The sequence below is a fragment of the Kitasatospora sp. NPDC059408 genome, assembly GCF_042751525.1.
In the GTDB taxonomy this organism is placed as follows: Bacteria; Actinomycetota; Actinomycetes; order Streptomycetales; family Streptomycetaceae; genus Kitasatospora.
Genome location: NZ_JBHYWI010000002.1, coordinates 1 through 57,671, shown reverse-complemented (window position 1 = coordinate 57,671; position 57,671 = coordinate 1). Strand labels below are relative to the sequence as shown.

The following is a 57,671-nucleotide window of genomic DNA, read 5'->3' as shown; positions in this document are numbered from 1 at the left end:
GAACGGGGACAGCCGGGCCAGGGAGGCATCGTGGTCCAGCGGGACCGCGACCACCCGGCCGCCCTCCCCGGTCAGCCCGGCCACGACCTCGTCCAGCGTCACCGAACGGGGCCCCGCCCCGGTCGCGCCCCCGGCGGCCGAGCCGCGCAGCCACTCGGGCAGGTCGGGCACGGGGGCCGGCGCGTAGCCGGGCTGACCGGTGGCCCGGGCCTGGTAGGCGAGCAGCGTCCGCTCCAGCCCCTCCTCCAGCGCGGCGGCGACGTCCAGGCCGCTGACGTAGGCGACGGTGCCGGCGGGGGTGGTGAACGCGAAGGTCGGCAGGCCGAGCAGACCGGACAGGTCGTGGACCTCGAACGACTCCTCGACGATCCCCAGCAGTTTCAGGTAGCGCTCACCGCGCGGGGTCAGCTCGGCGGCGTCCGGGTCCAGCTGCGGCAGCGGTTCGGTCGCGGTCGACAGGGCGGCCACCGCGGTGTCGTTGACCGCCGCCACCACGGCGGCGCGCACGGCGTCGGACCAGTCGGTCCCGGAGGCCGCGGTCCGTGCGGGGAAGACCTCGGCGGCGTCGACCTCGACCGGCTCGCCGGTCAGCACGTCCAGCCCGTACAGCCGGTCGCCCTTGCGGGAGTCGACCATCACGGCCGCGTAGCCTTCGAGCGCGCGCCGGACCGCCCGCTCGCGGGACTCGACCACGGTCTCACCACAGCCGTGGACCGGGAAGGAGCCACCGGCCAGGCCGACCGGGTCGGAGACCACGACCTCGCTGACGAACAGCGGCAGCTGCTCGTAGTCGCGCTCGGTGACCTCGGCGAACACTCCGGTCCGCGGGTCGACGAAGTCCACCGCGCGCCGGGCCAGTTCCTCGTCGTCCACGGGTTTCGCGGCCACCAGCGCGGCCAGCCGTGCCGGGTCGTCGGGAACGGCGGGCAGCGCGAGCGGGTGCGGCAGGAAGGTGTGCTTCGAGGTCTCCAGGGTCTCCAGGTCGAAGCGGACCAGGTGGTCGGGGCCTGCGCCCTTGTCGATGCCGGCGAGATGGCGGAACGCCGCGAAGCACAGCTGGTTGGCGACCAGCGCGACGGTGGGGCCGCGCAGGAACTCGCTCGGTTCCACCTCGGGGTGGTCGCGCAGGTCCGCGCCGACGAGGTCGGATGTGAGCGCAAACAATCGACGCCACGCGGAATCCCAGGCGGTGGGGTCGTCGTTTTCGCCGATCACCGGGCCGACCCACGCCTCGTCGCCCGACACGACCGCCTGCGCGAACGCGGCGCCTGCGGCGGCCGCCGCCGCAGGCAGCTGCCGGGCCCGCTCGATCATGGGGCGGTCGGCGACGTGCAGCACCATGGTGGCGTCGGCGGCCACCAGGTCGAGCCGCTGGGCGTCGGCGTCCCGGTAGACGATCTGCTGCTCCGGGTCCTGCGCACGGGACGCGCCCAGGTGCTCGGCGACGCGGTCGCGGTCGAACGGCGACTCGGCGAACGGCGCGAGCGGCACGGTGCGCACGCCGGCGCGCAGCTGCGAGTTGACCAGGGCCTGCAGCAGCGGGCCGGATCCGGTCAGCACCACGGAACTGTCGCGGTAGGCCTCGAAGCGCCGTTCGGGGGAGTCGGTGAAGTACTCGATGAAGGAGATGTTGGCCGCGTAGGTGGTGACCAGCTCGCCGGACAGCGTGTGCGGACGGTCGTCCAGCGCGTTCTTGACGTACCCCTTGTCGAGCAGGAGCAGCACGAGCTTGGCCAGCGCGGCGCGGCTGGGCTCCGGTACCGAGGCGCACAGCTCGCCGAGGGTCTTGGTGCCGTCCAGCAGCGGTGCGATCCGCTGGATCCACTCGTACGTCGACGCGCCCTTGAGCATCGAGCCGCCCAGATTGCTGCGGATGTAGGCGCCTTCCGGCACGCGCATGACGTAGACGTCCCCACGCAGCCGAGGCCGTACCTGATCGACGTTCACTTCCATGACCACCGCTTCTTCGAGAATGCATTGATGACTGGTCAGTAGAAAGGACCGAGAGCCACCCGGTCCTCTGACGCGCGCACGCACCGGCTAGAGCACATGTGCCGGGAGATCAGCACCGGATCAGGTGCAGGAGCAGCACGGGGTGCAGCAGCAGCAGCAGCTGCTGCCCTTCGAGGCGGACAGCTCGGTCAGGCCGTAGCCGGCGGTCACCGAAGCGGGAACCACCTCACCCAGCTCGACGAGCTCGAAGGCGCTGTCGTCCAGCACCAGGTTGTCGAAGTTCTCCATGTCTTTCACCTCCCTTCCTCTCTGGGATCGATCAGTGGGCGCACCGGATCAGGTGCAGGAGCAGCACGGGGTGCAGCAGCAGCAGCTGCTGGTGCCCTTGGAAGCGGACAGCTCGGTCAGGCCGTAGCCGGCGGTCACCGAAGCGGGAACCACCTCGCCGAGCTCGACGAGCTCGAAGGCGCTGTCGTCCAGCACCAGGTTGTCGAAGTTCTCCATGTCTTTCACCTCCCTTCCTACGTGGGGCCGGTGCCGGCCCGCTCCCACAATGCGGGCGGGCACCGACGGTCAGAGTGCTTTCACCTCCGGCAGAACCTGGTCACAGAAGAGCTCCAGGGTCTGCCGAGCTTCGGGGAGCGGCATCGCGCCGAAATCGATCTGCCAGAGGATCTGGTCGACGCCGCCGATGTGGTCGTTGAAGGCGCGGATGCGGTCGATGACCGTGGCCGGCGAGCCGGCGATCGCGCCGCCTTCGGTGTAGAGCTTGGAGGGCTGCAGGCCGCGCAGCATCCAGCCGAAGCCGGAGTAGCCGCGGTAGGCCGAGGACTCCCGCCGGTCCCACGGGCTCACGGCCTCCGCCCAGACGTCCAGGTAGCGCCGCAGGTAGGTCTCGGCGATCTCCTCCGCACGCTCGTCGGTCTCCGCGACCACCAGCGGCAGGCTGGCCGCGACCCGGGGCCGCAGCCCGGAGGCGCCGTGCGCCGCCTCGAAGGCGTCGCGGTAGAGGGTCAGCTGGTCGCGGAACTCGTGCGGCGAGATCATCGGCGTGATCAGCAGCCCCAGCCCCTCGGTGCCCAGCCAGGTGAAGCTCTCCGGCGTGCGCACCGCGGCGCCCCACATCGGCGGATGCGGCTGTTGGGTGGGCCGGGGCCGGCCGGTCACGTCGCGGTAGGAGAAGAAGGGCGTCTCTTCGCTGACCTTCTCCTCGGTCCAGATCCGCCGCACCGCGCGGATGGTCTCGCGGTAGCGGTCGACGCTCTCGTCCATCGGTACGCCGAGCGAGTCGAACTCGTCCGGCAGGTACGCCCGGGCGAACCCCACGTCGAGCCGGCCGCCGCTGATCGCGTCCAGCTGGGCGGCGTCCGCCGCCAGCTGGATGGGGTGGTGGAAGACCGGGAGGACGCATCCGGTGATGAGCCTGACCGTGTCCGTCCGGGCGGCCACCGCGGACAGGAAGCCCAGCGGGCTGGGGCAGTAGCCGCCGTAGTGGTGGAGATAGTGCTCGGTCATCTTCACCGAATCCAGACCGCCCGCCTCCGCCCGGACCGACAACTCCAGCGCATCGCTGAAATAGTCCTGCGGAGATTTCGTCTCCGGCGTACAGTCGGGAAGAAAAGAAAGCCCGAAGCGCACCGATACCACACTCCCTATAGCAGCCGGATTTCCACCAGATGAATCTCGGGGGTTCGTCACCCGATCACTCCGGGGCCTGTCGGCACGCCACCGGGTGTTTCGCCGCTGACGCTACATCGGGCCACCAGGGTCGTCAATAACGACCAGCATTCGGGATCGGGGCTCAAATAAAGCTCAAATCCCCCGGTATCCTCGGAGATACCTACGGTGCTGGGAGTGCGTTATTGACGTCGCTATTCGGGGCTGGAAATGTTGGCATCCGCTGGCGGCTTATGCGGCCGTGGCCTTGCGCCGAAGTGAACGGCGGAGGAACACGGGTGTGGTCTCCATGGGCGCACGAGCGGGTCGTTCCGGCGCGCAATGTCCATCATGAACGACTTCTATGGATGTGTAGCCATGACCTCCACCATCGACACACACGCTGCTGCCGACGCCGGCGGGCAGCCGGCGCCCGACCGGCGGAGATCCGTCCAGCTCGTCGAGTTCACCGCCATGCAGGGTGTCCGGTACAGCGTCACCCTCGGGTACCTGAAGGCGACCGCGATGGCCGACCCCGCCCTCGACGCGGCCTGCGACTTCCGGATCAGCGTGCGCGAGCAGAGCGGCGGTGAGCAGGCGACGAAGGAACTGCTCGACACCTGGGACGAGCCGTTCGTCGTCGCGCTGACCGTGTTCTTCTGGAACCGCGCCCAGTCCCTGGAGCTCGCCCGCCAGGTGAAGGAACGCTGGCCGGACTGCCGCGTCGTGGTCGGCGGCAACGACGTCAGCTACCAGCAGGAGCCCCTGTTCGCCGAGGCGCCCTGGCTGGACGTGCTGGTGCACGGCGAGGGCGAACTGCGCTTCCGCGACCTGCTGCACACCTTCCTGACCGACGGGGACCTCGCCGCGGTGCCCGGCATCAGCTACTGGTCCGACGGCGCCGTCGTCACCAACCTGGACGCGGACCGCATCACCGACCTCGAACAGGTCGTCTCGCCGATCCTCACGCCGGTCTACTCCGACGAGGAGATCACCGGCTCGTCCATGATCGTCTACGAGACCAACCGCGGCTGCCCGTACGGCTGCGCGTTCTGCTACTGGGGCGGCGCGACCAACTCCAAGGTCCGCCGGTTCGACCTGGAACGGATCTTCGCGGAGCTGGACCGGCTGATCCGGCTGATGCCCGTGGACGCGACGCTGTTCATCGCGGACGCGAACTTCGGCATCCTGGCCCGCGACCGGGAGATCGCCGAGCGCATCGTCGAACTCTGCGAGCGCTACGACAAGCGGCTGATCATCAGCACCAACTGGGCGAAGAACAGCAACGACCGGATCGTCGAGATCGCGAGCATGCTGCACGCCGCCGACCTGACCGGTGCGATCACGCTGTCCGCCCAGTCCTTCGACGCCGACGTGCTGAAGATCGCCAACCGGGCCAACATCCGCACCAACCACTACCGCCGGCTGCTGTCCCGCTTCCGCGAACTCGACATCCCCACCTACACCGACCTGATCTGGGGCCTGCCCGGCGAGACGTTCGCCACGTACCTCGACGGCATCGAGGAGGTGCTCAGCGCCGGCGGATCCCCGGTCATCTACCCCCTGCTGCTGCTCAACAACACCGACTACTCGCGCGAGGCCTTCAAGGACGAGCAGCAGCTGAAGACGCGCTGGATGCCCGCCGACATCACCAACCCCGAACTCGTCGCCGACGTCGTCATCGGACACTCCGCGATGACCACCGAGGAGTGGGTGCGGGGCATGGAGTTCCGGGTGTCCATGACGCTGTTCCAGAAGATCCTGCTGCGCTGCGCGTTGCGCGTCCTGCACTCGACCACGGGCGTTCGCATGGTCGAACTGTGCCAGCAACTCTGGACGTTCATGCTGGAGCACTGTGCCGACCCGTTCATGCGCGCCGTCGCCCGCGACGTCTCCGCGGTCTACCGGGACCCGTCCGTCCTGGACGTGGCGCTGCTCAAGACGATCATCGGCAGTCAGGCCGTCGTGCCCGAAGAGGTGCACTACCAGGCGCTGTTGTGCCGCGCCGTCCGCACCGAACGCGCCACCGCGGACCTGCTCGACGCGGCGGTCGACCACCTGTGCGCCTGGCTGGCCGGCTCCGGGCACGAGGTCGACCGGGCTCTGGTCGACAGCGCGCTGACCCTCGACATCGCGGCGACGACGATCCTGCGCGCGAGTCTGCGCGGTGACATCGCCGAGGCGGAGTTCGCCGTCCCGAGGCGGGGGTGGGACCTGCTCGTCGAGTCCGGTGACGTGCCGTCGGGTCTCGACGCGAGCAACCAGGGGACCATCGTGCGCGGCACGGTGTGGGCGCCTTCGCGCTGGGTCGACTTCCCGATCAGTGTCTACGCACTGTCCATCTGGCACGGCACCGGCCGGCCGCTGCACGACCTGCTGTTCGCCCTGCCGGACCGGCTGCCGGATGCCGCGTGACCGGTTCGCACCTGGGCGACGGCGTCTTCGGGCTCTGGGATTGACAGCGCTTTGTTATCGCGAACATCATGGTCACATCAGGTGCATCGAGCGCATCGGGTGCATCTTGCGTATCCCGCACATCCCGCACATCACGCGCAGCCCGGGTTACCCGCAATCCTCGCGCGGCTGCTGCTGTGCCCCGTGAACGTTGGGGGATCATGACCACCGAACGAGCCGTCCACCAGTCCGACGGCCCCTGCCGCCCGATCCTCGACCAGCTCACCGACAAGTGGTCGATGACGGTCATGGCGGTCCTCGACGAGCCCAGACGGTTCAACGAGATCAAGCGCCGCATCGACTGCGTGACCCAGCGGGTCCTGACCCAGACCCTGCGCCGGCTGGAGCGCAACGGAATGATCATGCGCAGGGTGCTGCCGACCTCGCCGGTCGGAGTCGAGTACTCGCTCACACCGCTCGGGGAATCCCTGCAGGAACCGTTCAACCGGTTGTACGCCTGGACCGTCGCCCACACGGACGCGATCCGCGCGCACCAGGTGGAGTACGACCGCAGGGCGCTCGGCTGTGAAGATCAAGGCTCCTCTGTCTCACGGCAGTTGGAGGATGCCTCCTTCGAAGCCTGATCGGATGTCACCTCGCCGTGGCAGGTGCGCGCTTTGCCTCACGGCCGGTCAGGCCCTTGCCGTGGCAGCGTAAGATGCCCGGTATGTCCACAGTTGCCGTGATTGCGGTTGTCGCGCTCGCCCTCCTGCACGTCTACATCCTGGTCCTGGAGATGTTCCTGTGGACCACTCCCCGGGCCCGGGCCTCCTTCGGGACGTCCGAGGAGTTCGCGGTCTCGGCCAAGGCGATGGCCGCCAACCAGGGCCTCTACAACGGCTTCCTGGCGGCCGGGCTCCTCTGGGGCGCGTTCGCCTCCGACCCGGTCGGGTTCCAGACGCGGGTCTTCTTCACGTCCTGCGTCGCCGTCGCCGGGGTTTTCGGCGCCGTGACGTCCTCCCGGAAGATCCTCTTCGTGCAGACCGTGCCGGCGCTGGTCGTGCTGGTCCTGGTGCTCCTGGCCCGCTGAATCCCCGCTCACTGAACACCCGAACGACCGTCCACCGAGGGGTGCCTCTCCCGAGAGGCACCCCTCCGGCATTTCTCGCGACCGCTTTTCTCACGGCCGCCTTTCTCACAACCGGGTGTCAGTTTCGCCCGCCGGACAGCTGCGATCCGACGGTGAGCCCACTGATACGGGCGACCGATTTCCTTGGGGGCACCGGGGCGAAAGGCCCCGGGACACACCTGAACGAACCAAGGAGCACGTGATGTCCACCGCCCTTGACCCGGCGCCCGCGCCCGCCGCGGAACGCCAGAAGAAGCCCCGCGCCTGGAGGCGCCACCGCAGCGTCCTGGCCATCGCCGGTATGGCGCTCGCCCTCCTGGGCACCACCGTCGACACCGCGTCCGCGACGGTGCCGCAGTCGGTCTACTGCCCGCAGAACTGCTGGCAGATCCGTACTCCTCCGAACGGCATCAACTGGGGGCAGTGGCAGGACGCCAACAGCGCGGCGGCGTTCTGGGGCAACTACAACATCGACTGGGGCCACACGACCTTCGGTTACTACGACGTCTCCCCGCAGTGGGGTCACGGGTGGCCTGCCCAGGTCTACGGCGGGACGTGGTACGCGTACTTCGAGGCGGACGTCAGCGCGGACCGGTTCATCTACTACGGCGGTACCTTCAACGACTACGCCGGCCAGATCACGGGCTTCGAGCGGGCGCGGGGCGTCGGTTCCTCGCAGGCCTGGTCCACCCCGGGGTACGGGGGCACGGGGAACCGGTCTCCCTACGTGGAGTACGACATGGACTCCTGGACGAACACGAGGCCCGCGGGCGGCCGCGGCGACCGGCGGATCGTCCGCAACCCCAACACCGGTCACACCTACGTGACGTTCGACCACTACAACACGTTCTACTACCTGGGCAACTTCTAGGCCCTCGGCCAGTCCGGCAGAACAGGGGGCGGTGCAGCGGAAGTCCGGGAGGCTTCTGCCGCACCGCCCCGCCGCACCGCCCCGCTGCATCACAGAGAGACGATGGGATGACCGAAACCGCAGCCTGGATCCGACCGCTGACGGAAGACCTGCCGTCCGGTGCGACGCGGAGGGCCGTACAAGGCTCCCGTTGCCGCACCGTTCAGGGCATGTTCGCCGAATGGGCGGCCGCACTCGGCTTCCCGGAGTACTTCCGTGGCAACTGGGACGCCTTCCACGACTGCCTGCGGGACGTGGTGCCGAGGGCCGGCACGACCGGCGCGTCCGGGCCGGCGACCGTCGTCGTCCGGGAGGCCGGTGCCCTCCTGGCCGACGAACCGGCAGCCCTGGGCGTCCTCATGGGCGTCCTCGCCGGCCACGCGGACGGCGCCGGTGCCGATGGTGAGCCGGCCCTACTCCTGCTCGTCGACGATGCGCCGGAGCAACTGTCCGACCTGGGGCGGCGCCTGGCGGCGGTCGGATTGGTGACCGAACTCCTGGCGCCGGACGCGTAGTTCAGCCGCGTTCAGCCGCGCAGCTTGTAGCCGAAGCCGCGGACCGTCTCGATCCGCTCCCGGCCGACCTTGGTGCGCAGGCGCATCACCTGGACGTCCACCACGTGGGTGTCGCCCGCCCAGGCGATGTCCCAGACCCGCTCCAGCAGGACCTCCCGGGTGAGCACCCGGCCGGGGGACGCGACGAATTCGCGCCACAACTTCAGTTCGGTGGTGGTGAGGTGGACGCGCTGCTCGTCGCGGTACACCTCCAGGGACGCGGGGCAGTACACGACGTCGCCGAACCGGAGCGTGCCGGGGCCTGGCCCCTGGTGGCCCGGTTCCGCGAGGGCGGTCGGGGCGTCCGCCCCGGGCTCGGTGCTGCCGTCGGTGCCGGCGGTGGTCAGGGCGAAGCCGACCGCCTGGCAGGGGGTGCTGTGCGCGCCGCCTTCGGCGAAGGCCTTCGCGTACGGGGCCTCGCCCAGCGCATCGATCAGGGCCCGCTCGCACCGCGCGTGCTGTTCGGCCAGCTGCGGTCCGAAGGCCGCGATCGAGCTGCCGGCGTCGCGCCACCGGGCATCCGCCGCCCCGAGCAGCCGGGCAGCCCGCTCGGGGGTGCCGCCGGCGGCAGCGGCCCAGGCGAGCAGCTCCAGCATCCTGGCGAGCATCGCGTGGTCGTGGAAACCCCGCATGTTCTCCAGCGCGGCCCTGACCAGGGCCTCGGTCCGCTCCCGGTCGCCGCGGTCCCAGGCGTGGTGGCCGAGGGCCATCTGCACCTGGGCCCGCCCCCACCGCTCACCGCTCGCCTCGGCGGCGGTGATGACCCGACCCCCGGTCTCCGCTGCCCGGGGGTCGTCGGCGTACGCCTGGACACCCGCCAGCGCGAGCAGCCAGGAGGCGGCCTCGCGCTCGTCGCCCAGTGCCGTCGCGGTGGTCCGGGCCCGCTCGTACCGGCAGATGCTCTCGTCCGGCCGCCCCCGGTAGTGGGCCGAGACCCCGCGCAGGCCGCTCGCCTGGTTCCGGACCCACGGGTCGTCCAAGGACGCGCCCAGCGCGTCGGCTTCGTCCAGCCAGCGGTCGGCCGTCGCCAGGTCGCCCTGGGTCTGCGCCACCCAGACGGCGGAGAGGAGCGCGCGGGCCCGCTCGTGGCTGGGCTCGGCGGAGGTGGCGAGCGCCCGCTCGAACTGGCGGCGCCCCTCGCTGAGGAAGCCGCCGGTGCACCAGTGCCAGCACAGGGCGGCGACCAGGGCGAACCGGGGCCGCGGATCGCCGTCGTGGTCGAGGGCGGCGAGCAGATTGGTGTGCTCGGCGCGCAGCCTGGCCAGCTTCTCGGCCTGGCCCGGCCCGTACCACGTCCGGTCGACGTCGCGGGCGAGGGCGAGGAAGAAGTCGCGGTGCCGGCAGCGCAGTTCGTCCTGCTCGCCGGACTCCGCGAGCCGCTCGCGGCCGTACTCCCGGATGGTCGACAGCAGCCGGTAGCGCGGCAGGCCGTCGCGCTCGTAGGTCAGGACGACGGACTGGGCGACCAGCCGGTCGAGGAGGTCCAGCACCTCGGCCTCGGCGATGCCGTCGCCGGAGCAGACGACCTCGGCGGCCTCCAGGCTGAACCCTCCGGCGAAGACGGTCAGCCGGTCCCACAGCAGCCGCTCGGCCGGGGTGCACAGCTCGTGGCTCCAGTCGATCACTCCGCGCAGCGTGCGGTGGTGGGCCGGGCCCGTCCTGCTGCCGCCGGTGAGCAGCGCGAAGCGGTTCTCCAACCGGTCCGTCAGCTGTCCGACGGTGAGCGTGCGCAGGCGGGACGCGGCCAGTTCGATCGCCAGTGGCAGCCCGTCCAGGTCCGCGCACAGGCGGGCGAGCCCGGGGCGGTCGGCCTCGTCGGCGCGGAAGTCCGGTCGGACGGCGGTGGCGCGGTCCCGCAGGAGTTCCACGGCCTCGTCCTCCGGGAGCGGTGTGAGCGCGAACACCTGCTCGCCCCGGACGTCCAGGGTGTGCCGGCTGGTGGCGAGGATGCGCAGTTCGGGAGCGGCGGCCAGGAGTGTGGTGGCCAGCTCGGCGCAGGAGTCGATGAGGTGCTCGCAGTTGTCGAGCACCAGCAGGGCCCGCCGTTCGGCCAGGTAGCCGGCGAGCCGGTCCAGTGCGGGCAGGGCGCCGAGGTCGGGTACCCGCAGCGCGCTCGACGCCACGGCCGCCACGGCGGAGGGACCGCTCACCGGGGCGAGGTCCACCAGCCAGACCCCGTCCGGGAAGGCCGTACGGACCGTGGCGGACACCTCCAGTGCCAGCCGCGTCTTGCCCACACCGCCCATGCCCGTGAGCGTGACCAACCGCCGGGTGTCCAGCAGACGGCGGATCTCGTCGAATTCCCGATGCCTGCCCACGAAGCCGGTGAAGGGGGCGGGCAGGTTTCCCTGCTCAGCAGCGATCACCCTGGTCTGCCTCTCTCCTGCGCGGATCCGGAACTCTCTCCCGTGCGGATCCGGAACCAGTCTGCACCGGGGCCCGTCCTGCCACGTTCCCGCCGCGTTACGGACACGTGGCAGGGCGGGCGCGGTGTGGGACACCGCGCCCGCCCTCTCGCCCCGGCCCGGGTCAGGAACCGGCCCGGCGCTTGTTGTAGACGTCGAAGCCCACCGCTGCGAGCAGCACCAGGCCCTTGATCACCTGCTGGTAGTCGGTGCCGACACCGACCAGCGACATGCCGTTGTTCAGCACGCCGAGCACCAGGCCGCCGATGATCGCGCCCATCACGGTGCCCACGCCGCCGCTGGCGGAGGCGCCGCCGATGAAGGCGGCGGCGATCGCCTCCAGCTCGAAGTTGATGCCGGCCTGCGGGGTGCCGGCGTTGAGCCGCGCGGCGAAGACCAGCCCGGCGAGCGCCGCGAGGACGCCCATGTTGGTGAAGGCGAGGAAGACGACCCGCTTGCTCTTCACCCCGGACAGCTTGGCCGCGGCCTCGTTGCCGCCGATGGCGTAGGTGTGCCGCCCGATGATCGAGTTGCGCATCAGGTAGCCGAAACCGACCAGCAGGGCGCCGAGGATCAGCAGGACGATCGGCGCACCGTGGTAGCTGGCCAGCAGCAGGGTGAACACGAGCACGGCCGCCGTGATCACGGCGAGTTTGGCCAGGAACAGCCCGAGCGGAAGCACCTCCAGCCCGTACGAGGCGGTCTGGCGGCGGCCGCGCACCTCCTGGAGGACGGCGACGGCCAGTACCGCGAGGCCCAGCAGCAGGGTGAGGTTGTGGTAGTTGGTGTGTGGGCCGACCTCGGGGAGGAAGCCGCTGCTGATGCTCTGGAAGCCCTTGGGGAACGGCGCGACCGACTGACCCTGCAGCAGGATCTGGGTGCCGCCGCGGAACAGCAGCATGCCCGCCAGGGTGACGATGAAGGACGGGATGCCGAGGTAGGCGATCCAGAAGCCCTGCCAGGCGCCGGCGAGGGCGCCGACCACCAGCGCGGCCAGCATGGCCACCGGCCACGGCAGGTGGTGCTTGACCATCATCACCGCGGCCGCGGCCCCGACGAAGGCGGCCAGCGAACCGACCGAGAGGTCGATGTGCCCGGCGATGATGACGATCATCATCCCGATCGCCAGGATGAGGATGTAGCCGTTCTGCTGGATCAGGTTGGTGATGTTGAGCGGCTGGAGCAGGATGCCGTCCGTCCAGACCTGGAACAGCAGCACGATCAGCGCGAGAGCGACCAGCATGCCGTACTGGCGCACGTTGCCGCGCAGCGCGCGGGCCAGCACGCCGCCGAGGGAGGGGCCGGGACCGGCCTGCGGTGCCTTCGGGGACGAATCCGGGATGATCTCGGTCGGGGCCATGCCTCACACCTGCTCGTTGCTGGATGCGGCGCTCATGGTCATGAGCCGCATGAGGGATTCCTGGGTGGCGTCGGCCCGGGCCACCTCACCGGTGATCCGGCCTTCGGCCATGGTGTAGATCCGGTCGCACAGGCCCAGGAGTTCGGGGAGTTCGGACGAGATGACGAGCACGGCCTTGCCCTCGGCGGCCAGCTCGGCGATGACGGTGTAGATCTCCGCCTTCGCACCGATGTCGATGCCCCGGGTGGGCTCGTCGAGGATGAGGACCTCCGGCTCGGCGAAGATCCACTTGCTGAGGACGACCTTCTGCTGATTGCCGCCGCTGAGCGTGCCGGTCCGGGTGAACACCGTCGGGGCCTTGATGTTCATGGTGCGCCGGAACGATTCGGCGACCTTCGCCTCCTCGTGCCGGTCGACCCGGCCGTTCCTGGAGACTTTGCCGAGCGCGCTCAGCGAGATGTTCCGGCTGATGTCGTCGATGAGGTTGAGGCCGAAGTGCTTGCGGTCCTCGGTGACGTACGCGATGCCGTGCGCGATCGCCTCGGGCACCGTCCGGGTACGGATCTCCCGGCCGTGCAGCCGTACCCGGCCGGCGGCCCACCGCCCGTACGAGCGGCCGAAGACGCTCATCGCCAGTTCGGTGCGGCCGGCGCCCATCAGGCCGGCGATGCCGACGATCTCGCCGCGCCGCACGGTCAGCGAGGCGCCGTCCACCACCATCCGCTGCTGGTCGATCGGGTGCCGGACGCTCCAGTCCTCGACCTCGAAGGCGACCTCTCCGATGTCGGGGGTCCGCTCGGGGTAGCGGTGCTCCAGGTCGCGGCCGACCATGCCGCGGATGATCCGGTCCTCGGAGATGTCCCCGGGGCCGATCCCGATGGTCTCGATGGTCCGCCCGTCGCGCAGGATGGTCACGGCGTCCGCGACCCGGGCGATCTCGTTCAGCTTGTGCGAGATGATGATGCAGGAGATGCCCTGGGCCTTGAGTTCGAGGATCAGGTCGAGCAGCTTGCGGCTGTCCTCGTCGTTCAGCGCGGCGGTCGGCTCGTCCAGGATGAGCAGCTTGACCTTCTTGGCCAGGGCCTTGGCGATCTCGACCAGCTGCTGCTTGCCCACACCGAGGTCGGCGACCCTGGTGTGCGGGCTCTCGTCCAGGCCGACCTGCCGCAGCAGGTCGGCGGCGTGGGTGAGCGTCCGGTGCCAGCTGATGATGCCTCGGGTGGCGTGCTCGTTGCCCAGGAAGACGTTCTCGGCGATGGACAGGTACGGCACCAGGGCCAGTTCCTGGTGGATGATGACGATGCCGCGCTGCTCGCTGGCCCGGATGTCCTTGAACCGGCAGGGCTCGCCCTCGAAGAGGATCTCGCCCTCGTAGTCGCCGTGCGGGTAGACGCCGCTGAGCACCTTCATCAGGGTGGACTTGCCGGCGCCGTTCTCGCCGCAGACGGCGTGCACCTCGCCCGCGGCGACGGCCAGGTTGACCTCGGAGAGTGCCTTGACGCCGGGGAACGACTTGCTGATCGACCGCATTTCGAGAACGGGTCCAGCCATGGTTGTGCTTCCGTATCGTTCGGGGGCGGTGCGGTGGCCACGGGTTCTCCGGCCCCGCACCGCCGGTCGGGAGCCGGGCCCGCCGGGCGGGCCCGCCGGACTACTTCAGCTGGTCGGCGGTGTACTGGCCGCTGTCCACCAGGACCTGCCGGTAGTTGTCCTTGTCGACGCTCACCGGCTGGAGCAGCTGCGCCGGGACGGTCTTGGCGCCGTTGTCGTACTGGCTGGTGTCGTTGACCTCGGGCTTCCCTCCGGTCAGCACCGCGTCGCCCATCTGGGCGGCGGCCTTGGCCAGCTGGCGGGTGTCCTTGTAGACGGTCTGGGTCTGCTCGCCCGCGATGATCGACTTCACCGAGGCCAGCTCGGCGTCCTGGCCCGTGACGACGGGCAGGGACTTGGCGGTGCCGTAGCCGACGCTCTTGAGCGAGGAGAGGATGCCGATCGAGATGCCGTCGTACGGCGAGAGCACGGCGTCGAGGTGGGCGGAGGTGTAGGCCTTGCTCAGGAGGTTGTCCATCCTGGACTGGGCGAGACCGCCGTCCCAGCGCAGCGTGGCGACCTGGTTGAAGTCGGTCTGGCCGCTCTGCACGACCAGCTTCTTCTGGTCGATGTACGGCTTGAGCACGCTCATCGCGCCGTTGAAGAAGAACGTGGCGTTGTTGTCGTCCGGCGAGCCCGCGAACAGCTCGATGTTGAACGGGCCCTTGCCGTCCTTGAGCCCGAGCTTGTCGACGATGTAGCCGCCCTGGAGGACGCCGACCTTGTAGTTGTCGAAGGTCGCGTAGTAGTCGACGTTCTTCGTGCCGCGGATCAGCCGGTCGTAGGAGATGACCGGGATGTGCGCGTCGGCGGCCTTCTGCAGCACGTTGGTGAGCGAGGAGCCGTCGATGGCGGCGATCACGAGCAGCTTGGCGCCCTTGGTGATCATGTTCTCCACCTGGGAGACCTGGTTCTCCACCACGTTGTCGCCGTACTGGAGGTCGGTCTTGTAGCCCTTGGCCTGGAACTCCTTGACCATGTTGTCGCCGTCGTTGATCCAGCGTTCCGACGACTTGGTCGGCATGGCGATGCCGACGAGACCGCCCTTGGCGTCGCCCTTGCCCGCGCCGTCACCGACGCCGTTGGCGCTCTGGCCACAGGCTGCCAGGGAGAGGGCGAGACCCGCGGCGACGAGGCCCGCTGAAAGCTTCCGCACAGTTCCTCCAGTGATGTTCCGCGACCGGCACGGCGCCGCCCGGCAGCCGGGCGGCCGGGCGCGGTCGAGCGGGAGCCGGCCGGGAGCGGTCCTCGTGCCGAGGGAAGTGGATCCGCAGGGCTCCGGCCTGGCGTGAAATGTAGTGTTAACGCTCACAACGGTGGCGTCAAGGGGCTCCGGATCACCGTTGGATCGCAGTGCCCCGTTGGCCGCTCCGTGTGAACGCCCACCGCTGGAGGGAGAGTTGTCCGGATGGCCGGGGTGTGAATTTTGAGTGAATGCTTGGTTTCGCGCGGGCCTCAAGGTGGGCCTCAAAGCGGGCCTCAAAGCGGGCCTCAAAAGAGTGCCCGCCTCCCGCCGGCGGACGGGAGGCGGGCACCCGCTCGGAGGGGCGGTCAGCCGGTGGCCAGGGAGAGGCCGTAGGCCTGGAGGATCGGGTTGACCGGCTGGAAGTAGGTGGTGCCGCCGGAGGTGCAGTTGCCGGAGCCGCCGGAGGTGACGCCCTGCGCCTGGCTGCCCGAGATGAACGAGCCGCCGGAGTCGCCGGGCTCGGCGCACACGGTGGTGCGGGTGAGCCCGGAGACGGAGCCCTCGGAGTAGTTGACGGTGGCGTTGTACTGTCGCACGGTGCCGCAGTGCCAGCCCGTGGTGGAGCCCGACCGGCAGACCGAGGAGCCGATGGGGGCGACCGCGGATCCGGAGACCGTCACCGTGCCGCCCGCGTAGTTGTTCACCTGCGGCTGGGCCGTCCAGCTCGAATCGGCCTGGACCCACGAGTAGTCGTTGCCGGGGAACGTCGAGCCCTGGAAGGTGCCGATGGAGGAGCCGTCCGGGGCGGCGGCGCTGGAGCCGGCCTGGCCGCAGTGGCCGGCGCTGACGAAGCCGGGCTGGCCGTTCGAGGTGACCGGGAAGCCGATCGAGCAACGGGCCGCGCTGTCGATGAAGTAGGCGTCGCCGCCGCGCAGGTCCGCCAGCGGCGCGGGGGAGTCGGAGGCCGGCTCCACCCGGACGAGGGCGCGGTCGACACCTGCCTCGCGGAGGAACGCCTCGGTGCGGCCGGTGTCGGTGGACTGGACGACGACGGTGTTCGCGGCGACGTCCACGTACCAGAGGGGGGATGCCTCGGGGGTGGTGCTGCCCGCGGCACGGTCGAGTGCGTCCTTCGCGCCGTCGAGTGCGGCGAGGCTGTGCCGGACGACGGTGGCGCTGCCGCCGTGGGCGGTGATCTCGCGGGCCGCGGAGGCGTCGGTGGTGGCGACGGTGAGGGTGGCGTCGGACCCGCTGACCCAGGCGCCCGCCCAGCGTTCGCCGAGCGCCTGCTGGAGCGCTTGCTGCACCGAGGCGGCGCGGGCTTCGTGGGCGAGTCGGGCGCCGGCCTCCTGGGGGGTGAGGCCGAGGTCGCGCTGGAGTGCCCGGAGCAGGGGTGCGGCGGGCGGGGCCGCACCGCCCTGAGGGGCCGCCAGGGCGGCGGCTATCGCGGTCCCGTTCGGGTGGGCGCCCGCCGGCGCCACGGTGGCGACCAGGGCGACGGCCGTCAGGGAGCACGCGGCAACGGCCGCGCGGAGTCGGAGCATTGGGGTCTCCTCGGAGTGGGGGTTGCCGGAACTCTAAGGTGCGGACGCATAAGTTCGGGACATGTCAAAAACCCCCTGCGTCGGCGTTATGGACCTGTTCGGCGGACCAGTGAAATTCGGCGGACCGGTGAATTCGACGGGCCGGTGAAGGCGGGGCCACGTCGGGTCAGGGTGCCAGGTGGGCCCTTCGTCGCAGCCATGCCGCATACGCCGGATTCAGCGCCGCGGCGTCCGCGTGCACCGCCCTGGCGTGGCCGACCACCTCGTCCGCGAGTCCCCACGTCGGCGAGTACGGCACCCAGCCGATCACCTGGCGCCAGCTCAGCTCCGGCGGATCCAGCGGAACCGTCACCACCCCGTCGGTCGGCGGGAACGTCGCCCGGCACAGGGACACGGCCCGGCCCGTCCGGACGAGGTGGAGGCACGAGGCCGCATCGGCCTCGTAGACCGGCGGGGGCAGGAAGCCCGCCCGCACGCAGGCGGCCGCGAAGCACTCCGTGAAACAGCCGCCCCCGGGCGGCAACGCCCAGCGCTCACCCGCGAGTTGCCCGAGGTCCAGTTCACGTGCCCGCGCCAGCGGATGGTCCTGGGAGAGTACGGCGAACACCGGGTCGACGGCGACCTCCCGCCACTCCAGCCGTTCGTCGCCCATCACCTTCTGGTGCCCGCAGAGTCCGGTCAGCACGAGGTCCAGCCGCCCTTCCACCGCCCGGCTCACCAAGTCCGATGTCGAGCTGGACGATTGGGTGCTCAACGCCATCTCGGGCCTGGCCGCCGCCAGGCGGTCGACCAGGGCGCCCAGGAGCGGCCCGTGGGTCGCTCCCACGCGCAGGCCGCCCGTCTCGCGCGCCGTGTTCGCGAAGCGGACGGCATCTTCCTGCAGTTGGCGCATGGCGGGCAGGAGCACCTGGCTGCGCTCCAGTACCAGGACGCCCAGTGCGGTCGGCCGCACGCCCTCTCTGCCGCGCTCGAAGAGCCGACCGCCGAGGGCGTTCTCGATGCGTTTCAGCTGGGTGGAAAGCGCCGATTGGGCGAGTCCGAGACGGTCCGCCGCCTTGGTGACGCTGCCGGCATCGCCGATGGCCCGGATCATCCTGAGATGACGAAACTCCAACTCCATGGCCGCAGAACTATACGGCAGGGAAATGGAGGGACGTGAATCCTCCGGGTGAAGATTCGGAGGGCGGGACCGAAGTCTCAATTCCGGGCCACTGGGGGATTTCAGGAACGCGGCAAGGCTCTTCCGGCCGCCGTCCGGGGGAAGACGGCTGCCATGCCTTTCCAGCCCGGGGGGAATGCGGGAATGGAACCGGCGTGACCGGAAGAGCCCCTGCGTTGTGTCCGCGAACCGATTACATCACGGGCGGGCGGGGATTAATCTCAGAGTTCGATCAGAATCACCTCAGGATTCGATCGGCGGCCGGGCCGGCAGTCGAACGGTGAACCGCGCGCCGCGTTCGGACGGCTCGATCCGCACGGTGCCGCCGTGGGCGTCGACCAAGGCCGCGACCAGACTCAGGCCGAGCCCGCTGCCGGGGGCCGCCCCGTGGGGCCCGCTCCCGTCCTCGTGGCCGGCCGGTGAGCCGTGGGCGCGGAAGAAGGGCTCGAAGACGCGGTCATGGAGGGCCGGGGGAATCCCGGGTCCGTCGTCGGCCACGTCGATGCAGGCCCAGTGCGCCTCGTGACGCAGCCTCACCGTCGTGCGAGTGCCCGGGGGTGTGTGATGGTGCACGTTGACGAGGAGGTTGCTCAGCACCTGCCGGAGGCGGTGCGGGTCTCCCTGGACCAGGTGACGCCCCTCGTCGATGACGCAGGAGACCGGCCGGTCCGGGTGGCTCACCCGGGTGTCCGCCACCAGCTCGGTACAGAGTTCGGCCAGGTCGACGGCGACGCGTTCCAGGGGCCGCCGCTCTCCCAGGGTGGAGAACAGCAGCAACTCGTCGACGAGGGCGGTCATCCGATGGGCTTCCGCCTGCACCCTCGCCATGGCCCGGCGGAGGGCCCGGTGGTCGTCCAGCCCGCCCAGGAGGCCCAGTTGGGCGTAGCCGGCGATGGTGGTGAGCGGTGCGCGCAGCTCGTGGCTGACGGTGGCCAGGAGGTCGCGCAGCTCCTCGTCGGGCCGCCTTCCCCGCCGGCCTTCGTCTCCGGACGCTTCGGGCGTCGTCGTCACCGTCACTCCGCTTGCCGGGCGTGGTCGGCGCGGAGCGCGTAACCGACGCCGCGCACCGTGCGTATGAGTGTCTGGCCGGTGTCGCCGAGCTTCCGCCGGAGGTAGTAGATGTACGTCTCCACGACGCCGGTGTCGCGTTCGAAGCCGTGGCCCCAGACGTTGGTGAGGATGTCCGCCTTGGTCACGACTTCCTCGGGGTGCTCCATGAGGTACCGCAACAGCAGGAATTCCGTGGCCGTCAGCCGGACGGGCACTCCGTGCAGCCAGACGTCGTGGCTCTTGCGGTCGATCTCGACGCCGCCCGCCTTCAGACGGCGCGGGGCGGTGTAGTCGAGTGAACGGCGCAGCAATGCGTGGAGCCGCGCGGCGACCTCGTTCAGGTCGAAGGGCTTGGTGACGTAGTCGTCACCGCCCAGCGTGAGGCCGTGGATCCTTTCGCCCACCGAGGTCCGTGCACTGAGGAACACCACGGGGGTCTGTACGTCGGATTTCCGTAGCCGGTCGCAGACTTCGAAGCCGTCCAGATCGGGCAGCAGGACGTCGAGCAGGATGATGTCGTGCATCCGCGCCAGGCCCAGCGTCAGGCATTGCTCGCCGGACGCCACGGCGTGCGGATCGAATCCGAGGAACCGCAAGCCGGTGGTGAGCATGTCCGCGGCTCCGGTGTCGTCCTCCGCGACGAGAACGCGCGGCCGGAATGTGGAAACGGTGGAATACACAGGTGCTGGCCCCAGGGTGCTGTCCGGCGCTGACGGCATCACGCTAGTTGAATGTTAACGCAAACATCCAGCCCGGGGTCCGGGGCCGGGGGCCTGGGGACGGTGCCTGGGGCCTGGGGGACGGTGCCGCTGGGGCGGGGTACCGGGCCTGCCGGCCCAGCGGGACCCGTGCGTGGTGCGAGCGCTCAGCCCGCGGGCTGGGGTGCTTCGCTCCGCGGACACGGCGAAACCCCCGCCGGGCCTGGGCCGGGGGTGCGCCGGGACGCCCGGGGAACGCCGGGGACCGTCGGCGGTCCGGGGCAGGTTCAGGAGCGCCTCGCCACGTGTCCGGCGCGCAGGCGGTCGGCCGTGATGGCCAGGCCGAGCACGCAACCGAGCACGATGTTGGTGTAGTTGGAGTTGATCTGGAGGGTGGTCAGTCCGTTGTTGATCAGCTCCAGCAGGACGGCACCGGCGACGATGCCCACGACGCGGCCCTGCCCCCCGGTCAGGCTGACCCCGCCGATGACCGCGGCGGCGATCGCCGAGAGCTCCCAGCCGACGCCGACACCGCTGGCGGAACCGACCCCCATCCGGCCCAGCACGAGCATTCCGGCGAAGGCCGACACGAGGGAGGAAGCCACGTACATCGACACCACCCGCCGGCCGCCGCGGATGCCGGCCAACCTGGCCGCCTCGGGGTTGCCGCCGACCGCGTAGACCTGCCGTCCCGCGTAGGTGCGCTCCAGGAAGAACCACACGGCGGCGGTCACCACCGCGAACAGCACCAGCGGCACCGGGATCTGGGCCAGGTAGCTCTGGCCGACGTCGCCGAAGAAAGGGGAGATGCCGACGATGGAGGTCCCGGAGGTGATCGCCAGGGTCACGCCCTGCGCCACCGTGTACGTGACCAGCGTGACGACGAACGGCGGCATCCGCAGCCGGGTGACGGCCAGGCCGTGGAGCAGCCCGACCAGTCCGGCGACGGCCAGGGTCGCCAGGACCGCCACTCCGGCGGGCAGGCCGGCCCGGACGTCGAACCAGGACATGAGGATCACGCTGGTGCCCAGCAGGGCACCCACCGACAGGTCGATTCCACCGGTCAGGATGACGAGCGATTCGCCGATCGCGATCAGTCCGTACTGGGCCAGGTCGGCGCCCATGCCCTGGAGGTTGACCGCGCTCGCGAAGGTGTCCCGGGCCAGCGCGAGCGCCGCGAACACGGCGACGCAGGCGAGGACGACTCCCACTTCGGGCGTGTCGACCAGGACGCGCAGCCGGTTCCGGGCCGGTGCGGGCGTCTCCTCGCGGGCGGGGGCGGTCTCGGTGGTCATGCGTGTCCCTCCGTGCTCGCCGACGGCTGCGGCCGACTGGTGGCCGCCGTCATGATGCGTTCCTTGCCGAACTGGTCGCGGGGCAGGTCGGCGACGATCCGTCCGTGGGCCATCACCAGGATCCGGTGGCAGATCCTGAGCAGTTCCTCCAGTTCGGACGAGGCGGCCAGGACGGCCAGACCGTCCGCCGCGGCCCGGTCGACGAGCCGGTAGATCTCGGCCTTGGCCCCCACGTCCACACCGCGGGTGGGCTCGTCGAGCAGCAGGACGTCGGGGGCGGCGTGCAGCCACCGGCCGAACACGACCTTCTGCTGGTTGCCGCCGGACAGGTCGCCGATCGGCTGCTCCTGGGTGTGCAGCCGGACTCCCAGGCCGTCGACGATCCGTTGTGAGCGTGCACGGTCGCCGCCGGGGGTGAGCACGCCGTGCCAGGAGTCGCGCCGCAACGTGGCGAGGGTGGCGTTCCAGCGCACCGGGTGCGACAACAGCAGGGACTGCTCCTTGCGGTCTTCCGGCACCAGGCCGACGCCCGCGGCGACGGCGTCGGCCGGGTGACGCGGGCGGAAGCGGCGTCCGGCCAACTCGACCTCGCCGCCCGTGCGGGGTTGCGCACCCATCAGGGTGTGCAGCAGCCGGCTGCGGCCGGAGCCCATCAGCCCGGCCACGCCGACGATCTCGCCGGCCCGAAGTTCCAGGTCGAGCGGGCCGAGACCGTCCGCGGTGAGCCCCCGTGCGGTCAGGACGGTGCGGGCCGTCGCCGGGACGGCCGGCGCGGCGGTCTCCCGGGCGAGTTCGCCGCCGACCATCTTGCGGATCATCCGCGCCTCGGTCGCTTCGGCCGGGCCGAGGTCGGCGACCAGGCTTCCGCCGCGCAGCACGAGCACGCGGTCGGCGATGTCCCGCACCTCGTCCAGACGGTGGCCGATGAACAGCACCGCGCCGCCGTCCGCGGCGTGCCGCCGCGCGAGGGCGAGGACCTTTCCGGCCTCGACCGGCCCGAGCGAGGAGGTCGGCTCGTCCAGGACCAGGACGAGCGGCCGGTTGCCCCAGGCCTTGGCGATCTCGATCATCTGCCGCAGCGGGACGGGCAGGCGCTCCACGGGCCGGTCGACGTCGACGCCCTCGACTCCGATCTCCGCCAGCAGTTCACGGGCCTCGCGCCGGGTGCCGGCGCGGTCGAACAGGGCCCCGCGCAGCGTCCCCGTACCCTGCCTGGCGCGGGTGCGTCGGCCGAGCAGGAGGTTCTCGGCCACGCTCAGCCGTCCGACCAGGGGGAACTCCTGGGCCACGAGGCTGACGCCGAGGGCCTTCGCGTGGTCGGGGCGGCCCGGCTGGAGGGGCCGGTCCGCGATCAGGACCTCCCCGGCGGTGGGGGAGACGGTGCCGGACAGCACGCCCATCAGGGTCGACTTCCCGGCGCCGTTCTCCCCGACCACGCAGGTGATCTGGCCCCTCTGGAGGTCGAGCTCGGGGATGTCCAGCACGGTGACGGGCCCGTAGCTCTTGCGCACCGCGCGCAGGGACGCGGCCGGCCCGCCGCCGGTGGAGTCGGTCGCCCTGGTCATCCGGTGATGCCGAGCTGGGACTGCTTGGCCCGGAAGGCGTCGAGGTTGCCCTGGGTGACGACGCCGACGCCGGAGCTCAGGGTGCTGCCGTCGGATTCCAGGAACGGCTTGACGACGGCCGTCGTCGCGTCCTTGCCGAGCACCTTGAGCGCGGCCAGCAGGTAGGCGCCGGTGTAGCCCTGCTGGTAGGGCGACTGGACGACGGTGGCCTGGATGACGCCCTGCTGGATGAACGTCAGGGTCTGGGCGTCGCTGTCGTCGGAGATCACCTTGACCTTGCCGGTCCGGCCCGCCGCCTGCACCGCCTGGGCGGCCGAGGGACCGTCGTAGGAGTACACGCCGTAGAGGCCGGTCACGCCGGGGTCGGTCTGGATGGCGGTCTGCGCGTTGGTCAGGGCCTTCGCCGCGTCCATGTTGTCGGCGAGCTTGTTGGCCACCTCGATGCCGGTGCCCTTCAGCGCGTCCTCGAAGCCCTGGATGCGCTCGACGGCGTTGGAGGCGGTCAGGGAGCCGACCAGCACCACCACCTTGCCCCGGCCGCCCAGTGCGGCCTTCATCGCCTCGCCGGCCCGCTTGCCGGCCTGGTAGTTCGGGGTGCCGAGGTAGAGCGCGGCGCCGTCCTCGGCGGGCAGCGGCGAGTCGATGGCGAGGACCGGGATGCCGGCCGAAGCGGCGGACTGGATCGGCGACTTGACGGCCGTCGGGTCGATCGCGGAGAGCGAGAAGGCGGAGATGTCCTGTCCGCGCAGGGTCTGGAGGATGGACAGCTGTTGGTCCAGCCGGCCGTTCGCCGGGGCCTGGAAGGTGCCCTTGGCCCCGAGGTCGGCGAGCCCCTTGGTGAAGCCGGCCTTCCCGGCGTTCCAGTAGTCCACGGCGACGTTGACCACCATGGCCAGGTCCAGCTTGGACAGGTCCTTGCCCTGGAGCGCGGCCTTGAGCGCGGCGTCGAGGCGGCCGAGGTTGTCGTCGTTGAAGGTGATGTCGCCCTGGATCGCGGGCGCGGCGCCGGAAGCGCCGGAATCGCCGGCGGCGGGGCCACCGGCGCCCTGCTTGCTGCAGCCTACGGCCAGGGCCAGGACGACGACCGCGGCGGAGGCGACGCGGGAGGCTCTGGACCACCGTCGGAAGGGTGCGCGCATGGATGGTTCCTCTCGATCTCTGCCGGCGGGTGGGAGAGCCGGTGGGAGGCGCGGCGAGTCCGCGCGGACGATCAGGTGTACCGGTGTTGGAGTGTGAGCGCTCACATCGCCCAGCGTCAACCACTGTGCAGCTGCTGACGGATGACGATCCGTCGGTTCACGCCCCGGCTGTGCCGATCGCGTTGGTCTGAATCCGTCGAAACCCTTGACGGGGCTCGGTCGGTGAGGGCACTGTCACCGGTCCAGGAACCCTCCACCTCCCGCCCGGGCTGAAGTGTGTCGCTGCGGGCGGGACTGTTAGCGCTCACTTTCCTGTGGCCGCGCTCAACGATGAGCAGGGAGACCCCATGAGTGACAACAACAGGACGACCCGAGGAAGCGGTGCACTGCGCCGCCTCGCCCGAGCCGGGGCGGCCCTCGCCGTCCTCGTCGGCGCTCTGGCCGGCGCCACCGCGACGAGCGGTGTGGCGCAGGCGGCCGCACAGGGCCCGTGCGACGTGTACGCCGCCGGCGGCACGCCCTGCGTGGCCGCGCACAGCACCACCCGCGCGCTGTACTCCGGCTACGGCGGGCCGCTCTACCAGGTCAGGCGCGCATCGGACCAGGCGCTCCGGGACATCGGCGTGCTGGGCACCGGCGGCTACGCCGACGCGGCCGCGCAGGACGCCTTCTGTGCCGGCACCGCCTGCGTGATCACCGTGATCTACGACCAGAGCGGTCGGCGCAACCACCTCACCCAGGCGCCCGGGGGCGGGGCCGCGTCCGGGCCGGACAACCTCGCGGACGCGACCCTGACGCCCACCACGCTGAACGGTCACCGGGCCTACGGCGTGTACGTGGCGCCGGGCACCGGCTACCGCAACAACCACACCTCGGGCATCGCGACCGGCGACCAGCCCGAGGGGATGTACGCGATCCTGGACGGCACGCACTACAACGGCGGTTGCTGCTTCGACTACGGCAACGCCGAGACGAGCAGCAACGACACCGGCAACGGTCACATGGAGGCCATCTACTTCGGGAACATCAAGGTCTGGGGCTACGGCACCGGTCCGGGCCCCTGGGTGATGGCCGACCTGGAGAACGGCCTGTTCTCCGGGGAGGGCGCGGGCTACAACGCCAACGACCCGACGGTGAACCACCGCTACCTGACGGCCATGGTCAAGGGCGCGCCGAACCAGTGGGCGATCCGCGCCGGTGACGCCCAGTCCGGCGGCCTGTCGACCTTCTACTCCGGACCGCGCCCGAACGTGGCGGGCTACAACCCGATGCACAAGGAGGGCGCGATCATCCTCGGCATCGGCGGCGACAACAGCAAGGGGGCCCGCGGCACCTTCTACGAGGGCGTGATGACCTCGGGCTACCCGTCGGAGGCCACCGAGAACGCCGTCCAGGCCAACATCGTCGCCGCCGGATACGCCAACTCCACGGCCACCACGGGGGCGTTGCGCGGCACCGGCTCGGGCAAGTGCCTGGACGTCCCGAACGCCTCCGCCACGGCCGGGACGCAGGCGCAGATCTACACCTGCTGGGGCGGGGCGAACCAGAGCTGGACGCGCACCGCCGACGGACAGCTCACGGTGAACGTCGCCGGCAGCACGCTGTGCCTGGACGCGTACGGCGGCGGGACGACCGACGGCACCAAGGCGGTGACCTGGCCCTGCAACGGTGGTGCCAACCAGCAATGGCGCTTCAACGCCGACGGCAGCGTCACCGGCGTCCCGTCCGGCCTGTGCCTGGACGTCGCCGGGGCGGCCGTCACCGATGCCACGGCCGTCCAGCTGTGGACCTGCTGGGGCGGCGACAACCAGAAGTGGACCCTCGGGTAGCACCCACCCCGGCCGGGCCTGGGCTCCGCGCACCTCCGGAGCCCGGGCACGGGCGTCCGCGCACCCCCGGAGCCCGGGCCCGGCCGGGCGGGGGAACGTCCAATGCGGCGGCCGGTTCGGGTCGGGCGCAGGCAGTGCGGCCCCAGTTCTTCCGGCAGCCCGGCGTGGTCCGCGTCAGTGGTGAGAACCAAGATCAGCTCGTGGAGCGGTCGGTGCCGGAGGCCTCGGGGTTCGCGGGCAGGGTCGCGGCGTCCCGAGCGGCGAGTTCTTCGCGGGTACCGACGAGGGCAGGTCCGCAGTTGGGAGGGAGACGGTGTTCTGGAGTACTACCTCCTACCGCGTGATCACTTCGGCCTGGTGACGCCGCAGCGCCACTTCCGTCGCGGCTCTCGCCCTCGCGCTGGTTCCCGCCGCCGGCCCGGTCGCAGCCGTCACAACCACCACGCCGTCGATCCCGGTCACCGCCCCGAGGCGGGCGACGCGCGAGCCTCGACCGCTGATCGGTGCGGTCCCGGTCGATCGGCACGGCAGACGGGTCGAGCAGCGCAGTCGCATCGTCCCCGAGGACTGCTGCCGTCTCCACCCGATCGAGGGACAAAACCCCGACTCGCCGGGGGCGGCAGGCCTGAGTGCATAGCCTGAGTCCGAATGACGGAGCGGCCATCGCTACCGCTCCGGCGGATGTGGCCCAGTAGGAGAAGCCCCGTATGACGCAGCCTTTCAAGCTTCCCGTGTTCTATCTGCCTTACCCGGCCCGGCTCAATCCCCATCTGGAGGAAGCCCGGGCCCATGCCAAGCGGTGGGCCCGCGAGATGGGGATGCTGGAAGGCGCTGGGGTCTGGGAGGAACACGACCTCGACTCCCACGACTACCCGCTGCTCTGTGCCTACACGCACCCGGACTGCGACGGCCCAGTGTTGTCGCTGGTGACGGACTGGTACGTGTGGGTGTTCTTCTTCGACGACCACTTCCTGGAGACCTTCAAGCGCACCCGGGACCGAAAGGGCGGTAGGGAGTACCTGGAGCGCTTGCGGGCGTTCATGCCGATGGACTTGGCGGCAGGATTCCCCGAGCCGACCAACCCGGTCGAAGCCGGCCTGATGGATCTGTGGGCCCGGACCGTACCCGCGATGTCGCGCCAGTGGACGGCGCGTTTCGCAGAGTCCACCGGCAGTCTTCTCGACGAGTCGCTCTGGGAGCTGTCCAACATCCGTAGGCAGCGCATCGCGAACCCGGTGGAATACATCGAGATGCGTCGCAAGGTCGGTGGCGCGCCGTGGTCGGCAGGGCTGGTCGAGTTCGCGGCCGGTGCCGAAGTCCCGGAAGCGGTGGCAGGCACCCGGCCCCTGCGGGTGCTCAGGGACGCTTTCTCCGATGCCGTTCATCTGCGCAACGACTTGTTCTCGTACCAGAGGGAGACGCAGCAGGAGGGGGAGTTGAGCAACGGCGTGCTGGTACTGGAGACCTTCCTGGGAACCACCACCCAGCAGGCCGCCGATGCCGTCAACGACCTGATCACCTCGCGGCTTCAGCAGTTCGAGCACACCGCGCTCACGGAACTCGCCCCGCTCTTCGCCGAACACGCTCTGGACGCCGCTTCCTGCGCGGCTGTGCTGGCCTACGTCAAGGGTTTGCAGGACTGGCAGTCCGGCGGTCACGAATGGCACCTGCGGTCCAGCCGGTACATGAACGCGGGCGGCTCCGCTTCATCCGCCACGATCGGCACCGGGACCTTCGGAATGGGCGGCCTCGGGACGTCGGCCGCCGCCCTCCGGACACTCGGTGTGCTGAGCAGCCCGGTGCGTCTCCGAAGCCGTTCACACGTGCCTTTCCAGAAGGTGGGGCCCTCTCAACTCCCGGACCTCCCGATGCCGTTCCCGGCCAGGATGAACCCGAACCTGGACGCTGCCCGCGCGAACGTGATCGACTGGGCGCACCGGGTCCGGCTGTTCGACGCGGCGCCCGGTGTTCCAGGAGAATACGTTTGGGACGAGCAGCAACTGCGCGAGTTCGACGGTGCCCTCTTCATGGCCGGCATCCTGTCGGACGCCGGCGCCGACGAGCTCGGCCTCGCCTCGATCTGGATGGCCTGGGGGTTGTACGCCGACGACTACTATCCCGCGATGTTCGGCCTGACCGGGAACCTGGTGGCAGCCCGACTGTGCCACGAACGGCTGCTCGCCCTGATGCCGCTCGACCCCGCAGCCACGGTGCCGGCTCCCGCGAACGCGCTGGAACGTGGGTTGGCCGACGCCTGGCCCCGGACGGCGGCCGGCATGGAAGCCGCAGCCCGAGCGGAGCTGCGTTCCACCATCGTGGTCATGCTGGAGAGCTGGCTGTGGGAGGTGGCCAACCGAGTCCACCATCGGATTCCCGATCCGGTCGACTACCTGGAGATGCGCCGTTCCACCGTCGCTTCCGAGCTGACCCTGACCATGCCCCGGCTGGTCGGAAAATGGGAAGTGCCGGAGGAGATCCGTTGCAGTTCCACGATGCAGGAGCTGGAGAAATCGGCAGCCGACTACGGGGCCTTGCTCAACGACATGTTTTCCTACCAGAAGGAAATGGAGTACGAGGGCGATTTCCACAATTCTCTGATCGTGGTGCAGTCCTTCTTCAACTGCGACTCCCCGGCTGCGCTGACCATCGTCAACGACCTGATGAACTCCAGAGTCGGCCAGTTCCGGCACGTCCTGGCCAACGAACTGCCGGCTCTGCTGGACGGCTTCGAGGGTGACCAGCAGAGCCGCGACGCAGTGGAGCAACAGATCGAGCTCCTCAAAGACTCCATGACCGCGACCCTCACCTGGCACCTGGCCACCGGCCGCTATCGGGCAGAGAATCTGCCCCGGCACTTCGCCCGTTCGCCCCGGCTCACGTTCCCTGCCGGACCGACCGGCCTAGGCACCTCTGCGGCTCGTCTCGTCACGACCTACCTGCATCCAGCCATGGCACAGCAGTAACGGTCGGGGCCGATACCGACGAAGCCGATCCGGGCTGCGCACGACTTCGCGCGTTCGGTCACCGAACGCGACCGGCCGACCCGATAGGGCGACGATCTGCGGCATCTGCCTCCATGGCGGGCTTGTGAGCGCTAACTTGGCAGTATCGGCAGGTGTCGGCGCCCTGAAGGGCTGGTATGAAGGGGAGCCGCCTGTCGAACCGAAGGTGACGGATTGGCCTGGACCTGGTCGCGTACTGTGGTCCAGAGCCGAGGAGGGGACTGCCAGTGGGAACCGACAGCACCGGGACTGAACAGCGCCAGCCCGTGATGGCGGACGTGGCGAAACTGGCGGGTGTCTCCCACCAGACGGTGTCCCGGGTGCTCAACGGCGCTCCGCACGTCCGGCCCGACACCCGGGACCGGGTGCTGGCGGCCATACGGGAGCTGGACTACCGGCCCAACTCGGCCGCTCGCGCGCTGGTCACCCGCCGCTCGCAGACGCTCGGCGTGGTCAGCTTCGACTCGACCCTCTACGGCCCCGCGTCGATGCTGGACGGGATCGAGCGCGCCGCGCGGAGCGCCGGGTACTTCGTGAGCGTGACCAGCCTGCGCTCCCTGGACGGCCGTTCGGTCCAGGAGGCCGTCGACCGGCTGCGCGACCAGGGAGTGGAGGGCGTCGTCGTGATCGCGCCGCAGACCTCCGCCGTCAGCGCGGTGGCCCGGCTCTCCAGTTCCGTGCCGCTCGTCGCCGTCGGGTCGGGCAATCAGACGCAGGTGCCCATGGTGTCGGTGAGCAACCGCTTCGGTGCCGGCGAGGCCACCGGACACCTGCTCGACCTCGGCCACCGCACCGTGCACCACGTGGCGGGGCCGGCCAACTGGCTGGAGAGCCAGGACCGCGAGGAGGGCTGGCGGCTCACGCTGAAGGCCGCCGGGGCCCCCGTGCCGGAGGTGCAACGCGGCGACTGGAGTGCCCGCTCGGGCTACCAGGCCGGTCTGCGGATCGCCGGACTGCACGACGTCACCGCCGTCTTCTGCGCCAACGACCACATGGCCCTCGGCCTGCTGCGCGCCCTGCACGAGGCCGGCCGGTCGGTCCCCGAGGAAATCAGCGTGGTCGGCTTCGACGACATCCCGGAGGCCGCCTACTTCACCCCGCCGCTGACCACCGTCCGGCAGGACTTCGGGGAACTCGGCCGCAAAGCCCTGGAACTGCTCGTCGGGGAGCTGGAGGGCGTGGCGCCCTCCCAGACCCATGTGCAGATCGCCCCGGAGATGGTGCTGCGCCATAGCGTCGGCCCCGCCGGGCGCTGGTGATCCGGTAGCCGGAGCGAGGGGCGGCGCACCACGCCGGGGCGCGGTCGTGCGCTCGACCGCCCCTCGGCTCCCGGCCCTGCGGATGAAACCTGCCTTGACAGCGCATATGTTAACGCTAACAATTCCTGTGAGCGCTAACAAACAGTGCTCCTCAACTCCGCCGGCGGGCAACGACATCGCCTCCGTCCGTCCGCCGGCGGTCCTCCTTCCGCCCTCCTCCGACGGAGCCGGCGGAACGGAGCCTGTCGCCGGTGCGCTCCGCCCTGCCCCGGATTTGGACCGCACCGGCGACAGGCGACAACACCGCCCTCCCGCACGAAGGATGAGGAAGTGACCGTGATTCCTGCCGCCCGGGACTCGGAGGGATACGTCGTCGGCGTCGACTTCGGCACCCTCTCCGGCCGCGCCGTGGTGGTCCGCGTGCGCGACGGCGAAGAGGTCGGCACCGTCGTCCACGACTACCCGCACGCCGTCATCGAGCGCGAGCTGCCCGGCACCGGCCGGCCGCTCCCGCCCGACTGGGCGCTCCAGCACCCCGCCGACTGGCGCGCCGTGCTGCGCACCGCCGTTCCGGCGGCGCTCGCCGACGCCGGCATCGACGCCGCCCAAGTCATCGGCATCGCCACCGACTTCACCGCCTGCACGGTCCTTCCGGTGCTCGCCGACGGCACCCCCCTGGCGGAGACGGCCGACTGGGCGCCGTACCCGCACGCGTGGCCCAAGCTCTGGAAGCACCACGCCGCCCAGGGCCAGGCGGACCGGATCAACGCCCTGGCGCACGCCCGCGGGGAGAAGTGGATCTCGCGGTACGGCGGCCGGATCTCCGCCGAGTGGCAGTACGCCAAGGCCCTGCAGGTCCTGGAGGAGGACCCGGCCGTCTACGCCGCCTGCGCCCGCTGGATCGAGGCCGCCGACTGGATCGTCTGGCAGCTCACCGGAGCCGAGAGCCGCAACACCTGCACCGCCGGCTACAAGGGCATCCACCAGGACGGCAGCTACCCGAGCGAGGACTTCCTGGGCGCGCTCCACCCGGGCTTCGGCGACTTCGCGCGCACCCGCCTGGAGCACTCGCTCGCCCCGCTCGGCTCCCGGGTCGGTTCCCTCACCGCACAGGCGGCGCAGTGGACCGGTCTGCCCGAGGGGATCGCCGTGGCGGCCGGCAACGTCGACGCCCACGTCGCCGCACCCGCCGCACGGGCGGTCGACAACGGCCAGCTCCTCGCCATCATGGGCACGTCCACCTGCCACGTCGTCAACGGCGCCACGCTGGCGGAGGTCCCCGGCATGTGCGGCGTCGTCGAGGACGGCATCGTCGCCGGCTCCTACGGTTACGAGGCCGGCCAGAGCGCCGTCGGCGACATCTTCGCCTGGTGGCTGCGCCAGGGCCTGCCCGCCGACTACCTGGCCGAGGCCGAGCGGAACGGCGAGGACCCGCACCAGCTCCTCACCCGCAAGGCCGCCGCCCAACCCGTCGGCGCCCACGGCCTGGTGGCGCTCGACTGGATGAACGGCAACCGCTCCACCCTGGTCGACCACCACCTCTCCGGAGTGATCGCCGGGCTCACCCTGGCCACCCGCCCCGAGGAGATCTACCGCGCCCTGCTGGAGGCCACCGCCTTCGGCACCCGCGTCATCGTCGAGGCCCTGGAGCTGGGCGGCGTCCCCGTCACCGAGTTCGTCGTCACCGGCGGCCTCAAGAAGAACGAACTGCTCATGCAGATCTACGCCGACGTGCTGCGCCGCCCGGTGTCGGTCGCGGAGTCGGAGCAGGGACCGGCACTCGGCTCGGCGATCCACGCCGCCGTCGCCGCCGGGGCCCACCCCGACGTCCGGACCGCGGCCGCCGCCATGGGCCGGGTGCGCACGGCGGCGTACCGGCCGGACCACACCTCCGCCGACGTGTACGACCGGCTCTTCGCCGAGTACCGGGCCCTGCACGACCACTTCGGCCTCGGTGCCGACAAGCTCCTGCACCGCCTGCGCGCCATCCGCAACGCCGCCCTCACCCCATCGAGCGAGGCCCTGTGAACGCGACCACCGACCTCATCCGCCAGCAGGTCAGCGAGCTCCACCAGGAACTCGTCCGCTACGGCCTGGTGGTCTGGACGGCGGGCAACGTCTCCGCCCGGATCCCCGGCGAGGACCTGCTCGTGATCAAGCCGAGCGGCGTCCCCTACGACGAGCTGTCGGCGCAGAACATGATCGTGTGCGACCTGGACGGCAACGTCGTCGAGGGCGACCACTCACCCTCCTCCGACACGGCCGCCCACGCCTACGTCTACCGCCACATGCCCGAGGTCGGCGGGGTGGTCCACACCCACTCCACGTTCGCGTGTGCGTGGGCCGCCCGGGGCGAGGCCGTGCCCTGCGTCCTCACCGCCATGGCCGACGAGTTCGGCGCCGAGATCCCGGTCGGCCCCTTCGCGCTGATCGGGGACGACTCGATCGGCCGGGGCATCGTGGACACGCTCAAGGGCCACCGCTCGCCCGCCGTCCTGATGCAGAACCACGGCGTCTTCACCATCGGCAAGGACGCCAAGGCCGCCGTCAAGGCAGCCGTGATGTGCGAGGACGTGGCCCGCACCGTCCACATCTCCCGGCAGCTCGGCGAGCCGCTGCCGATCGCCCAGGCGGACATCGACAGCCTCAATTTCCGCTACCAGAACGTCTACGGCCAGCCCCCGAAGGCCCGGTAAGGAGTCACCCCCATGACGTCACTCGCGGGACGCGAGATCTGGTTCCTGACCGGCAGTCAGGGACTCTACGGCGAGGAGACGCTGCGGCAGGTCGCGGAGCAGTCGCAGCGGATCGCCGGCGCACTGGGTGCCGACCCCGCGCTGCCGGTCGAGATCGTCTGGAAGCCCGTCCTCACCGATGCCGCCGCCATCCGCCGCATCTGCCTGGAGGCCAACGCCGAGGACCGGTGCATCGGCCTGATCGCCTGGATGCACACGTTCTCCCCGGCGAAGATGTGGATCGCCGGCCTGGACGCCCTGCAGAAGCCGCTGCTCCACCTGCACACCCAGGCGAACGTCGAACTGCCCTGGCAGTCCATCGACATGGACTTCATGAACCTGAACCAGGCCGCCCACGGCGACCGCGAGTTCGGCTACATCCAGTCCCGCCTCGGCGTCGCCCGCAAGACCGTCGCCGGACACGTCACCGACCCCGCCGTGACCGCCCGGATCGCCTCCTGGGCCCGCGCCGCCGCCGGCCGCGCCGAACTGCGCGGCCTGAAGCTCGCCCGCTTCGGCGACAACATGCGCGACGTCGCCGTGACCGAGGGCGACAAGGTCGAGGCCCAGCTCCGCTTCGGCGTCTCCGTCAACACCTACGGCGTCAACGACCTCGTCGCGGCCGTGGACGCCACGGCCGACGCCGAGGTCACCGAACTCGTCAAGGAGTACGAGGACAGCTACCACCTCGCGGCCGAGCTGCGGGTCGGCGGGGAGCGCCACGAGTCGCTGCGCTACGCGGCGCGGATCGAGCTCGGCCTGCGGGGCTTCCTGGAAGAAGGCGGCTTCAAGGCCTTCACCACCAACTTCGAGGACCTCGGCGGGCTGCGGCAGCTGCCCGGACTGGCCGTGCAGCGGCTGATGGCCGACGGCTACGGCTTCGGCGGCGAGGGCGACTGGAAGACCTCGACGCTGCTGCGCACCCTCAAGGTGACCGCCACCGGCCTGGCCGGCGGCACCTCCTTCATGGAGGACTACACCTACCACCTGGAACCCGGCCACGAGCTGATCCTCGGCGCGCACATGCTGGAGGTCTGCCCGAGCATCGCGGCCACCACCCCCTCCTGCGAGATCCACCCGCTCGGCATCGGCGGTCGCGAGGACCCGGTCCGCCTGGTCTTCGACGCCGAGCCCGGCCCCGCGGTCGTGGTCGGCCTCGCCGACCTGGGCGACCGCTTCCGGCTGGTCGCGAACGACGTCGACGTCGTCGAGCCGCCGGCGCCGCTGCCCAACCTGCCCGTGGCCCGCGCCGTCTGGAAGCCGCGTCCGGACCTCCACACCTCCGCCGAGGCGTGGCTGACGGCCGGTGCGCCGCACCACACCGTGCTCTCCGGCGCGCTCGGCACCGAGGAACTGGAGGACCTGGCCGAGATGCTCGGCGTGGAGCTCCTGATGATCGACGAGGACACGTCCATCCGCCGGTTCACGAAGGAGCTCCGCTGGAACCAGGCCTACCACCGCCTGGCCCAGGGGTTCTGACCCGCCGACCCCCCGCCGCCCGGCGGCCCCGCCGACGACGCCCGCCCGCACGGCGGGCGTCGCCGTCCCCGCACCGCACCGCACCGAACGCAATGGAGTAGGACCCGTGCCGAGAGACGCCCTCATATCCCACGGCGAAGTGACGGTGACCCAGGAGCCCGCCGCGGCACTGCCGGACGGTCGGCGGATCACCCGATGGACCTTCGGGGCGCCCGAGGGCGTGACGGTGGAGGTGCTGAGCCTGGGTGCCCGCCTCCAGGCCGTGCACGCGCCGGACCGGGACGGGCGGCGGTGCAACGTCGTCCTCGGCTGCGAGGACGTCGAGGACCTGCTCGGGGAGGCCGCGTATTTCGGAGCGACGGTCGGCCGATACGCCAACCGGATCGCCGGCGGGGTCCTGCCCCTCGACGGTACGAGGCACCGGCTGGCGGTCCAGGACGACGGCCACACCCTGCACGGCGGGCCGGACGGCTTCGCCACGCGGCTCTGGGACGGCGTGGCGGTCCGGGAGGGCCGTCGGGCCGGGGTCCGGCTGCGGCTGCACAGCCCTGACGGCGACCAGGGGTTCCCGGGCGCCCTCACCGCCGAGGTGATGTACCTCCTCGACCCGGCCGGGGACCTCTTCATCGTCTACCGCGCCGCCGCGGACGCGCCGACGGTCGTCAACCTCACGAACCACGCGTACTTCAACCTGGCCGGCGAGGGCTGCGGAACGGTGCTCGACCACCTGCTCCAGGTCGAGGCCGCCGGGTACCTCCCGGTGGACGGTGAACTGATCCCGTTGGGGCCCGTCCTGCCCGTCGCCGGCACGCCGTTCGACCTGCGCGAGTCCCGGACGACCGCGGACCGCGTCGCCGACGGACACCCGCAGATCCGCCGGGCCGGCCAGGGCTTCGACCACACCTGGGTGCTCGGCGGGAGGGGCTTCAGGAAGGCCGCCGTGCTGAGCCACCCGGCCAGCGGCCGGCGGGTCGAGTGCTTCACGATGGAGCCGGGGCTCCAGGTCTACACCGGGAACCACTTCGACGGCTCGCTGACCGGCCGCTCCGGCCGCCCGTACCCCGCTTACGCGGGCATCGCGCTGGAGACGCAGCACTTCCCGGACTCGCCCAACCGGCCCGAGTACCCGTCCACCGTGCTGCGCCCGGGGGAGGAGTACGGCTCGATGACGGTCTACCGCTTCCTGTCCGAGTAGGAGGGCCCGGGCAGGAGGGCCCGAGCGGGAGTACCGGAGTAGGAGTGCCCGAGCGGGAGCACCCGGTCGGGTGGTGAACGGGGGCGGTGGGCTCGGCGGAGCCCACCGCCCCCTTTTTTTCAGCAGTCAGCGGGCGACGAACACCCGCACGTCCCAGGCGTTCAGGGAGACCGACCCTCCGGACGCCACCGCGGTGCCGTCCAGGACGTCGGTCAGCTCGACGGGCGCCCGGACGTCGGCGGGCTGCCAGCTCCAGTTGTGGACCACGTGGACGCGGCGTCCGTCCGGGGAGGTTCCGGTCGTCGCGGTGACGGAGGCCGGCAGGTCCCGCCAGCCGCTCGCGGGAACCGGAGCCAGCCAGGCGGCCAGCTCCCGGGCGAGGTCGCGGCCGGGCACGGTGCCCACGCAGGTGACCCGGCCCTCGCCGTGGCGGCGGGTGGTGACGGCGGGCCAGCGGCCGAAGTGGGGGTGCTCGTAGCCGGCCAGCACCGTGGCGTCGGTGGCCGTGAGGCCCTCCACCCAGCGGGTGGCGGTGGCGCCCGCCGGTAGCTCCAGCGGACTGCCCGGGGCGGTGCGCAGCGGGAGGCCCGAGGTCAGGTTGCTGAATTCGTCGTACCGGACGCCGGCGGCGGCCGTGAGGCGCGGCGGGGCGGTCTCGTGGCGGGCCCGGGCCTCGTGGTCGGCGTAGCCGGTGCGGGGGCCGAGGACGAGGTGGCCGCCGGCCTCGGCGTAGGCGGCGAGCCGGTCGAGCAGGGAGTCCTCGGCGAGGTAGAGCCCGGGGACGATCAGCACGGGGTGGCGTCGCGCGGCCTCGGCGGGTGCGAGGCCGTCGTGGAGCTGTCGGGCGTGCAGGATCCGCACCTGGCGGCCGGCCTCGAACGCGCCGCGGTAGAAGGGGTCGAAGATGCGGTGGTAGGAGGCCGGATCCGGATCGCCGTTCGTCCGCGCCAGCGGCGGGTACTTCTGCATGAGCCATTTGCTGGGCATCGAGTAGACCATCGCGATGTCGGCATCGGGCTCGATCCCGGCGACCAGCGGCCCCGCGGTCTCGAACTCGGCTCCGAGCCGGGCGAGTTCGGCGTAGATCCGGCCGGGCTTGCCGCTGTGCGGCAGGATCCCGCCCCAGTACGTCTCGGCGCCGAAGTGCAGGGTGTGCCAGTGCCAGTACTCGATCATCCGCGCACCGCGCGAGACGAGTGCCCAGGCGGCCTGGCGCCACTGGCCGTCGAAGGCCGGCCGGTTCTCCGAAGTGCCGCTGATGGCCTGGGCGTTGGTCTCGGTGACGAGGAACGGTTCCTGGCGCGAGGAGAAGATCCGGTCGGCGCTCTGGTACAGGGCCCACACGCCGGTGGTCTTCCACCACTGCTCGTGGTCGTCGGGCGTGGTGTCGGGCAGTGCGAGGGCGTCCTGCATGTCGTAGTACGGGTTCCCCGCGGTGACGTCCAGGGCGTCGGTGATCTCGTCGTCCTCCATCGCGGGGTGGTTGTAGGCGAGGCAGGTGGTGACGAACTGGTCGGGGCGGGCGTACTCGCGGGTGATCGCGGCCTGCCAGGCGATGAACTCGGTGGTCTGGCGGGCCTGGAACGCCCGCCAGGCGACGTCGTACTGCGGCTGCTGGTTGCCGTCGGGGTGCCACAGGTCGGCCCAGGTGGAGAGCCGGTGCGACCAGTAGACCAGGCCCCATTCCCGGTTGAGGGTCTCCACGTCGCCGTAGGTGTGGCGCAGGTGGTCGACGAACCGCTGGAAGACGCCGTGGTTGTGGGGCAGCCGGAGGCCGGGTTCGTTGTCGACCTGGAAGCCGATGACGGCGGGGTGCGCGGCGTGGCGGCCGAGGATCGCCCGGGTGACGCGTTCGGCGTGGTAGCGGAAGGCGGGGTGGGAGAAGTCGGCCTCCTGGCGGGCGCCCCAGCCCATGCGCTGCCCCGTCGCCCGGTCGCCGGCGATCTCGGGGTACTGCCGGGCCAGCCACGGCGGCACGGCGTAGGTGGGGGTGCCGAGGACGACCGCGATGCCGCGCTCGTGGGCGCCGTCGAGGACGGGGGTCAGCCAGTCGAGCTCGAACCGGCCGTTCTCCGGCTCCCAGGTCGACCAGACGGACTCGCCGACCCGGATGACGGTGAACTTCGCCCCGGCCATCAGGTCGAGGTCTTCCTTGAGCCGTTCGTACGGCTGGTACTCGTGGTAGTAGGCGGCGCCGAACAGCACGCGCGGGGGCAGCGGGAACATGGGTGCACCTCGGAAACGTGAAGAGGCCCCGGCCGGCGGGAGGCGGCAGCCGGGGCGGGAGGGACCGGGGTCAGGAGGCGGTGCCCGTCACCGTGGTGCCGGACCTGGTCACCTGGTAGCCGACGGTGGCGCCGCTCCAGAAGTGGAAGGTGAGCGTCGCCGGCGTGCCGTCCTTGAGCGCGTTGAGGAAGTCCGGCTTGAGGACCAGGGCGTTGCCCGCGTAGTCCGGCGCGAAGGCCGTGTTGAACGCCTGGAACGCGGTCCAGCTCGACGAGCCGGCGTTGGTGCCGTCGGCGTACTTGGCCTCCATGGTCGCGAGTTGGTCACCGTTGAACCGGGTGGGGATGGTGAGCGCGGTGCTGGTCCCGGTCGCGGCGGACACCACCGGCTTGTCGAAGGAGATCACGTGGAGCTGCCAGGGCTCGCCCTGCGAGTACTGGACCTGGAGGGTCGAGTTGACGCCGTAGGCGCGGTCGCCGGCCAGCCGGGTGAGCGCGTCGGAGGTCAGCGTCAGCTGGTCGCCGTTCAGGGTGTAGTCGAGGTAGGGGATCAGCGGCATGTCGCCCTGCCACAGTCCGGCGAACCACTGCCCGTTGCGGTTGAGCGTGATGGTCTGTGCCGGGATCGGGCCGGACTTCGGCACGAAGACGTTGTCGGTGGAGGCCGTGCCCGAGCGGGTGGTCCAGGACGTCTTGACCAGGGCCATCAGGTCGGGCTCGCGCCACTTCAGGGCGGTGCGGTCGAGGTAGTTGCCGTCGTCCCAGAGGGCGCTGGTGACGCCGTTGAGCCGGGCCTGGTAGTTGACGTCCTCGTAGTACTTCAGCAGCTCGCCCTGCTCGACGGTGTTGGAGTTGGGCTCGCTGAGCAGTCCGTACTCGCCCAGGTAGACCGGTATGCCCTTGCTGACGAACTCGCTGTGCATCAGGGCGAAGGTGTCGGCCTGCATCTTCTGGGTCTTCGCGTCGAAGCTGGTGCCGCCCGCGATGTTCACGCTGAACGGGTAGTAGCCGTAGTAGTGCACGGTGGCGACCAGGTTGCGGTCGTGCAGGGAGGCGATCTCCGCGTTCAGGTCGTCCATCAGGGGCTGGGACGGGGTGCAGCCCTGGGTGGGCAGGACGAGCAGACGGTCCTTGTTGCCGCCGCCCGAGTTGCGCACGATGGTGAAGAACGAGGTGTTGAGCTCGTTCATGTACGTGGTCTTCTGGGCGTCGGTCGCGTTGTTGAACTGCGGCTCGTTGACGCTCTCCATGAGCAGCTTGCGCGGCTCGTCCTTGAACGCGGCGGCGATCTGCTGCCAGGTCGAGTTGAACCGGGCCATCACGTTGTCGTGGTCGGTGGAGATGTCGGCGATCCACTTCCACGAGTCGTGGTGGACGTTCATCTCGACGTAGAGGCCGTCTGCGAGCGCGAGGTCGATCACCTGCTTCACCCGGGCCAGGTAGGTCGCGTCGATGGTGTAGGGGGCGGTGGCGGACTGGTGGGTGTACCAGGTGACCGGGATCCGGACGCTGCGGAAGCCCTGGGACCGCAGGTGGTCGAAGAGGGCCTTGGTGGTGAGCGGGTTGCCCCAGGAGGTCTCGTCGGGGATGGCGTCCAGGGTGTTGCCCAGGTTCCAGCTGGGCTGCATGGCGGCCACGGCGGCCATCGGGTCCCGGGGGGCCGGCCGGAAGAGCGATGCCGACTGGTCACCCTGGTGGTCCTGGTCGGCGAAGGCGGTGCCGCCGGCCACGCTGGTCGTGGTGAGCAGAGCCACCAGGAGGGCGGCCGACCGGCCGAGGCGGCGGCCGTGCGGCCGGGCGCTGCGCTGGGAGACGTTCATGGCGTGATCTCTCTCGTGAGTGGTGGGGGTGGTGTGGTGGTGCTGACGGCCGGTCATGATGACGGTTGGGGCTCGTAGTCGAACCGGTCGAAGTGGACGGTGCCCGCCGCGGCGTACATGCCGATGACCCGGCCGGTGAAGCCGCCGGCCACCTCGGTGGACAGGTACCGGCCTTCGAGCGTGGCGAGCGCGGTGAAGGTGCCGTCCGCGTCCTCGATGCCGAAGGAGAGGGTGTCCGGACCGCCGCGCGCGTCGCGCGGGGTCAGCGGGTCGATGTCGACGCCGAGCACCACCGGGCCGGCCGGCACCGGGCGGGAGGCGACCTCGGCGCGCACGGATCCGATCCGGGCGATCACGGCCACCCGGCCGTCGGCCGCCTCGATCTCGTAGTGGTGCTCCTCGTCCAGCCGGACGGCCAGGCCGCCGCGGCCGTCGGCCGGGTCGATCAGGGTGCGGGCCCGGCAGACGAGGTGCTGCTGGCGGCGGCCGACGAACACCGCGTCGTTCTCGTCGAGGGAGGCGCCGGCGGCCCGGAGGGTCAGCCAGCCGGATCGTTCCTTCGTGGTGCAGAGCTGCTCCGGGCGCTCGCGTACGGAGATCCACTGGGGGTGCAGTTCGGCCTGCTCGAAGTCGTCCCGGGACGGTACGGCGGCAGCGGGGTACAGCGGCCAGGCGGGGGCGGGGAGTTCGGTGGTGAGCGGGCCGACGGCCGGCCAGCCGTCGACCCACTCGACCGGAGCGAGGAAGGTCTCCCGGCCGAGCACGTGCCAGCCGGGGGTGCCGCCACGCGGCCGGACGCCGAGCAGCACCATCCACCAGGAGCCGTCGGGGGCCTGGACCAGGTCCGCGTGGCCGGTGTTCTGGATCGGCCGGTCGGTGCTGCGGTGCGTGAGGACCGGGTTGTCCGGGCACGGCTCGAACGGGCCGGTGGGCGTGGAGCCGCGGGCGATCGACACACCGTGGCCGCGTTCGGTGCCGCCCTCGGCGATGAGCAGGTACCAGTACGCGCCGATCCGGTAGAGGTGCGGCGCCTCGGGGGCCTTGCCGCCGGTGCCGGACCAGATCCGCCGCGGCTCGCCGAAGGTCTCGCCGGTCGTCGGGTCGAGACGCACCTGGGAGACGCCGGCGACGGTGCACCAGCAGGTGCCGTCCTCGTCCCAGGCGAGGTCCGGGTCGATGCCGGGCACCCCGGGCGCCGGGACCGGGTCGGACCACGGGCCGGCCGGGTCGGTGGCGGTGACGATCACGTTGCCGCCGCCGCCGACGATGGTGACGATGAGCCAGAAGCGGCCGTCGTGGTGGCGCAGGGTCGGCGCGTAGATCCCGGCCGAGGACGGCACCTCGGGCGCAAGGTGCAGCTGGCTCGGCCGGTCCAGGGCGTTGCCGATCTGGGTCCAGTTCACCAGGTCGCGGCTGTGGAAGACGGGGATGCCGGGGAAGTACTCGAAGCTGGAGCAGACGAGGTAGTAGTCGTCGCCCACGCGGCAGACGCTGGGGTCGGGGTGGAAGCCGGGGATCACCGGGTTGGACGCGGTGCCGGTGGGCTGGGGCTGGTCTGACACGTGGTCGGTTCCTGATTCGTGAGGAGGTGGTTCACGCTCGGGGGAGGGGGTGGCGCCCCGGGCCCTGGGCCCTAGAGAAAGTCGGGGCCGGGGCGCCACCGGTTCGGGGCTAGCCGATGGCGCAGGTCGCGCCGTTGAGCCAGAAGGCGGTCGGGTTCGCGTCGCTGCCGGACCAGGTGGCCTTGAAGCCCCACTGGGCGCTTCCGCCCTGCGGGATGGCGGCGTTGAAGGAGGTGTTCCCGGCGTTGACGCTGGGGCCGCTCTGCTTCACCGAGGCGTTCCAGCTGCTGGTGATCGCCGTGTCGCCGGCGAAGTTGAAGCCGAGGTCCCAGCCGTTGACCTGGCCGAGCCCGTTGTTGACGACGGTGACGGTGCCGATCACGCCGCCCGGCCACTCGTTCCTGTTGTAGACGACCCGGCAGCTCGCGCTGGTCGGGTGCATCTGCACGACCGTGATGCCGTAGGCGGGCACGGTCTGGGTGGTCGGGCTGCCGCTCTGCGCCGTTCCGATCGAGTTGCCGTTCTTGAGGTAGGAGTAGACGGTCGGGGTGTCGGAGGAGGCGGTGAACCCGGTGTACGAGAGGTTCACGGTGGCCGCGTTGTTCGGGTCCTTGTTGATCAGCATGACGGCCACGTCGCCGTTGGCGCGGCGCACGGCGTGCGCGGAGAGCAGCGAGGACGAGCCGGCGGCCTTGACCAGGGTGTCGCCGGGCGCTCCGAGCCTGCTGATCATCTGGGTGCCGTAGTAGGCGGGGAAGGGGGTGTTGAGGGGCGGCTCGCAGCTCGCGCCGCTGGAGACCATGCCGTAGTCGTTGTACTCGGTGGCGCCCTCGACCTGGCTCAGGTCGGTGCAGTCGACGCCGTTGTGGAGGGCCCACCAGTCGACGTTGAACGCGCCGTTCTCCATCCAGGTGAGGTACGTGTCCGGCGCGAACAGCCCGTTCGGGGAGGTGTCCCGGTAGGTGGTGGTGTTCGCCTCGGTCACCGCGATGCCGACGTTGGGGGCGTTGGTCCCGGCGTACTGGTTGATCAGCGAGCGCACGGTGCCGGCGATGTTCGGGATCAGGGCCTGCGGCTTGGTGAGCAGGTCGGCCGGGCTGGCTCCGCTGGGGTAGGTGTGAACGATCACGAAGTCGACCCTGGAGCCGGCGATCGACAGGACCGTGTGGTTCCAGTCCATGCTGTCGCCCGGGCCGACGACGCCGTCCGGCCAGCCGCCGGGGGTGGTGAGCACGGCGCCGATCTTGATGTTCGGGTCGGCCGCTTTCATCGCCGAGACGTACTGGACCAGGTTGGTCGCGTAGGTCGTGGCGCTCTTGCTGCTGTGGGTGTCGTACTCCCAGCCGCTGCCGTTGCTGTACTCCCCGTTGCCGTAGACCTCGTTGCCGACCTCCCAGTACGTGATGCCGTAGCCCTTGGTGACGTTGGCGTACTTGACCCAGTCGGCGGCCTCCTGGGGCGCGCCGGAGCCGTAGTTCACGGTGATGATCGGCTGCGTTCCGGCGGCGTGCATGGTGCCCATGAAGGCGTCGAAGCCGGTGTTCGGGGCGACGTACGCGCCGCCCGAGGCGGTGCCGGTCTGCCAGTGGTAGACGTCGGAGTGGCTGCCGCCGGGGTAGCGGACGGCGCCCATGCCGGCGGTGCGGAGCAGGCCGGGGGTGGCGGAGTCGTTCATGGTGGCGTCGAAGACGGCGGTGTTGATGCCGACGCCGGTGGCGGGGATGGTGGCGAGCTGCAGGGCGGCGTCGACGGACACCGACACGGAGCTCGCGGCGTGGGCGGGCGGCGCGACGGCGGCGATCGCGCCGGTGACCGCGAGCGACAGGGCCGCGGCGGCGGCGATGACGCGATCACGACATGTTTGTGCTGACCAGTTCATGCGTCCCTCCAGGGTGGTGGGGGTACGTGGTGTTCGGGTGGGGGATCGAACTCCCGCGATCTGGACGGCGGACCCGGCGCGGCTGCGTGTGATCGGGCCCGGACGCGAAGCGTGTTCCGTACGGATGCGGACCGGCGCGGTGGGGAGCGCGCGGTCGCCCGGTGCATGGTCAACTCCCTTCGGCGGCCCTCCTGGTGAGGCGCAGCAGGACGGCGGACGGTGCCGTCGGCAGGGTCACGGTGAGTTCGGCCCGGTCCGGGTGCCAGGCGGCGGTGGCCCGGCTGGAGGCCGGGTAGAGCACCTCGGTGCGGACGTCGGTGCCGAGCAGGTGGCCTTCCTCGGTCGTGCGGAGGGAGGGGGAGGGTGAGCGCTCACAACTGCGTGAAGTGAGCGCTCACAACGCGCGCAGGACCGCGCAGCCGCCGGCGGGCACCCGGCTCAGGGTGGCGCCCGTGAGCAGGTCGTGGGCCGGCTGGGGGAGCGGTACGGCCTCGGCGCTGTGGTTGAGCAGCAGGTGCCAGCTCCGGCCGTCCGGCGCGTGGCGGGTGACGGCCTCGACGCCGGCCGGCAGGCCGGGCAGGTCCGGGGTGACGCCCGCCTCCGTGAGCAGCCGCCCCACCAGGGTGGCGTAGCCGGCGTCGTCGAGGCGGGTGGAGAGGTACCAGCCGTGGCCGGATCCGAAGGTGTGCCGGGTGAGCGCCGGGCCGCCGGTCAGCATGCCGTGGGTGTAGGCGGCGACGGCCTCGGCGCCCTCGGTGCGCAGGGACTCGCTCCAGGAGGAGCCCGTCGAGCCGTCGGAGAGCGCGAGCTCCTCGCCCTGCGCCAGCGGGCGGTACTCCTCGACCCGGATGCCCAGCGCCTCGCGCAGCGGTGCGGCCGGGTAGCCGCCGAGCCGGGCGTGCAGGTGCTCGTCGACGGCGGCGCCGAAGTGCTGGAGGAGCAGGGTGCCGCCGTCGGCGACGTACCGGCGCAGGTTCTCGGCGCCCGCGTCGGTGAGCAGGAACAGGGCCGGGGCGAGGACGACCCGGTAGCGGCTCAGGTCGTGCTCGGGGTGGGCGAAGTCGACCGTCAGTCCGGCGTCCCACAGCGCCCGGTGGGCGCGGCGCAGCGCGGGGTAGTACTCGAGCTCGCCGGACGGGAGTCCGTCGACCTGCATCGCCCACCAGGCGTCGGAGTCGTGCAGCACGGCGACCTCGGCCCGGACGGTGGAGCCGGCGAGCTCGCCGAGCCGGGCGAGGTGCTCGCCGAGCGCCGTCACCTCGCGGAACGTGCGGCTGTCGGGCCCGGCGTGCGGGACCATCGAGGAGTGCCACTGCTCGGCGCCGGCCCGGGACTGGCGCCACTGGAAGAACAGCGCGCCCTCCGAGCCGCGGGCGACGTGGGCGAGCGAGTTGCGCAGGATGTCGCCCGGCTCCTTGGGGAGGACGCGGTCGCCGGCGTAGACGGTGTTGGTGCCCGATTCCATCAGCAGCCAGGGGGCGCCGCCGGCGAGGGAGCGGGCCCGGTCGGCGTCGAAGGCGGCGTGGGCGGCGGCCTCGACGCCGGGCCCGGTGGGGTAGTGGTTGACGGAGACCAGGTCGACCTCGCGGCCGAACGCCCACAGGTCGAGGTTCTGGTACCTGGGCAGCATGAGATTGGTCGTCACCGGCCGGTCGCTGTGGGCGCGGATCGCGTCGCGCTGCTCGCGGTAGGCGGCGAGGGCCTCGTCGGACCAGAAGCGGCTGTAGTCCAGGGCCTGGCCGGGGTTGCGGTGCCACTGGCTCTGGCGGGGCGGCAGGATCTGCTCCCACGAGGTGTAGCGCTGGCTCCAGAAGGCCGTCCCCCAGGCCTCGTTGAGGGCGTCGAGGGAGCCGTGGCGGGCGCGCAGCCAGACCCGGAACGCGGCGCCGGCGTGGTCGCAGTGGCACAGGGACACGTACTCGTTGTGCACGTGCCACAGGGCGAGGGCCGGGTGGTCGCCGTAGCGTTCGGCGAGGGCGTCGGCGATGCGGCGGGCGGCCCGGCGGTAGGCGGGGGCGGCGACGCAGTAGGTGTCGCGGCTGCCGTGGGTCAGCCGGGTGCCGTCGGGGCCGACGGGCAGGGCGTCCGGGTGGGCCAGGCTGAACCACGGCGGCGGCCCGGCGGTGGGGGTGGCCAGGTCGACGGCGACGCCGGCCGCGTGCAGCCGGTCGAGGTGGCCGTCGAGCCAGCCGAAGTCGTAGCGGCCCTCTTCGGGCTCCATCAGGGCCCAGGAGAAGACGCCGACGGTGGCGAGGTTGACGCGCGCGTGGCGCATCAGCTCGTCGTCCTGCTTCCACACCTCGGCGTCCCACTGCTCGGGGCTGTAGTCCCCGCCGAAGGCGAGGCCGCCGAGGCGGTCGGTGAGCCGGCGGATGTCCATGGGGAGATGTTCCTTCGGTAGGGGGGTCAAGTGCGGTGCGGAGCCGGTGCGGTGCTTTCGCGGACCACCAGTTCCGGCGGCATCAGGAGGAGTTGGTCCTTCGCCTCGTCGCCCGCGGCGGACGCGGTGATCCTCGCCATGACCTGTTCGACGGCGACCTGCCCGAGGTCCTTCTTCGGACTGGTCACGGAGGTGAGCCGGGGTGCGTGCTGCTCGGCCAGCGCGTCGGGGCAGATGGCGATGACGGAGGCGTCCTCGGGCACGGTCCGCCCGCTGGCGCGCAGCAGGCTGAGCAGCGGGCCGATCGCGGCCTCGTTCTGCACGACGAACCCGGTGGTGTCCGGGCGGTCCGCGAGGATGCGGGCCAAGGTGCCCGCGGTGCTCTCGTAGGTGCCTTCGCAGGGCCGGTGGAGGAAGCGCAGGCCGCGCCGTTCGGCACGGGCGCGGAAGCCGTTCAGGGTGCGCTCGGCGTACCCGGCGTGCCGCCGGTAGACGCCGCTGCTGTAGCCGATGAAGGCGATGTCGCGGTGGCCGAGGTCGGCGAGGTGGTCGGCGCACAGGGCGCCGGCGGTGGCGAAGTCGTGGTCGACGCAGGAGAGTCCGGCCGGGTCGTCGGGCAGGCCGATGAGGGCGGCCGGGATCTCCTCGGCCCGCAGGACCGGGATCCGGTCGTCGTCGAGCCGGACGTCCATGAGGATGACCCCGTCGGCGAGCCCGGTGGCGGCGACCCGGCGGACCCCTTCGGGCCCTTCGTCGTTGGTGAGCAGCAGGACGTCGTAGCCGTGTTCGCGGGCCGCCACGGTGACCGCGATGGCGATCTCCATCATCGTGGGCACGTGCACCTCGGGGCGGAGCGGCACCACCAGGGCGATGATGTGCGAGCGCTTGCCGGCCAGGGCCCGGGCACCCGCGTTGGGGTGGTAGCCGAGGTCCGTGATGGCCCGTTCGACGCGGGTCCGGGTCTCGTCGGAGATCGGCCGCTTGCCGCTGAGGGCGTAGCTGACCGTGCTGGACGAGACGCCGGCGTGCCTGGCCACATCGGCGAGTGTCACCATCGCTCTGCTTCCTTCGTGTCGGTTCCGGTAGGGGCGCGTTCCCGGTCCGTTTCCGGTCCGGCGGGGCGCGCCGGACCGGTGCGGACGGCTCAGCCCTTGATCGCTCCGGTGAGGACACCGGTGCGCAGGTGCTTCTGCACGAACGGGTACACGATCACCAGTGGTACCAGGGTGAGGACGACGACCGCCATCTGCAGGGACAGCGGTGCGGTCTGCGCGTGGGTGCTCCCGAAGCCGGCGTTGACGGAGCCCGGGATGCCGATGCCCCGGTTGACGTAGGTGAGCAACACGTATTGGAGGGGCCACTTCTGACTGTCGGTCGGCATGTAGAGCATGACGTTGAAGAACGAGTTCCAGTAGCCCACGGCGTAGAAGAGCGCGGTGACGGCGGTGACGGCACGTGAGGTGGGCAGGACGACGGACCACAGGATGCGCCAGTCCCCGGCGCCGTCCATCCGGGCCGCGTCGATGAGTTCGCCGGAGGTCTCCTGGTAGAAGGCCCGCAGCACCAGGATGTTGAACACGGAGACCGCGCTCGGCAGGATCAGCGCCCACCACTGGTCGTAGCCGCCGAGTCCGGTGACCACCAGGAAGCTCGGGATCAGGCCGCCGCCGACGAACATCGTGATGATCAGCAGCATCAGGACGAAGCGGTGGCCGAGCGAGCGGGGCCGGGAGAGGCCGTAGGCGCACAGGATCGAGACGGCCATGGACACCGCGGTGCCGACCACCGTGATGCCGAGGCTCACCATCAGGGCGGTGACGACCGTCGGGTCGCCGAGCATCTGGCGGTACGTCTCGGTGGTCAGGCCGTCCGGCCAGATCACCAGTCCGCCGGCCCGGTTGACGGCCCCGGGGGTGGAGAAGCTGGTCAGCACGATGATCCAGAGCGGGACCAGGATGACGGCGAGCATCCCGCCGAGCGTGAGGCCCTTGGCGGCCTGGCCGACGGTGGTCGGCGGCTCGTCCCACGGCGGGCGGGCCGAGCGGGCCCGGCGCCGGGCGGCTGCTGCCGCGGTGCGGCGCTTCTCGCCCCGCGAACCCATGGTGGTGAGTGCGTTCGTCATTTGCGGTACAGCCCGTCCTCGCCGAAGGCGTGCGCCAGCTTGTTGGCACCCCAGATGAGCAGCAGCGAGACCACGCTCTTGAAGAGCCCGGCCGCCGCGCCGTAGCTGTAGCCGCCGGTGGCGATGCCGTAGTAGAAGGAGAAGGTGTCCAGGACGTCCGCGGCGTCGTGGCCGACGGCGTCGCGCTGGATCAGGAACTGCTCGAACCCGACGGACAGGGCGTTGCCGAGCCGCAGGACCAGCATGAGCACGATCACCCCGCGCAGGCCCGGCAGCGTGATGTGCCACATCCGCCGCAGCCGCCCGGCGCCGTCGGCGGCCGCGGCCTCGTACAGCTCGCTGTTGATCGCGCTCAGCGCCGCGAGGAAGACGATGATCCCCCAGCCCGCCTCCTTCCAGATCGCCTGGGAGGTGACCAGCAGCGCGAAGGTGTGCGGGTTGGTCATGATGTCCCAGGTGCCGATGTCGTGCTGGCGCAGGAACTGGTTGAGCACGCCGGCGCCGCCGAGCATCTGCTGGAAGATCGTGACCGCCAGCACCCAGGAGAAGAAGTGCGGCAGGTAGACCACGGACTGGAAGAAGTTGCGGATCCGCTCGCTGATCACCGAGTTGAGCAGCAGGGCCAGGGCGATGGGGATCGGGAAGAAGAGGATCAGCTGGACGAAGCTGAGGTACAGCGTGTTCTTCATCGAGGCCCAGAACGCCGGGTCGCCGAACAGCTGCTGGAACTGGTCGAACCCGACCCAGTCGCTGTGCCAGACCCCGACCAGCGGGTCGTACTCCTGGAAGGCGGTGACGATGCCGAACAGCGGCGCGTAGTTGAACACCAGGAGCAGGACGACGGCGGGGACCGTCATCAGCAGGAGGGACTTGTCCCGCCGCAGCCTGGTCCGCCAGTTGAGCCGCGCCGGCCTGGCGGGGCGCTCCTGCTGTGCGGTGCTCACTGGCCCGTGCCGTACTTGTTGAGGACGTTCTCGGTCATCCATTTCTTGAGCCGGTCCCCGGGGCCGGAGCGCCAGCTGGCGACGACGTCCTGGACGTCGGAGACCTTCTTCTTGCCGCGGTAGCAGTCCTTGATGGTGTCGTTGACGCTCTGCGCGGCCTCGGCCGCGGCGACGGCCTGCGGCATGCTGTAGTTCACGCCCCAGAAGAGCGGCTTGGTGAGGGCCTTGACGTTGGCGGCCTGCCAGGCGGCGTAGTCCTTGGTGACCTGGTCGGCGCCGGGGTTGCTGATCACGGCGAGGGGACTGGCCAGGAACGCGTAGGTCGTCGGCTGGACGTCCTTCTTGCCCTCGTCCGTGAAGGTCGGCGACCCGTTGACCCGGCTGTGGTGGACACCCTCGACGCCGTAGTTGATCAGGGTGAACTCGGCCGTGCCGTAGGGCGAGGCGAGGTAGTTCGCGACGGAGAGCAGTTCCTCGATCTGCTCGGGCTTCAGGTCGGCGTTGAGGTAGCTGACGATGCCGGTGGCGGAGCCCATGTAGAGCACGGGCGTGCCCTTGCCGTCGGCGCTGAAGACGTTGAGGGCGCCGCGCCGGTAGTTCGGGTCCGCGGCGACGCCCGACTGGGAGTCGCTCAGGTTCCAGCCGCCCGTTCCGCCGCCCTGGATGAGCACCTTTCCGCTGTAGAAGCGCTGGGTGCCCTTGTCGTCGCCGGCCATCGCGTCGGGGTGCATGTAGCCGTTGGTCGCGAGCCGGTTGTGCCAGTCGAGGGCCTCCAGGAACTCCTGGGTCTCGAAGAGGTGGACCAGCTTGCCGTTGTCGACCTTCCACTTCAGGGGAGCGCCGAAGGCCGTGTACATGTAGGTCCACACGTCGTCGAAGGCCCACACGCCCCGCTTGGCGTCGGTCAGCTCCTTGCCGAGGTTCATCAGGTCGTCGGCGGACTTCACCTGGTCGGGAGTGATGCCGCGGGCTTCGAGGACGTCCCGGCGGTGGTAGACCATCCCCGCGATGGAGAAGTTGCTGGAGAAGGTCGGGATCCCGTAGATCCTGTCGCCCCAGGCCCCGACCTGCCAGGCGCCGGTGGGGAGGGCGGCCAGGTTCGGGTACTTCTTGATCTTGTCGCCGGCCAGGTACGGAGTCAAGTCCGCGATCTGGGTGCCGGCCAGCTCGCCGGTGTTGAAGTTGGGGTTCCACCAGGTCGGCAGGGTGATCCAGTCGGGCAGCTTCTTGGCGGCCGTCATGGTCGGGACGATGGTGTTGTAGTTGTTCCCGTCAGCCGGCTTGATCGTGAGCTGGACCCCGAGGGCCTTGTTCATCGCCTGGTAGAAGGAGTTGTCGACCGGCGGGTTGGTGCCCCACAGCGGCGTGACGGCCGTGTAGCTGCCGCCCTTGCCGGGAATGCCGGAGACGCTGGTGGGCGGGGACGCGGGGTAGGAGAGGTAGGCGGGATCGGTCGCGGCGTCGGCGCCGCCCTGCACGGAGGCTATGTCCGGCTTCACGGCGCTGCCGTTCGGCACGTAGGTCGGCAGGGCCGCCTTCAGGCCCTCCTTGGTGTTGACGCCGGCCTTCTTGCCCGAGCTCCCTCCGCTGCAAGCGGACAGCAGGGGCGCCATCGCGGCGGCTCCCGCGACCGCGGCGGCGCCGGTCAGGAAGCTCCTACGGTTCAACCCGGATCTCATGGTGGCGTGGCCCCTCTCCGTCGAAGCGTCGAAGCGCTTGGATGTTTCGGCGAGACTAACGACGCGTTACCGGTTCGGCAAGAGGCTGAACAAATGCAAAATCGTTTGTGTCCTGGGGAGTTGACAGCGCTCCCGGAGCGTGCCAGCGTCGAAGCGCTTCGATGAACGACCACCGAGCCCAGCCCGCCCGAGGGGTATTCCACGTGAGTTCCGTGCCCGCAGCCGCAGCCGGCCTGCCCGCTTTCCGCAATCCCGCGCTCGCCCTGCGCAAGCGTGTCGACGACCTGCTCGGCCGGCTCACGCCCGACGAGCGGCTCGCGATGCTGCACCAGTACGCGCCGGCCGTGCCGCGCCTCGGGGTCGGCCCCTTCCGCACCGGCGCCGAGGGTCTGCACGGCGTCTCGTGGCTGGGCGTGGCGACGGTCTTCCCGCAGGCCGTCGGCCTCGGCGCCACCTGGGACGAGGACCTGGTGCGCCGGGTCGCCGAGGCGGTCTCCACCGAGCTGCGGGCCTTCCACTACCACCGCCCGCCGATGATCGGCACGGCCGAGGACGGACCGAACTCCCTCCAGGCCTGGGCCCCGGTGCTCAACCTGCTGCGCGACCCGCGCTGGGGCCGCAACGAGGAGGGCTACTCCGAGGACCCGGTGCACACCGCGCGCATCGGCGAGGCGTTCTGCCGGGGCCTCGCCGGCGACGACCCGACCTACCTGCGGGCGGCCCCGGTGCTCAAGCACTTCCTCGCCTACAACAACGAGGACGACCGCTGCACCACCTCCTCCGGGGTGCGCCCGCGCGTGCTCCAGGAGTACGACCTCGCCGCCTTCCGGCCCGTCGTCCAGGCCGGCGTCGCGACCGGTGCCATGGCCGCCTACAACCTGGTCAACGGCCGTCCGTGCCACGTCAGTCCGCTGATCGAGACGGAGCTGCGCCGCTGGGCCGGGCCGGCCGGCCCCGACCTGTTCGTGGTGAGCGACGCCGAGGCGCCGTCCAACCTGGTCGACCCGGAGCACTACTTCGAGGACCACGCGGTGTCCCACGCGGCGGCGCTCAAGGCCGGCATCGACAGCTTCACCGACCACGGCCAGGACAGCGCGACCGTGGTCGGCCGGCTGCGCGAGGCGCTGGAACGCGGCCTGATCGACCAGGCCGACGTGGACCGCGCCGTCCGCCGGCAGCTGGAACTCCGCTTCCGTGTCGGGGAGTTCGACCCCGAGCTCGACCCCTACGCCACCACCGGCGCCGACGTGATCGACTGCGCCGACCACCGCGAGCTGGCCCGGCAGGCCGCGACCGAATCCGTCGTCCTGCTCAAGAACGACGGCCTCCTGCCGATCGACCCCGCCCGCACGCCCAAGATCGCCGTCATCGGCCCGCTCGCCGACGCGCTCTTCGAGGACTGGTACAGCGGCACCATGCCGTACCAGGTCGGCCTCGCCACCGGCCTCGGCGCGGCCCTCGCCCCGCACGGCGGCGAGGTGGTCCACGTGGACGGCTCCGACCGGATCGCCCTGCGCTCGCGCACCACCGGCGACCTCCTCGGCAAGACCTCCTTCGACGTCACCGACTGGGGCGGCGGCGCCCTCACGCTGCGCGCCGCCGACACCGGCCGCTTCCTGACCGTCAAGGAGGACGCCGCCCTCGCCGCCGACCTGGAGGTGATCAAGGCCTGGTTCGTCCAGGAGACCTTCCGGCTCGAACCGGTCGGCCCGGCCGGCGAGGACACCGTGCTGCTGTACAACGTGTTCACCGGCCGCTACGCCGCCGTGGACCCGATCGACGGCCGGGTGACCGTCACCGCCGAGACCCCGGAGACCGCCGAGCGCTGGCAGCGGGAACTCCTGCGCGACGGCCTCGCCGAGGCCCGCGAAGCCGCCGCGGCGGCCGACACGGCGCTCGTCGTCCTCGGCAACCACCCGATGGTCAACGGCCGCGAGACGGAGGACCGTGCCGACATCGACCTGCCCGAGGGCCAGGAGGTGCTGCTGCGCGTCGTCGCCGAAGCCCGCCCGGAGACGGCACTGGTGCTGATGAGCAGCTACCCGTTCGCCGCCGACTGGGCCGACGAGCACCTGCCCGCCGTGGTGTGGACCTCCCACGGCGGGCAGGAGACAGGCCACGCGCTGACCGCCGTGCTGCTCGGCGAGGCCGAGCCCGCCGGCCGCCTGCCGCAGACCTGGTACCGCGGCGACGACCCGCTGCCCGCCCCGCTCGACTACGACATCATCAAGGCCGGGTGGACCTACCAGTACCACCAGGGCGCCACCCTCTACCCCTTCGGCCACGGGCTGTCCTACACCGACATCGCCTACCGCGACCCGCGCCTGTCGCAGCCGTCGATCGGCCCGGACGGCGAGGTCGACCTCACGGTCACCCTGGAGAACCGCGGCCGACGCTCCGGCGGCGACGTGGTCCAGGTCTACGTCCGGGCCCTGGACGCCCGCTACGAGGCGCCCCGGGTGCGCCTCGCCGACTTCCGCAAGGTGCGGCTGGAGCCGGGGGAGAGCCGCGAGCTGACGTTCCGGCTGCCGGCCGAGCGGTTCGCCCACTGGGACGTCGCCACGGGCGCCTTCGCCGTCGACCCCGGCGACTACGAGGTCGTCGTGGCGCGCTCCGCCGAGCACCCGGTCCTCGTCACGCCGCTCACCGTGACCGGGACGGCGCCCGCCCCCCGCGCCGTCGTCGAGCGGACCGTCCGGGCCGTCGACTTCGACGACCACACGGACGTCACCATCGTCGACGCCACCCGCGCCGACGGCGACGCCGTCACCCCCACCGCCCCCGGGCAGCCCGCGGCGCTCCTGTTCCGCGCCTGCGACGTGACGGGGGCCGTCCGGATCGAGGCCGAGACGGCCCGCGAGCACGGCGAGGACGGAGCTGCCCGGCTGGAGGTCCGGGCCGGCGGGCACCTGCTGGCCGGGATCGACGTGCCCGTCACCGGCGACCGCTACGCCTGGACGACGGTCACCGCCGAACTCGCCGCCCCGCTCGACGGCGTGCAGGACGTGATCCTGACCCTGCACGGCGACTTCCGGCTCGCCGCGTTCCGCTTCGCCGCGGCCGGCTGACGCCTCCCGCCCCACAGACCGGCGGCCCGTTGGGGGAACGGGCCGCCCACCATCTCCGTCCAGGACCCGAAGCGGCGAGGCCCGTCCGGCGCCGCTTCCGCTCCGTTCCACCCACCCGCCGCCCGGAGGCGGCTCCCATGTCGCTGCTCACGCCCCACCACGCCGGCTCGTCATCGCACCACCCGGAGGATTCCCCCATGCCGCTCACCGACTTCGGACTCGACGAACTCGTCCGGTACCGGCCCGAGTTGACCGACCCGGAGAACTTCGACGAGTTCTGGCGGCAGACCCTCGCCGAGGCCCGTTCGCACGGCGGGGCGGTCAAGGCCGAACGCGTCACCGCGCAGTACTCCCTGCGCACCGTCGAGGTCGACGACGTGCGGTTCCCCGGCTGGAACGGCGAGCCGGTGGCCGCCTGGCTGCTGCGCCCGCGCGGCGTGGACGGGCCGCTGCCCGTCGTCGTCACCTACCTCGGCTACTGCTCCGGCCGCGGGCTGCCCACCGAGCACCTGTTCTGGCCCTCCGCGGGCTACGCCCAACTCGTCGTCGACAGCCGGGGCCAGGGCCACGACACCCCCGACCGGGGCATGGGCGACGGCACCCAGTGGGTCGAAGGCTTCATGACCAAGGGCATCGACTCCCCCGAGAACTACTACTACCGGCGGCTGATCACCGACTGCGTGCGCGCCGTCGACGCCGTCGCGCAGCTGCCCGGTCTCGACACCGACCGGATCGTGCTGACCGGCGGCAGCCAGGGCGGCGGCCTGTCCATCGCCGTCGCCGGGCTCACCGGGGACGCCGTGGCGGCGGTGATGCCGGACGTCCCGTTCCTGTGCCACTTCCGCCACGCCGTCCAGATCGCCGGCGAGGGGCCGTACCCCGAGATCGTCAAGTACCTGCGCTGGCACAGCCGGCACCGCGTGGACCCTGCCCTCGCCACCCTCGACTACTTCGACGGCGTCCACTTCGCCCGGCGGGCCACTGCCCCGGCCCTGTTCAGCGTCGGCCTGATGGACCCGGTCTGCCCGCCCTCGACGGTCTACGCCGCGTTCAACCGCTACGCGGGCGAGGACCGCACGATGACGGTGTGGCCGTTCGCCGACCACAGCGGAGGCTGCGGCTCCAACCCGCCCGCCCAGCTCGCCTGGCTGCACGCGCGCGGCCTCGGGCCGGAGCTGTGAACGTGAACATCCCGGCCTTCCCGGACCTGCCCGCCGGATTCCGGTTCGGTGCCGCCACCGCCGCCTACCAGATCGAGGGCGCCCACGACGAGGACGGCCGCGGCCCGTCCATCTGGGACACCTACAGCCACACCCCCGGGCGCACCCTCGGCGGCGCCACCGGCGACACCGCCTGCGACCACTACCACCGCTACCCCGAGGACGTCGCCCTGCTCCGGGAGCTCGGCGTCGACGGCTACCGTTTCTCGATCGCCTGGCCCCGCCTCGTCCCGGGCGGCACCGGCCCGGCCAACCCGAAGGGCCTGGACTTCTACGACCGCCTGATCGACGAACTGCTCGCCGCCGGGATCGCGCCCGCCGCCACCCTCTACCACTGGGACCTGCCGCAGGCCCTGGAGGACCGGGGCGGCTGGCGCGTCCGGGAGACGGCCGAGGCGTTCGCCGAGTACGCGGCCCTCGCCGCCGACCGGTACGGCGACCGGGTCGAGCGCTGGATCACCCTCAACGAGCCGTTCTGCTCCGCCTTCGTCGGCTACGCCGAGGGCCGGCACGCCCCCGGCGCCCGGGAGGGCCGCGGGGCACTGGCGGCCGCCCACCACCTCCTCGTCGGGCACGGGCTCGCCGTCCGGGCGCTCCGCGCGGCGGGAGCCCGGGAGGTCGGGATCGCGCTCAACCTCGACCGCCTCCACCCCGCCTCCGACCGGCCCGGGGACCTCGCCGCGCTGCGCCGCGCCGAGGTCCTGCACAACGAGGTCTGGACCGAGCCGCTGTTCGCCGGGCGCTACCCCGCACACGAGGCCGAGACCTGGGAAGGACTCGCGGACGGCCCGTGGCGACGGCCCGGCGACCTCGAACCGATCGGCGCGCCACTGGACTTCGTCGGCATCAACTTCTACCGGCCGGTCACCGTCGCGGCCGCCCCGCACCACGAGGCCGACCCCGAACTGCGCACCGCCACGGACATCGGCGTCACCGAACCGAACCCGTACGGCACCCGGCTCACCACCATGGGCTGGCCCGTCGTCCCGTCCGCGTTCACCGAACTGCTCACCGGGCTCCACGCCCGCTACCCGCGGCTCCCGCCGCTCTGGATCACCGAGAACGGCTCCGCCGAGGCCGACCGCATCACCCCCGACGGCAGCGTCCACGACCCGGAGCGGACCGACTACCTGGCCGGCCACCTCGCCGCCGTCGCCGACGCCATCGCGTCCGGGGTCGACGTGCGCGGTTACTACGTCTGGTCGCTGCTGGACAACTTCGAGTGGGCCCGCGGCTACGAGCAACGCTTCGGCCTGGTCCGCGTCGACTACGACACCCTCACCCGCACGCCCAAGGACAGCTACCACTGGTACCGGGGCCTGATCACCGCGCACCGCGCGCGGACGGAGGAAACCGCCCGATGAAGTTCACCGACGGCTACTGGCTGATGCGCCCGGGCGTCACCGCGCGCTACGCCACCGAGGTCGCCGACGTCCGGACCGGCGAGGACCGGATGACCCTCTACGCGCCCGTCAAACACGTGCGCGGCCGCGGTGACACGCTCAACAGCCCGCTGCTGACCGTCGAGTGCTGGTCCCCGGCCGAGGGCGTGATCGGCGTGCGCACCACCCACCACGCCGGCTCGGTGCGGCGCGGGCCGGAGTTCGCGCTGCCCGGCGCCGAACAGGGCAGCGGGAAGGTGCGCCGGGACGGCGACGTCGTGGAGCTCTGCGCCGGCGAACTGACACTGCGGGTGGACACCTCCAAGCCGTGGCAGCTGGAGTTCACCGCCGGCGGGCGGGTCCTGACCTCGGTGGGCGAGCGCGGCACCGGCTTCGTCACCGACGCCGACGGCCGCCACCACATGCTCGGACAACTCGCCCTGGGCGTCGGCGAGCTGGTCTACGGCCTGGGGGAGCGGTTCACCCCGTTCGTCCGCAACGGCCAGGTGGTGGACATCTGGCAGGCGGACGGCGGCACCAGCAGCGAACAGGCCTACAAGAACGTCCCGTTCCACCTCACCAACCGGGGCTACGGGGTGTTCGTCAACCACCCCGGCAGGGTCGGCTACGAGGTCGGCTCCGAGTCCGTCGGGCAGGTCCAGTTCAGCGTCGAGGACCAGTCGCTGGAGTACTTCGTCGTCCACGGCCCGACCCCCAAGCGGATCCTGGAGCGCTACACCGCGCTCACCGGCCGCCCCGCGCTGCCCCCGGCCTGGGCACTGGGCCTGTGGCTGACCACCTCCTTCACCACCGAGTACGACGAGGCCACCGTCAACCGCTTCGTCGGCGGCATGGCCGAGCGCGGCATCCCGCTGAGCGTCTTCCACCTCGACTGCTTCTGGATGCGCGAGTACCAGTGGTGCGACTTCGTGTGGGACCCGGACACCTTCCCGGACCCGGCCGGCATGCTGGCCCGGCTCAAGCAGCAGGGGCTGCGCATCTCCGCCTGGATCAACCCGTACATCGCGCAGAAGTCGGAGCTGTTCGCCGAAGGCATGCGCGAGGGCCACCTCGTGCGGCGCCCGGACGGCAGCGTCTGGCAGTGGGACCTGTGGCAGCCGGGCATGGCCCTGGTGGACTTCACCAACCCCGCCGCCCGCGAGTGGTACACCGGCAAGCTGCGCACCCTGCTGGACGTCGGCGTGGACTGCTTCAAGACGGACTTCGGCGAGCGCATCCCCACCGACGTGGTCTGGCACGACGGTTCCGACCCGGAGCGGATGCACAACTACTACACCCACCTGTACAACCAGGCGGTGTTCGAGCTGCTCCGGGAGGAGCGCGGGGAGGGCGAGGCGCTGCTGTTCGCCCGTTCCGCCACCGCCGGCGGCCAGCAGTACCCGGTGCACTGGGGCGGCGACTGCGAATCGCACTTCAACGCCATGGCGGAGTCGCTGCGCGGGGGCCTCTCCCTCGGCCTGTCCGGCTTCGGCTTCTGGAGCCACGACATCGGCGGCTTCGAGGGCACCCCCACCCCCGCCGTCTTCAAGCGCTGGACGCAGTTCGGCCTGCTCTCCTCGCACAGCCGCCTGCACGGCAGCAAGTCCTACCGGGTGCCGTGGGACTTCGGCGAGGAGGCCGTCGAGGTCACCCGCGAGTTCACCCTGCTCAAGCACCGGCTCGCGCCCTACCTCCAGCGCGCGGCGCAGCAGGCCCACGCCACCGGCGTCCCCGTGATGCGGGCGATGGTGCTGGAGTTCCCGGACGACCCGGCCGTCGGCACGCTCGACCGGCAGTACCTGCTCGGCGACGACCTGCTCGTCGCCCCGGTCTTCACCGAGGACGGGACGGTCGAGTACTACGTGCCCGAGGGGACCTGGACCAACGTCCTGACCGGCGATCAGGTCACCGGCCCGCGCTGGGTGCGCGAGCAGCACGGCTTCCACACCCTGCCGCTGCTCGCCCGACCGGACTCCGTCATCCCGCTCGCGGCGGACGACCAGCGCCCGGTGTCCGCCTGGGCGGAAGGCGTCGAACTGCGGGTCCACGCCTTCGCGGACGGCGCCGAGCGCACCGTCGTGATCCCGCGCAGCGACGGCCCCGGCGAGACCGCCCGCTTCCACCTGCGCCGCACCGGCGACCGCCTCAAGGTGACCACCGACAGCCCGCACCCGTGGCAGCTGCGGATCGGCGGCCCGGACGGTGCCCTGCACATCGGCCCGGCAGGCACCCGGGAAGCCGACCTGCCCTACCCGGCCTGAGGCCGGCCCCCGACGCGAGGTCCCGCACGCCACCGCACCGTGG

General features: G+C 71.2%; 41 protein-coding genes (1 of these 41 running past the window's edge). 16 read left to right on the top strand and 25 right to left on the bottom strand.

The window, feature by feature from the left end; translation table 11 throughout:
* From ACFXDE_RS02770 to ACFXDE_RS02755, 4 genes are all read right to left on the bottom strand, one after another.
* On the bottom strand, positions 1 to 1,953 hold the 5' portion of the coding sequence (locus ACFXDE_RS02770) for a hypothetical protein (protein ID WP_380490188.1). Its footprint begins 30 nt before the window's first position; the window shows 1,953 of its 1,983 coding nt (coding positions 1-1,953); the start codon lies at positions 1,951 to 1,953; the stop codon falls past the left edge of the window.
* 120 nt (positions 1,954 to 2,073) lie between these two features.
* Positions 2,074 to 2,241: a thiomuracin/GE37468 family thiazolyl RiPP peptide gene (locus tag ACFXDE_RS02765; RefSeq protein WP_380490186.1), complete on the bottom strand. Its 168-nt coding sequence runs from the start codon at positions 2,239 to 2,241 to the stop codon at positions 2,074 to 2,076.
* Between the two features lie 48 nt (positions 2,242 to 2,289).
* On the bottom strand, positions 2,290 to 2,457 hold the full coding sequence (locus ACFXDE_RS02760) for a thiomuracin/GE37468 family thiazolyl RiPP peptide (RefSeq protein WP_380438448.1): 168 nt from the start codon (positions 2,455 to 2,457) through the stop codon (positions 2,290 to 2,292).
* Positions 2,458 to 2,526: 69 nt separating this feature from the next.
* The gene (locus ACFXDE_RS02755; RefSeq protein WP_380490184.1) at positions 2,527 to 3,591 is read right to left on the bottom strand and encodes an LLM class flavin-dependent oxidoreductase; all 1,065 of its coding nucleotides are present in this window, start codon (positions 3,589 to 3,591) and stop codon (positions 2,527 to 2,529) included.
* Positions 3,592 to 3,987: 396 nt separating this feature from the next.
* On the opposite strand from ACFXDE_RS02755, the gene ACFXDE_RS02750 reads away from it, so the two are divergent.
* From ACFXDE_RS02750 to ACFXDE_RS02730, 5 genes are all read left to right on the top strand, one after another.
* The gene (locus ACFXDE_RS02750) at positions 3,988 to 6,024 is read left to right on the top strand and encodes a radical SAM protein (protein WP_380490182.1); all 2,037 of its coding nucleotides are present in this window, start codon (positions 3,988 to 3,990) and stop codon (positions 6,022 to 6,024) included.
* Positions 6,025 to 6,224: 200 nt separating this feature from the next.
* Positions 6,225 to 6,647, top strand: a complete 423-nt coding sequence (locus tag ACFXDE_RS02745) for a winged helix-turn-helix transcriptional regulator (RefSeq protein ID WP_380490180.1) — start codon at positions 6,225 to 6,227, stop codon at positions 6,645 to 6,647.
* 83 nt (positions 6,648 to 6,730) lie between these two features.
* On the top strand, positions 6,731 to 7,093 hold the full coding sequence (locus tag ACFXDE_RS02740) for a DUF1304 domain-containing protein (RefSeq protein ID WP_380490178.1): 363 nt from the start codon (positions 6,731 to 6,733) through the stop codon (positions 7,091 to 7,093).
* A gap of 241 nt (positions 7,094 to 7,334) precedes the next feature.
* A complete protein-coding gene (locus tag ACFXDE_RS02735; RefSeq protein WP_380490176.1) occupies positions 7,335 to 8,003 on the top strand; it encodes a hypothetical protein in 669 nt (222 codons plus the stop codon).
* A 107-nt stretch (positions 8,004 to 8,110) separates the two neighbouring features.
* Complete coding sequence (locus ACFXDE_RS02730) at positions 8,111 to 8,557, top strand: barstar family protein (protein WP_380490174.1); 447 nt, start codon at positions 8,111 to 8,113, stop codon at positions 8,555 to 8,557.
* A gap of 11 nt (positions 8,558 to 8,568) precedes the next feature.
* On the opposite strand, the gene ACFXDE_RS02725 is transcribed toward ACFXDE_RS02730, so the two are convergent.
* The 11 genes from ACFXDE_RS02725 to ACFXDE_RS02675 all read right to left on the bottom strand — a co-directional run bounded on the left by ACFXDE_RS02725 (position 8,569) and on the right by ACFXDE_RS02675 (position 23,587).
* Complete coding sequence (locus ACFXDE_RS02725) at positions 8,569 to 10,962, bottom strand: ATP-binding protein (protein WP_380490172.1); 2,394 nt, start codon at positions 10,960 to 10,962, stop codon at positions 8,569 to 8,571.
* Positions 10,963 to 11,125: 163 nt separating this feature from the next.
* Positions 11,126 to 12,361 (bottom strand): multiple monosaccharide ABC transporter permease, encoded by a 1,236-nt coding sequence (gene mmsB, locus ACFXDE_RS02720; protein ID WP_380490170.1) that lies wholly within the window; start codon positions 12,359 to 12,361, stop codon positions 11,126 to 11,128.
* Positions 12,362 to 12,364: 3 nt separating this feature from the next.
* Positions 12,365 to 13,912, bottom strand: a complete 1,548-nt coding sequence (gene mmsA / locus ACFXDE_RS02715; protein WP_380490168.1) for a multiple monosaccharide ABC transporter ATP-binding protein — start codon at positions 13,910 to 13,912, stop codon at positions 12,365 to 12,367.
* A gap of 100 nt (positions 13,913 to 14,012) precedes the next feature.
* The gene (gene chvE / locus ACFXDE_RS02710) at positions 14,013 to 15,107 is read right to left on the bottom strand and encodes a multiple monosaccharide ABC transporter substrate-binding protein (RefSeq protein ID WP_380490166.1); all 1,095 of its coding nucleotides are present in this window, start codon (positions 15,105 to 15,107) and stop codon (positions 14,013 to 14,015) included.
* 395 nt (positions 15,108 to 15,502) lie between these two features.
* Complete coding sequence (locus ACFXDE_RS02705) at positions 15,503 to 16,681, bottom strand: S1 family peptidase (protein ID WP_380490164.1); 1,179 nt, start codon at positions 16,679 to 16,681, stop codon at positions 15,503 to 15,505.
* A 166-nt stretch (positions 16,682 to 16,847) separates the two neighbouring features.
* The gene (locus ACFXDE_RS02700; RefSeq protein ID WP_380490162.1) at positions 16,848 to 17,801 is read right to left on the bottom strand and encodes a LysR family transcriptional regulator; all 954 of its coding nucleotides are present in this window, start codon (positions 17,799 to 17,801) and stop codon (positions 16,848 to 16,850) included.
* A 282-nt stretch (positions 17,802 to 18,083) separates the two neighbouring features.
* Positions 18,084 to 18,851 carry a sensor histidine kinase gene (locus tag ACFXDE_RS02695; protein ID WP_380490160.1) on the bottom strand — a complete coding sequence of 256 codons (768 nt, stop codon included), beginning with the start codon at positions 18,849 to 18,851 and terminating at the stop codon, positions 18,084 to 18,086.
* A 2-nt stretch (positions 18,852 to 18,853) separates the two neighbouring features.
* Positions 18,854 to 19,609 carry a response regulator transcription factor gene (locus tag ACFXDE_RS02690; RefSeq protein ID WP_380490447.1) on the bottom strand — a complete coding sequence of 252 codons (756 nt, stop codon included), beginning with the start codon at positions 19,607 to 19,609 and terminating at the stop codon, positions 18,854 to 18,856.
* A gap of 266 nt (positions 19,610 to 19,875) precedes the next feature.
* A complete protein-coding gene (locus ACFXDE_RS02685; protein WP_380490158.1) occupies positions 19,876 to 20,883 on the bottom strand; it encodes an ABC transporter permease in 1,008 nt (335 codons plus the stop codon).
* Positions 20,880 to 22,448: a sugar ABC transporter ATP-binding protein gene (locus tag ACFXDE_RS02680; protein ID WP_380490156.1), complete on the bottom strand. Its 1,569-nt coding sequence runs from the start codon at positions 22,446 to 22,448 to the stop codon at positions 20,880 to 20,882. Before ACFXDE_RS02680 ends, ACFXDE_RS02685 begins: the two co-directional genes overlap by 4 nt.
* Positions 22,445 to 23,587: a substrate-binding domain-containing protein gene (locus tag ACFXDE_RS02675; protein ID WP_380490154.1), complete on the bottom strand. Its 1,143-nt coding sequence runs from the start codon at positions 23,585 to 23,587 to the stop codon at positions 22,445 to 22,447. The genes ACFXDE_RS02680 and ACFXDE_RS02675 overlap by 4 nt, the downstream gene beginning before the upstream one ends.
* Positions 23,588 to 23,934: 347 nt before the next feature.
* Between ACFXDE_RS02675 and ACFXDE_RS02670 the strand changes: the two genes are divergently transcribed.
* The 7 genes from ACFXDE_RS02670 (at position 23,935) to ACFXDE_RS02640 (ending at position 35,086) form a co-directional block, all read left to right on the top strand.
* The gene (locus ACFXDE_RS02670; RefSeq protein WP_380490152.1) at positions 23,935 to 25,416 is read left to right on the top strand and encodes an arabinofuranosidase catalytic domain-containing protein; all 1,482 of its coding nucleotides are present in this window, start codon (positions 23,935 to 23,937) and stop codon (positions 25,414 to 25,416) included.
* Between the two features lie 707 nt (positions 25,417 to 26,123).
* Positions 26,124 to 28,379, top strand: coding sequence for a germacradienol/geosmin synthase (locus ACFXDE_RS02665; protein WP_380490149.1), 2,256 nt, complete (start codon positions 26,124 to 26,126; stop codon positions 28,377 to 28,379).
* Between the two features lie 308 nt (positions 28,380 to 28,687).
* Complete coding sequence (locus tag ACFXDE_RS02660; protein ID WP_380490445.1) at positions 28,688 to 29,677, top strand: LacI family DNA-binding transcriptional regulator; 990 nt, start codon at positions 28,688 to 28,690, stop codon at positions 29,675 to 29,677.
* 330 nt (positions 29,678 to 30,007) lie between these two features.
* Positions 30,008 to 31,705 carry a ribulokinase gene (locus ACFXDE_RS02655; protein WP_380490147.1) on the top strand — a complete coding sequence of 566 codons (1,698 nt, stop codon included), beginning with the start codon at positions 30,008 to 30,010 and terminating at the stop codon, positions 31,703 to 31,705.
* Complete coding sequence (locus ACFXDE_RS02650) at positions 31,702 to 32,373, top strand: L-ribulose-5-phosphate 4-epimerase (RefSeq protein WP_380490145.1); 672 nt, start codon at positions 31,702 to 31,704, stop codon at positions 32,371 to 32,373. Before ACFXDE_RS02655 ends, ACFXDE_RS02650 begins: the two co-directional genes overlap by 4 nt.
* A 12-nt stretch (positions 32,374 to 32,385) precedes the next feature.
* The gene (gene araA, locus ACFXDE_RS02645; protein ID WP_380490143.1) at positions 32,386 to 33,891 is read left to right on the top strand and encodes an L-arabinose isomerase; all 1,506 of its coding nucleotides are present in this window, start codon (positions 32,386 to 32,388) and stop codon (positions 33,889 to 33,891) included.
* 139 nt (positions 33,892 to 34,030) lie between these two features.
* On the top strand, positions 34,031 to 35,086 hold the full coding sequence (locus ACFXDE_RS02640) for an aldose epimerase family protein (RefSeq protein ID WP_380490141.1): 1,056 nt from the start codon (positions 34,031 to 34,033) through the stop codon (positions 35,084 to 35,086).
* A gap of 126 nt (positions 35,087 to 35,212) precedes the next feature.
* Here ACFXDE_RS02640 and ACFXDE_RS02635 read toward each other — a convergent pair whose 3' ends face one another.
* From ACFXDE_RS02635 to ACFXDE_RS02590, 10 genes are all read right to left on the bottom strand, one after another.
* Complete coding sequence (locus ACFXDE_RS02635) at positions 35,213 to 37,312, bottom strand: beta-galactosidase (RefSeq protein WP_380490139.1); 2,100 nt, start codon at positions 37,310 to 37,312, stop codon at positions 35,213 to 35,215.
* Positions 37,313 to 37,382: 70 nt separating this feature from the next.
* The gene (locus tag ACFXDE_RS02630; RefSeq protein ID WP_380490137.1) at positions 37,383 to 39,131 is read right to left on the bottom strand and encodes a cellulase family glycosylhydrolase; all 1,749 of its coding nucleotides are present in this window, start codon (positions 39,129 to 39,131) and stop codon (positions 37,383 to 37,385) included.
* 53 nt (positions 39,132 to 39,184) lie between these two features.
* Complete coding sequence (locus tag ACFXDE_RS02625; RefSeq protein WP_380490135.1) at positions 39,185 to 40,693, bottom strand: glycoside hydrolase family 43 protein; 1,509 nt, start codon at positions 40,691 to 40,693, stop codon at positions 39,185 to 39,187.
* 109 nt (positions 40,694 to 40,802) lie between these two features.
* The gene (locus ACFXDE_RS02620; protein ID WP_380490133.1) at positions 40,803 to 42,572 is read right to left on the bottom strand and encodes a cellulose binding domain-containing protein; all 1,770 of its coding nucleotides are present in this window, start codon (positions 42,570 to 42,572) and stop codon (positions 40,803 to 40,805) included.
* Positions 42,573 to 42,741: 169 nt separating this feature from the next.
* A complete protein-coding gene (locus ACFXDE_RS02615) occupies positions 42,742 to 42,873 on the bottom strand; it encodes a hypothetical protein (RefSeq protein WP_380438090.1) in 132 nt (43 codons plus the stop codon).
* A 93-nt stretch (positions 42,874 to 42,966) separates the two neighbouring features.
* Positions 42,967 to 44,952, bottom strand: a complete 1,986-nt coding sequence (locus tag ACFXDE_RS02610; RefSeq protein ID WP_380490131.1) for a beta-galactosidase — start codon at positions 44,950 to 44,952, stop codon at positions 42,967 to 42,969.
* A 26-nt stretch (positions 44,953 to 44,978) separates the two neighbouring features.
* Complete coding sequence (locus ACFXDE_RS02605) at positions 44,979 to 46,007, bottom strand: LacI family DNA-binding transcriptional regulator (RefSeq protein WP_380438094.1); 1,029 nt, start codon at positions 46,005 to 46,007, stop codon at positions 44,979 to 44,981.
* 89 nt (positions 46,008 to 46,096) lie between these two features.
* Positions 46,097 to 47,074 (bottom strand): carbohydrate ABC transporter permease, encoded by a 978-nt coding sequence (locus ACFXDE_RS02600; protein WP_380438096.1) that lies wholly within the window; start codon positions 47,072 to 47,074, stop codon positions 46,097 to 46,099.
* Complete coding sequence (locus ACFXDE_RS02595; protein WP_380490129.1) at positions 47,071 to 48,060, bottom strand: ABC transporter permease; 990 nt, start codon at positions 48,058 to 48,060, stop codon at positions 47,071 to 47,073. Before ACFXDE_RS02595 ends, ACFXDE_RS02600 begins: the two co-directional genes overlap by 4 nt.
* A complete protein-coding gene (locus ACFXDE_RS02590; RefSeq protein ID WP_380490127.1) occupies positions 48,015 to 49,685 on the bottom strand; it encodes a twin-arginine translocation signal domain-containing protein in 1,671 nt (556 codons plus the stop codon). The genes ACFXDE_RS02595 and ACFXDE_RS02590 overlap by 46 nt, the downstream gene beginning before the upstream one ends.
* 173 nt (positions 49,686 to 49,858) lie before the next feature.
* Here ACFXDE_RS02590 and ACFXDE_RS02585 point away from each other — a divergent pair, with 173 nt between their 5' ends.
* From ACFXDE_RS02585 to yicI, 4 genes are all read left to right on the top strand, one after another.
* Positions 49,859 to 52,765, top strand: coding sequence for a glycoside hydrolase family 3 C-terminal domain-containing protein (locus ACFXDE_RS02585; RefSeq protein ID WP_380490125.1), 2,907 nt, complete (start codon positions 49,859 to 49,861; stop codon positions 52,763 to 52,765).
* A gap of 197 nt (positions 52,766 to 52,962) precedes the next feature.
* Entirely contained in the window at positions 52,963 to 53,946 is a 984-nt protein-coding gene (locus ACFXDE_RS02580) for an acetylxylan esterase (RefSeq protein ID WP_380490123.1), read from the top strand.
* A 2-nt stretch (positions 53,947 to 53,948) separates the two neighbouring features.
* Positions 53,949 to 55,349, top strand: coding sequence for a GH1 family beta-glucosidase (locus ACFXDE_RS02575; RefSeq protein ID WP_380490121.1), 1,401 nt, complete (start codon positions 53,949 to 53,951; stop codon positions 55,347 to 55,349).
* Positions 55,346 to 57,628 carry an alpha-xylosidase gene (gene yicI / locus ACFXDE_RS02570; protein ID WP_380490118.1) on the top strand — a complete coding sequence of 761 codons (2,283 nt, stop codon included), beginning with the start codon at positions 55,346 to 55,348 and terminating at the stop codon, positions 57,626 to 57,628. The genes ACFXDE_RS02575 and yicI overlap by 4 nt, the downstream gene beginning before the upstream one ends.
* The last annotated feature ends 43 nt before the right edge of the window (positions 57,629 to 57,671 follow it).

Bases quoted from the DNA above. Each gene is read 5' to 3' on its own strand.
- ACFXDE_RS02730 (WP_380490174.1), top strand. From the start codon at position 8,111: ATGACCGAAACCGCAGCCTGGATCCGACCGCTGACGGAAGACCTGCCG.
- ACFXDE_RS02670 (WP_380490152.1), top strand. From the start codon at position 23,935: ATGAGTGACAACAACAGGACGACCCGAGGAAGCGGTGCACTGCGCCGC.
- ACFXDE_RS02750 (WP_380490182.1), top strand. From the start codon at position 3,988: ATGACCTCCACCATCGACACACACGCTGCTGCCGACGCCGGCGGGCAG.
- ACFXDE_RS02705 (WP_380490164.1), bottom strand. From the start codon at position 16,681: ATGCTCCGACTCCGCGCGGCCGTTGCCGCGTGCTCCCTGACGGCCGTC.
- ACFXDE_RS02765 (WP_380490186.1), bottom strand. From the start codon at position 2,241: ATGGAGAACTTCGACAACCTGGTGCTGGACGACAGCGCCTTCGAGCTC.
- ACFXDE_RS02675 (WP_380490154.1), bottom strand. From the start codon at position 23,587: ATGCGCGCACCCTTCCGACGGTGGTCCAGAGCCTCCCGCGTCGCCTCC.
- ACFXDE_RS02700 (WP_380490162.1), bottom strand. From the start codon at position 17,801: ATGGAGTTGGAGTTTCGTCATCTCAGGATGATCCGGGCCATCGGCGAT.
- ACFXDE_RS02595 (WP_380490129.1), bottom strand. From the start codon at position 48,060: ATGGATGACCGAGAACGTCCTCAACAAGTACGGCACGGGCCAGTGAGC.
- mmsB (WP_380490170.1), bottom strand. From the start codon at position 12,361: ATGGCCCCGACCGAGATCATCCCGGATTCGTCCCCGAAGGCACCGCAG.
- ACFXDE_RS02660 (WP_380490445.1), top strand. From the start codon at position 28,688: ATGGCGGACGTGGCGAAACTGGCGGGTGTCTCCCACCAGACGGTGTCC.
- ACFXDE_RS02685 (WP_380490158.1), bottom strand. From the start codon at position 20,883: ATGACCACCGAGACCGCCCCCGCCCGCGAGGAGACGCCCGCACCGGCC.
- yicI (WP_380490118.1), top strand. From the start codon at position 55,346: ATGAAGTTCACCGACGGCTACTGGCTGATGCGCCCGGGCGTCACCGCG.
- ACFXDE_RS02600 (WP_380438096.1), bottom strand. From the start codon at position 47,074: ATGACGAACGCACTCACCACCATGGGTTCGCGGGGCGAGAAGCGCCGC.
- ACFXDE_RS02680 (WP_380490156.1), bottom strand. From the start codon at position 22,448: ATGACCAGGGCGACCGACTCCACCGGCGGCGGGCCGGCCGCGTCCCTG.
- ACFXDE_RS02740 (WP_380490178.1), top strand. From the start codon at position 6,731: ATGTCCACAGTTGCCGTGATTGCGGTTGTCGCGCTCGCCCTCCTGCAC.
- mmsA (WP_380490168.1), bottom strand. From the start codon at position 13,912: ATGGCTGGACCCGTTCTCGAAATGCGGTCGATCAGCAAGTCGTTCCCC.
- ACFXDE_RS02585 (WP_380490125.1), top strand. From the start codon at position 49,859: ATGAACGACCACCGAGCCCAGCCCGCCCGAGGGGTATTCCACGTGAGT.
- ACFXDE_RS02690 (WP_380490447.1), bottom strand. From the start codon at position 19,609: ATGCCGTCAGCGCCGGACAGCACCCTGGGGCCAGCACCTGTGTATTCC.
- ACFXDE_RS02620 (WP_380490133.1), bottom strand. From the start codon at position 42,572: ATGAACTGGTCAGCACAAACATGTCGTGATCGCGTCATCGCCGCCGCC.
- ACFXDE_RS02735 (WP_380490176.1), top strand. From the start codon at position 7,335: ATGTCCACCGCCCTTGACCCGGCGCCCGCGCCCGCCGCGGAACGCCAG.
- ACFXDE_RS02745 (WP_380490180.1), top strand. From the start codon at position 6,225: ATGACCACCGAACGAGCCGTCCACCAGTCCGACGGCCCCTGCCGCCCG.
- ACFXDE_RS02630 (WP_380490137.1), bottom strand. From the start codon at position 39,131: ATGAACGTCTCCCAGCGCAGCGCCCGGCCGCACGGCCGCCGCCTCGGC.
- ACFXDE_RS02635 (WP_380490139.1), bottom strand. From the start codon at position 37,312: ATGTTCCCGCTGCCCCCGCGCGTGCTGTTCGGCGCCGCCTACTACCAC.
- ACFXDE_RS02610 (WP_380490131.1), bottom strand. From the start codon at position 44,952: ATGGACATCCGCCGGCTCACCGACCGCCTCGGCGGCCTCGCCTTCGGC.
- araA (WP_380490143.1), top strand. From the start codon at position 32,386: ATGACGTCACTCGCGGGACGCGAGATCTGGTTCCTGACCGGCAGTCAG.
- ACFXDE_RS02580 (WP_380490123.1), top strand. From the start codon at position 52,963: ATGCCGCTCACCGACTTCGGACTCGACGAACTCGTCCGGTACCGGCCC.
- ACFXDE_RS02665 (WP_380490149.1), top strand. From the start codon at position 26,124: ATGACGCAGCCTTTCAAGCTTCCCGTGTTCTATCTGCCTTACCCGGCC.
- ACFXDE_RS02605 (WP_380438094.1), bottom strand. From the start codon at position 46,007: ATGGTGACACTCGCCGATGTGGCCAGGCACGCCGGCGTCTCGTCCAGC.
- ACFXDE_RS02760 (WP_380438448.1), bottom strand. From the start codon at position 2,457: ATGGAGAACTTCGACAACCTGGTGCTGGACGACAGCGCCTTCGAGCTC.